Below are 56,754 nucleotides of genomic sequence, written 5' to 3' on the forward strand. Positions count from 1 at the left end.
GCCGGTCTGAACGTAATAGGTTCGGTAGTACTCGCTGGAAAAGAAGCGATCCGGTGCCAGCTCCCGCATCCTGAGCACGCCTTCGCGGCGGCTGCGCGCCGTGTGGCAGAAGGGATCCAGCAGATAGGGACCGGCCTGGTAGAGCGTGACGAAGACGACATGCTCTTGCGGATCGAAAGTGCTGTAGAGATCGATCGGCCGCTCCTTGCCGCGATAGGCGAAGACGACGACGTAATCGAACCGCACCAGCGCCGCCATCATCTGACGGAACGTCTCTCCGAATTCGGCATCCGTCATCGACGATCGGCCGATCGTGGCGTTGAAGGCGGCAAACAGCCCTTCAAGGTCGGTGCTCATGCGACGGATCCCCCTCTGCCGCCCTGCGCATTTGAGCGCAATCCCTATATACACCTCCCACGAAGCATTTGGCACGAAAATACCTCTTTCGGGGTATATACCTCGTGAGAAGCTCGGGCTTACTCTTTCCTTAACGACGGTGGCAATAAGGCAGATCAAGACTGCCGACCAACCGCAGGGAACAGACGTGGCATCCGCTTCAACGAACGATATCGAATTCCGTTCGGTCACAAAGAGCTACGGCGCCGTGACCGCCGTAACGGACATCAATCTCAATGTGCCCAAAGGCGCATTCCTGGCGCTTCTCGGCCCTTCCGGCTGCGGCAAGACGACGTGCCTGCGCATGATCGGCGGCTTCGAACAGCCGAGCGAAGGCACGGTGCTGATCGACGGACGCGAGATGAACGGCGTGCCCGCCTACCGGCGCCCGGTCAACATGGTGTTCCAGCACTACGCGCTGTTTCCGCATTTCAACGTCGCCCAGAATGTCGCCTATGGGCTGAAGCAGATGCGCCCGAAGATCGGCGGTGCCGAAATCGACCGGCGCGTCGCCGAAGCGCTCGAGATGGTTCGCCTCGGCGGTTTCGCCAAGCGGCGCATCCATGAAATGTCCGGCGGCCAGCAGCAGCGCGTGGCGCTCGCGCGCGCCATCGTCAACCGTCCCTCCGTGCTCCTGCTCGACGAGCCGCTGGCGGCCCTCGACAAGAAACTGCGCTCGGCCATGCAGATCGAGCTTCAGACGCTGCAGCGCGAGCTCGGCATTACCTTCGTTCTTGTCACTCACGACCAGGAAGAAGCGCTGTCGATGGCCGATATCGTCTGCGTCATGAGCGCAGGGCGCATTCGCCAGCTTGGCACCCCGCAGGAAGTCTATGATCGCCCGGCCGATCTCTTCGTCGCCGATTTCGTCGGCAAGACCAATCGCATCGAGGCGACGATGGAAGCCGATGGCGAAACGCTTCGCCTCGCGGATGGTTCGGCGCTTTCGTCCGGCAAGCGACTGGCACCGGGCGCGGCAATTGCGGCTCTGCGCCCGGAGGCAATCCATCTCAGCCGCGACATGGCTACATCCGGCACGTCCTTTAAGGGCACGGTGACGCATCGCATCTTCCTGGGCTCGTCAGCCGAATACGCAGTCACCGTCCCCGGTCTCGGCGATTTCCTGATCACGTCGGATCGCCGCAGCATGAACGACAGCGATCTCGTGGGTCCGGGCGAAGAGGTCTTCCTCGGCTTCGACCCCACGGCCCTCCATGTCTTTCCAGCATCGAATGCATAAGCCAAAACAAGGGAACAGCATCATGAGCAAGGATTACAAAGACAACCTTCCGATTTCAGCCGAAGGCTTCATGGACGAATTCATGCGCCTGAAGCGCGGCTCTATCAGCCGTCGTCACTTTCTGAATATCACCGGCCTCAGCCTTGCAACGGCGGTCCTGTCGCGCGTCCCTGGCGCGCTGTCGACACCCGCCTATGCCGCCGGCGAACTCGGCACGCAGATGTCGATCGCGACCTGGCCGAACTATCACGATCCTGCGACCTTCGAGAATTTCAAGGCCGCAACCGGCGTCGCCGTCGAGGTCAACGTATTCGGCTCGAACGAGGAAATGCTCGCAAAGCTGCAGGCAGGCGCCTCCGGCTGGTCTCTTTACGTACCGACGAACTACACGATTTCGACCTATCACAAACTCGGCCTCATCGAGGAACTCGATCTGTCAAAGATCCCTAACTTCAGCCAGGCAACGGAAAGCCCGCGCTTTACCAAGGAAGGACAGATCGACGGCAAGACCTATGCCGTGCCGAAGAACTGGGGCACGACAGGCTTCTCGGTCAACACCAAGAAGATAAAGACCAAGCTTTCGAGCTGGAAGGACTTCTTCGAGATCGCCCAGACCGAGGCCGACGGCCGCGCTATGGTCCACGACTATCAGCTGACCACCATCGGCAGCGCGCTCGTTTCCCTCGGCTACGATTTCAACTCGATCAAGCCGGAAGAGCTTGCCAAGGCCGAGGAGCTGCTGATCAAGGTCAAGCCGCATCTCTTTGCCATCAACTCCGACTATCAGCCGTCGATGCGTTCGACCGATGCGTGGCTGACCATGTGCTGGACCAATGACGGCGCGCAGCTTAACCGCGACATGCCCGAGCTTGAATATGTGCTCGGCAAGGATGGCGGCGAGATCTGGACCGACTATTACGCGATCCCGAAAGATGCGCCCAACAAGGCGGCAGGCTATGCCCTGCTCAACTATCTGATGGACCCGAAGAATGCGGTGAAGGAGCACATCGCCAATGGCGCGCCGACCACCGACAGCCGTGTGATCGAGCTCCTGCCGAAGGAAATCACCTCGAACAAGATCGTCTATCCGGATGAAGCCTCGCTGACGCCGCTTGAATTCGGTGCCGCCGTGACGCTCACCGATCCGAGCCGTGCCGAACTGATGGCACGCTTCAAGTCGGCCTGATCGTTTTTCTTCGACCCGATCCCTGCGCCATGACGGCGGTAAGGGATCGGCTTCCTTCCCAGCACCGGCGGACAAAGAACCTCTCGATGCCCCTTAACCCAGCCACCAAACGGCGCCTCGTCACCGCTGCCCTCGTCGGGCCGGCAAGCATCTGGCTGTTCGTCTTCCTGGTGCTGCCCTTCATCGCCATCATCGTCTTTGCCTTTGGTGAGCGTGCACCTGAAGGTGGCTATCAGGCAGCTTTCACCTTCGCGCAATTCGCCAGTCTTGGCTCGCGGTCTGCTGCTTTCATCAATACGTTGATCCTTGCGCCGATTGGTGCGGCTGCCTGCCTGCTCGTTGCCTATCCGGTCGCCTATTATCTGGCCGTCAAGGCGAGCCCGCAACGCCGCCTGCTGCTCGTTTCACTGGTCGTCGTTCCCTTTTGGACGAGCTTGCTCGTGCGCACATACGCCTGGATGTATCTGCTCGGCGCACGCGGCATACCGCATCTGCTGGAATTCCTGGGCATAGAGAATGTCCGGCTCATCAACACACCCGGAGCCGTGCTGCTCGGCATCGTCTATGGCTATCTGCCGCTGATGATCATGCCGATCTATGTCAGCCTGGAAAAGCTCGACCGCCGATTGCTCGAGGCATCCGCCGATCTCGGCGCCAAGCCTATATCGACCTTCTTCGGCATCACGCTGCCGCTATCCTTGCCTGGCGTCATGACGGGCGTCGCCCTGGTGACGATCCTGTTGCTCGGCGAATATCTGATCCCGCAGCTGCTTGGCGGCGGCAAGGTGTTCTTCATCGGCAATGCGCTTGTCGACCTCTTCCTGCAATCGCGCAACTGGCCGTTCGGATCGGCGATCGCCGTGACGCTCGTCGCCGTCGTCGTCATCGTACTACTTGTCGCGATGCGCATTGCCTGGCGCGTTGCCGGCACCCGTCAGGTGGATCTCGTCTGATGCGCGCGCTCGTTACTTTCGTCTATCTGTTCCTCTATACGCCGATCGCGCTCGTCGTCCTGTTCTCTTTCAATGCCGGCCGCAATGCCAGCGAATTCACCGGCTTTTCGACGCAATGGTACGGACGGGCGCTGTCCAATACCTTCCTGATGGAAGCGCTGCGCAATAGCCTCATCATCGCCTTCACCAGCGCAGCACTTGCGGCGGTCTTCGGCACGATGGCAGCAATCGGCCTAGAGCGGCTCGGTCCTCGCGCCCGCGCCGTCTTCGACGGGCTCTTTGCCGCCGCGATCGTCGTGCCTGGTGTCGTCATCGGCATTGCGACGCTGGTGGCACTCGTCGAGGTCTTCGGTATCATCAACCCATTGATCGCGGCCATCTGGCCTGGCGATCAGCCGCCGAGATTCGCGCTCGGCTATGGCTCGATTATCGCGGCACACGGCCTCTTCACCATGGCGCTGGTGACGATGATCGTGAAGGCGCGCATTGCAAGCCTTGGCCGTGACATCGTTGAAGCCTCCAGCGACCTCTACGCCACGCCGCTGACCACGTTCCGGCAGATCGTGCTGCCGCAGATCATGCCGTCGATCCTCGCCGGCTTCCTCCTCGCCTTCACCTTCTCCTTCGACGATTTCATCATCGCCTTCTTCGTCGCAGGATCGAACACGACGCTGCCGATCTATGTCTTCGCCTCGATCCGCCGCGGCGTCACGCCGGAGATCAACGCGATCGCGACCATGGTGCTGATCGCATCGCTCTTCCTCATTCTCATCGCGCGTTTCCTGATGCGCGAAAAGACAACGACAAACTGACCAGGGAAACATCATGATACTCAAGGATCGGGTCGCAATCGTCACCGGAGCCGGCTCCGGCATCGGCCGCGCCGGCGCGCTGATCATGGCGCGCGAAGGCGCCCATGTGATCGTCGCCGATATCGACTTGGCAAATGGCGAGGAGACCGTGCGCCAGATTACCGGGGCGGGTGGCAGCGCCGAAAGCCTGGTCGTCGACGTCATGGACGATCAGGCGCTTGAGGCCGGCGTCGCAAAGATCGCCGCGAGGCATGGCCGCATCGACATCCTGCACAATCACGCAGGCGCTCAGGTTGCAGGCAATCTGGAAGAGGTCGCTGTTTCCGGTTTCGACGCGTCCTGGAACCTGAATGTGCGGGCGCACTTCATGGCTTCACGCTTTGTCATGCCGGTCATGAAGAAGGCCGGAAAGGGTGTCATTCTCAACACCTCGTCATCATCAGGCGTACTTTATGACCGCGAGATGATCGCCTACACCACCTCCAAGCATGCGGTCATCGCCATGACCCGGCAGATGGCTGGCGACTATGCCCGCTTCGGCATCCGCGTCAACGCGCTCTGCCCCGGCTGGGTCGACACGCCGTTCAACGCGCCATTCATCACGCAGATGGGTGGACGCAGCGCCATTGAAGATTACATCGCCGAGAAAGTGCCGCTTGGACGATGGGCCGATGTGTCGGAAATCGCCGAACCGATTCTGTTCCTCGTTTCCGACCGCTCCTCCTACATGACAGGACAAATCCTCGTCGTCGATGGCGGCGAAACGGTCGTCTAGGCTTACGGACGAAAACGTCGCACCGATGCGTGGAAACAGTGCACCGTCATTCCTCCCAAAGCCAGTCCGGCAACCCCGCTGCAACGCGCCCGACGACAGCCGCCTCAACACAATCGGCAAGGCTGCCAAAGCGCACGGCGCGTCCGCTGAGCCCCGGCCCGTAATGCGCATACTTGCCCGAATTGGTCATGACCGCACGCGTGCCGGGCGGAAAGACCGGCTCGGAGATCGAGCACCAGCAAAGGTCGGGCAAAACCTGCACGCCGCTGCCGCGCAACCGCGCCAGTGTCCCGTCCACCTCCGCAGCCGCGATGACATCGCGTCCTGCCGTGACGATGACCATTACCTCAGGCAAGCGGCGTCGGCCGGCAAAGGCATCGGCGAGCATATGACATTCGGCAAGCGAGGCATGCGGGCTGCCGATGGCGACAAGCTCGACGGCTTCCGGCCCCTCGTTCAGTATTTTCCAGGCGGCTGCCATGTCGGCGCGTGTGATAGTCAGGCGATCGGCATTCGGATCGTGAGCATCGACAGCCTCCGGCGTCACGCCATCGACATGCAGCATGGGAGCAGCAGACGTCGTGCCAAAGGCAGCGCAGAGCGCCTTCAGGTCGTCGCGTGACGGATGTCCGGCGGCAAGACCACGCAGCAACGGAATGCGATCGGGAGACGCCTTTCCGGCGAGATAGCCGATGATCGGCCAGAAAGCATCGTCGCGACCTTCTGGAAGTTCAACGTCGAGGATACGCGTCGCCTTGCGATTTTCATCCAGATATACGCCCGAAAGCGGCGCGCGACCTGTCAACGCAATACAAAGATCGAGGAAATCGGGATGCTTGGCGGTGCGCGCACCAAGCACGCTGTTGGCGAAGATGACGGCATTGGACTCCGCCCAGCCAATGGCCTCGCCGGCGCCCGGTGCGCCGTCGAGCAGATAGGGAGAGCAGGTGAAAGTCGGGCGGCAACCCATGCGCACATAGGCATCCGCCAGCCGCGCGGCGGGATCGCCAAAACCCTCCGGCACGCCCTGCGATCTCCAATTGGCGCGATCGACCGAAATGGCGTTCATGGTGGTAGGTATCCGCACACGCCCGCCGAGCTCAGCCATTTTTTCGGCGAAGGTCAGGTTGGCCGGGCTTGCATAGATACATCCATCGATATGGCCCTGCGTCACGTCGATAAGGGAAGTGGCACCCTGCTGAGCCGCCATGGCGGTCAATATGCGCATGGCCTGAGCAGCCGCAACGCCTTCGCCGCCCTCCAGCATGGACCGGTCGGCCTGCGTCAAGGAAAGCCCGGAGATAGCAGGTGGCAAAAGGGGCATGGTCTCGCCATCTGCGACGACGGCAGCGGTTTCGACCTTGACCGTTTTTGCCTGCGCCAGGCGCACAAAGACATCCGGATGGAGCCGCACGACAGGCAGCTGCCGGCCGAACATTTCGGCGGCGACAAGTGCGCCGAGCGTCAGCACATCCTCGGCTTCGCAAAAGATCAGGGCAGCCGGCGCGCGGCCCGTCAGCGCGAGATCGAGCAGCACGCCGGAGCCGCTGCAGGAGCCACGGCTCGAAGGCATCATCAGAATTGCGCCGGTGAGACATTCGCCATGCAGCGGATGATGGATATCGATGACCTTTCCGGTGGCCGGATCGACCCCACCCCAGAAGCTGAGGGCCTCTTGCGTGGCGATGACGCGGCCCTCCGCCGTGCCACCCATGATGCTGCGAGCCGATGCCGTGTCGTTCATTTCATCGTGGGTCCATATGCGAGAGGATTGTAAGCACCGATGTGGCAATGCACATCGGCATGTCTGTTTGCATTAGAAGCGTTGCGGCGAGAATGGCGTCAGATCGATCGCCGGCGCCTGCCGTGTCAAAAGGTCGGCGACAATACGCGCCGTGCCGGCCGATTGGGTCAAACCGAGATGACCATGGCCGAAGGCATAGATTACGTCCGGCGTCGCCTTGGCGCTGCCGATCGCAGGCAGGCTGTCGGGCAGCGATGGGCGGAAGCCCATCCATTGCACGCCACCTTCCGGCTTGAGATCGGTCAGGAAAGTGCGCGCCTTCTGCAGCATGGCTTCGGAACGGCGAAAATTCGGCGGCAAGGCCAATCCGCCCAGCTCCACCGCACCGCCGACACGAATGCCGGTCGAAAGTTTGCTGACGACGAAGCCATGGCCGCCGAAGGTGATCTGCGTGCGCAGGTCGAAGGCATCGGCCGGAAGCGTCGTGTTGTAACCGCGCTCGGTTTCGAGCGGCATGTGCTCGCCCAGCGTTTTGGCGATCCGATGCGAGAAGGCGCCGGCGGCCAGGACGACCTTGCCGGCCTGGCGCAGCTTTCCATCCGCAGCCACCACCTCGACCCCAACCGGAAGCGCCCGAAGCGACGAAATCTCCGATGTCTCGATGACGCCGCCGCGGCTGCGGAAATGCTTAGCCAGCGCCAGCGTATAAAGCTTGGGATCGGCGATGGAATACCAGCCCGGCGTGAAGGTGCCGAGGATGAAGCGTGACGCCAACCCGGGCTGGATCGCTGCCATCTCGTCGGCTTTCAGATGCTGGAATTCGATGCCGTGACTGCGGCGAACCTCCCAGCCTTGCAGCGAAGCGCGAAATTCCGCCTCGCTTTCATAGACCTGGAGATTACCCTCCTTGCGCAGCATGGAGAGCGTCTCCGTCGCGGCGAGAAAGGGCTCAAGTTCGGCCTTGGAAAGATCCATCAGGCTTGTCTGCGCCGCCGTGGAGTGGGCCACGCGTGAGGGCTGGCAGGCACGCCAGAACCGAAACATCCAGGGCGCGATCCTGAGTGCATAGGCAGGCGGCACCGAGAGCGGCCCCAGCGGATCGAGGAGCCATTTCGGCGCCTTTTTCAAGATGCCGGGGGACGCCAGCGGCAGGATATCCGTGAAGGCGAAGGCACCGGCATTGCCGGCCGAAGCGCCGGCGGCCGGCCCCTCGCGATCGACGACAACGACTCTCAAACCGCGCGACTGAGCCGCAATCGCGGCGGATAGGCCTATGACGCCGGCTCCGATGACGATAACGTCCGGTTTTGCCATCAACGCACGCTCGCGAGAGATTTCTGCATTTCTGGATGCTCCGGTTTGCCGAAAATCTGATTAGGCCAGCCGATCCCGGTCATCCCGCCCTGACGGATATAGGTGGCGCAATCCGGAGCATCGCGGACGGGCGCTGTCATGCAAATCATGGTCATCCCTTCTCCTCACATGCCCCAACGGCACGACGGCTCATGTCGATTTTTTGTATTCTTTTTGTATTTATAATTTTCAAGTCTATGATGCAAGCGAGCATAATATGGGAGAACCGAAATTGACTGACGTGATCACCCTGACGCCTGATGCGCTGCGAGGCCGTGTCGAAGCGATCCTTTCAAATGCCGGCATCAATGCGCAGCAGGCCGGTGCAATCGCGCGGGTGATCGTCGCCGGCGAACGCGACGCCTGCAAGTCGCACGGCGTCTACCGCATCGAAGGCGTGTTGCGTGCGGTCAAGGCCGGCAAGGCGCGGCCGGATGCGGTGCCGGTTCTCGAACAAAATGATGGCTCCGCCATCGTTCGCGTCGATGCCAAGAGCGGCTTTTCCAATGCAGCCTTCGAGCTCGGCATGCCTGTGCTTGCCGAACGGGCCCGCCGCTTCGGCATTGCCGCACTCGCCATCAACGACTGCACGCATTTCGCAGCGCTCTGGCCGGAGGTGGAAGCCCTGACGGATCGAGGCCTTGCCGCCTTTGCCATGTGTCCGAGCTATTCCACGGTGGCACCCGCCGGAGGTACAGCGCCGCTCCTTGGAACCAATCCCTTCGCCTTCGGCTGGCCGCGCCTCGATAATCCGCCTTACGTCTTCGACTTCGCGACGTCGGTTGCCGCCCGCGGCGAGATCGAGCTGCATCGGCGCGCCGGCAAACCCCTCCCCGAGGGCTGGGCGATCGATGCCGAGGGCCAACCGACCACGGATCCGGAAGCGGCACTGGCCGGCGCAATGCTGCCGTTCGGGGGGCATAAGGGGTCGGCGATCGGCACGATGATCGAGCTTCTGGCCGGCATCATGATCGGCGACTTCACCAGCCGCGAGGCGCTCGATTATCTCGGCTCCACGGCCTTCGCACCGCGGCACGGCGAACTCATCGTCGCCTTCTCGCCGGAGGCCTTCGCTGCTGGTCGACCTGGAAATCCGCTCGCCCGTGCGGAAGTGCTGTTCGAAGCGATTGTCGGCCAAGGCGCGCGCCTGCCGTCGCAACGCCGCTTTGCCGCCCGCGCTCGCGCGGAAAAGGACGGTATCCCGCTGACAGCAGAGGAAATCCGGCAACTCGATCGCCTTGAGAAACTCGGCCTAGACGCCGTAGCTTGAGCAATATCGAAATGTAAGTGAAAGCCAACGTAAGGTAACAAAAAGAGGCCCATTCGGGCCTCTCATGTTTGGGTTTAAGCTTGCGACCGCCTCAGGCCTTGTACTTTTCCACGGCACCCGGAAGCTTGCTCCATTCCGCATACCAGCTGTTGAACAGCTTGAACTGCGCTTCGACATAGCCGCGCTGGCTATCGTTCAAGACGTCGCTTTCGTTGAAATGCAGCTCATATTCCTTGTCTCCCTTCAGCACCATCATATGCTTGAAGAAGAGAACCAGATCCGGACCTTCATCGAAAGAAGACAGAACGGCAAGCGCCTGCTCCAGCTCGAGCGCGCGCTGGCGCGCATCGACGTCGCCCTTGGCGGCCGCCTGGGCAAGGTTGCAGAGATGAACGACTTCCCTCGGCAACACGTTGCCGATGCCGGTAATGGCGCCGGTTGCACCGCAATTGACGAAGCCGTGGAAGACCGCCGTGTCAACACCGATCATCAGCGATACGTCATCGTCGCGGCTGGTGATGTTTTCGGCGGCATAGCGCATATCGGCCGGGCCGCCGAACTCCTTGAAGCCGACGAGATTGGCATGTTCAGCGCGTAGCGCGAAGAAGAGATCGGCGCGCGTTGCAAAACCATAGTAGGGGCTGTTGTAGATGACGGCCGGAAGATCGGGGGCGGCCGACAGGATCGCTTTGAAATGCGCCTTCTGGGCGGCGATCACTGAGCCGCGCGACAGCACGCGGGGGATGACCATCAGCCCCTTGGCACCGACCTTCTGGGCATGGGTAGCGTGGGCTACGGCCGATGCCGTATTGACGGCGCCGGTGCCGACGATGACGGGTACGCCCGCTTTGGTCAGCCGATAGACGCCCTCCATGCGTTGCGCATCGGTCAGAAGCGGCCAATCGCCCATCGAGCCGCAATAGACCACAGCCGACATGCCCTCGGCGATCAACTGCTTGCCCTTGCGCACCAACGCATCGAAATCGGGACTGCGATCGGCTTTGCACGGAGTCATCAAGGCCGGGATCACCCCGGAGAAAATGCTGGACTTCATCTTTCTATCCTCTTGGGCCGGGGGTGGATCGGCTATCAGCCCAGCTGCATCCGCCACCGCGCCTCACCGTTTTCGCAGCATTGATATACCTTTGTATTTATTTTGTCGACAAGAAATATGCAAATCAAAGGCTGACGTCGAGACGGTCCCCGCGCATCAGCAATTTCTGGATTTGGGCGACGATCTGCTCAGCATGTTCGCGCGCAAGGCGCTCGGCAAGTTCCGTATCCCGCGCCTCGACAGCGGCAATGATTTCATCGTGCTCCTCGACGAAACGACGCGGCAGACGATCGTCGTAGGATTGGTAATAGAGGCGCAGGAGGCGCCGTCCCTCATCTAGCAATCGCGAGAAGAGGCTGGTGAAATAGGGGTTGCGGCCAGCCTCGGCGATCGCGAGATGAAGCGCGGCATTGGTGGAGATCATGGCGAGCGCATCCTGCGCTTCGACGGCATCGGCGAACTCAGCCTGAAGCGCGCGCACACCTTGAAGATCTTCCGGACGATGATATTTGGCGGCAAGCTGCGTTGTCACCCGATACATCAGCACCAGCGCATCGAAATAGCTATGCATGTTGAGAAAATCGATCTGCGAGACCATGGTCGAGCGGTTGGGCAGCGTATCGATCAACCCCTCGCCTGCCAGCCGCACGAGCGCCTCGCGGATCGGCGTGCGCGACATGCCGAAGCGTTCGGAAAGCTGCACCTCGTCGATGGGGCTGCCAGGCGGCAATTCGAGATCCAGAATTTCGTCCCTCAGGATATCATAGACCACCTTCACGCCGGAGCCGCGCTTGCGCTCGTTTCGGAGGCTTGTTTCATTATCCATGGCTAACTGACCTCTTCTTTCAGCGTGAGAAATAAAGGGGCATGCCAGCTAAATCAACGCCGCTTCCCGGCATTCGGGGCCTTTACCAAAAATCGAGGATTACGCCGAGCGAACGTAAACTTCGGCGACAAAGTCGCTGCTCGCATCACAGACCCGGTTTCGTCCGCCTGCCTTCGCCAGATAGAGGGCACGATCCGCTTCGCGACAAAGCTCGGCTAGCGACCTGCATTCCCGGCTCACCTTCGAAATGCCAATGCTCGTCGTCACCACCACATCGACACCGAGATCCGGAAATCGGGTTCGCTGAACAGCTTCTCGAATGCGCTCGGCCTGGATAAGCGGCTCTCCTGCTTTCAAGGGAAGAAAGATTATGAACTCCTCTCCTCCCTGCCGCGCGAAAATGGCGGACGACGGCAGAATCGCCTCTATTGTTCGCGATACTGCAACGAGAACTTCATCTCCCGCCGCATGACCCCAACGATCATTGAAATGCTTGAAGTGATCGATATCGAGATAAAGAATGGCATCTCCATCCCGAAGCCGTGCGGAAGCGTTCTCGTTGAAGAAGCGGCGATTATAAAGACCGGTCAGGCCATCTCGCTCGGCTGTTTGTCTGAGTTTTATCTGTTGGCGCTCGCTTATGAAAATGACGATCGACAGCGCCAGCACGAACTTGGAAAGGATCATCAGCAGGAAGCCGCTCGCCACATCGAGAAGGACAAAGGAATGGAACGAGAACTCGAAGGCCATTATCAGCGATAGCAGGCTGCAGGCCAATAATATTGCGGCAACGAATTTTCTGATCGGCAGCGGTTCGCGAAAGGAATCCTTGAATATGACGCTCGCCGCGCCGGCAAGCATCACGCTGCCGAGGGAATTGAATGTCACCGCCCGATATGTATTGTTCAAATGAAATGCCGTGAAAGCTCCGACAAGCAAAGTCAGCAGCGCAGGCAGCAATGCAAGAGCCGGTATCACCTTTCTGTCGGGATCGCTGATCACTACGAAAGATGAGCCGAGCAGTGAATATCCAAGCACGGCGCAAACGAGATTGATAAGGCTGAGAGGCGCATAGAATGCCGTATAGGTTTCGGCATATCCGGCCAATGTTGATGCCGCAGCGAGAATTACGAAACTTGAGGCAAGCAGACCAACGCCGCGGCTTTCATTCGAGCTATATTTCAGATAACCCAAAGTCACCGCACCAGCGATATAGGATGTCTTTTGGAGAAAGAGCACCGTCGGCATATCTAATTCATTGATCATCGAAAACTACCAAAGCAGCCGGAAAGCATCGCGGCCTCGATACTCCGAACGATCTAAAGATTTTGCCAATGGGGTTGCTAAAGATCTTGAAAAAGCAGCATCTGCGATAAGTCTTCGCCGAAAGCAGATCACCGCTATGGGCGGGACTGGCATCAAGGCAACACCGGTCGGCTGACGCTTCTCCGCCATTGCGCCGGATCGAAAACTGCCTAGGGTAAACGCCTCGCCTCCGTTGCAGAAAGCTGCCGAATTCAACCTTGAACACGCTATGAATTTTATGTCGAACAGAGATTTTCTCGAGTTTCACTCGTTGCCCCCGAGCGTTATCCTAGGGATTATTGACCGGGCAGACCAACTTGCAAAGCATTGGCATGAACGCACGATGCCACAAGCCCTGTTCGGCAAGCGCGTGGGCATCATTGTCGACGACACGGGATGGAGAAACACGACCGCTTTCGATCTCGGCGTGAAGGCGATGGGCGGCATATCTGCTCAACCTCTCATCAGCTTCAGTACTCGCGAACCCACAGCCGATCTAGCGGGCTACCTCGATAATTGGCTTGATCTTCTTGTCGTCAGGACAAAAGAGCTTGCTACTCTGCATGAGCTTGCTGCCGCCGCGGAAGCACCCGTTATCAATGCCCGAACAAGAACCAATCACCCTTGCGAAACGCTTGGCGATCTTGCCTATATCAAGAGCGTAAGAGGAACGCTTGATGGCCTCAAGGTTGTCGGAATTGCGCCAGACGCCAATATATTGAGATCATGGGTCGAGGCATCACGATCGATGCCGATGCACGTCGTCCAGGTCTATCCGGAGCGCTGGCACGTCACCGACCCGGACCTTCTGAACTCGAATTTTGAAAGCAGCAGGGACATTCGCCATCTGCTCGATGCGGACGTCATCATTACCGATTCATGGCCAACGGACGCAGAAGAAGATGCGTTGGCTGAGTATCGGGTGTCGGCTTCGCTTCTCAACGAAGGAAAGTAAGGCGCTATCTTTTTGCCATGCCCGCTAGTCACGAGAGGTCAGGAACTGACGGCGGATGCAAAGCTGCATACAGCCTGCCAAAGCCGATTGGCCAAGGCATTTTTGCTTCATGCCCAGAATGCCTTGATTGAGTGGATGATGACGTCGTAATCGTCGATGACGACATGTCTTGCGATGCGACGCAAATAGCGACCACGACTCTGATTGGTTTTCGAACTTTGAAGCGACGGAAGAGCTTTGGCTATAAAGGCGCCTGCGTGACATAAATCCTGAAAATCGGAACCGCGGACAATGATCTGGTTTGATGCCGCTCTTGAAAAGCATGCTGACGATGATCTTCTGCGGCGTTCCATCGCGGCTGTACTCAGTGTCGATACCGACAGTGTGGACGTAATCCACGACATAGCGCAAATCGCGGATATGCCGGCAACATGCCTCGTGACATCGGAAGCTTTCGATGACTATTCGCAGACCATCAGCATCTATCACTCCAGTGACCTGCACCCGCCGCTTCTTCTGGACGCTGCCAGCCAACTGGCACGACTGCTCCAGAGATCGCTCCTGGTTGCCGACGACGAGACAACGAATCCCTATTCTTTCATTCTGATATCCGGCGCCGGAGAGCCTTCCGTCGTTCTGGTGCATCCGGACGCACTCGACGAGAAACATCGCTATGTCATCACGAGCCATACTTCAGGCATGAGCGGACAATCACGGGAGTCCGACAAATAATTCTCATCCTCCCTGTCGGAATCACCTTCGGTTGGCCGTCCTTGGAATATCAACCGCGTCAACCTGGAGGGATATCGTGGAAAACGCTCAATCAATTTGGCAGACAGCCGCCATTCTCATCGCGCGCCTCATCTTCACCGCCGTCTTTGTGATGGCCGTCTCGTTCAAGTTTATGGATATGGGCGCGACTGCGAGCTACATCGCTGCCGCCGGCTTTCCATTTCCATTATTCTTGGCTTGGTGTGCCGCAATCCTTGAAGTGCTGCTTGCCGTCGCTTTCTTGACCGGTGCTTTGTTCGTCCCGGCGACGCTCGTTGCAGCCGTGTATGTCATCTTTCTTGGATTCTCATTCCATGGTCCGGGCCGTTGGGCCGGCAACCAAGCTGAATTCGGCTTCTTCGTGGATCACTTCGTTTTCGTAGCGGGACTGCTCTTCGCCGCCGTGCATGGGCCGGGAAACGTATTTGCCCTCAGGTGGACGCCTTGGTCGGAAAGGATATGACGCCGCTTCAGCATGATCTGAAGCTGACCGCACCATTCCGTTTTGAGGGGAGATGGGTAGTCCGCTGGCGCAAACTTGCAGCACATCGGTCATATCATGGGCGCTAGCAGCTTGGAATTCTGCTCCCTGCTGAAGCACAAAGCATGTATCGCTCAATTGATGGGCGACGTTTGCCGTTCGCTCCACCAAGTTTGAACACGCCATCCAATCTGCTCCACGTTCCCTTGCTACGCTACGTGGAGCGGGATGGGTGGCGTTGCTAGAGCAACTTCACAACCTGAATTGATGCGCTAGATTGAAAGCCGATACGCTGTGCGAGCAACAGGGCGGAGGTTCAAAATGAGCGACCGGCAACCATTCGATCTCAAGACCTATGTGCACGACAGCGAAACAAAACCATGCTTCATCTGCGGCTTGGTCAAGAATGATCCCTCTTGCTTTCATCACCGCATTTTTGAGGACGGCGAAACGATTATCTTTTTGAGCAAGTATCCAACGTTGCCTGGCTACTGCCTTGTCTGTCCGAGAGAGCACCGCGAGGATTTGGCTCAAGATCTGTCGACGGCAGAGTATCTCCGATTACAGGAAAAGGTGCATCTGTTGTCTCGCGCCCTCAAAAAGGTGTTTGACGCCGAGCGAATTTACGTACTTTCACTCGGCAGCCGACAGGCCAACAGCCACTTACATTTTCATGTCGTCCCCTTGCCTGCAGGTGTGCCGCTCGAGGAGCAGCAATACCATGCTTTGATGGCGGAGCACGGGGTTCTGCGTATAGCTGACGACCAATTGGCGCAAATGGCGCTGCGGATCGCTGGAGCCTATCATTCTGAGCTGACCGCATCATAGTTCGACTTTAGGCTTCCTACGGAACTTGCGGTTCAAAGAGATGATAGCGGTTCTCCTGTAACATACCGGCGATGCAAGGCGGGAAATCTTGGTCCTAAAGGATGATCGTCAGATTGGCGCGGCCGCCAATTCAGTCAGCAGCGGCATTTTGCGTCTGTCGGCTTCCAAGTCAAAACGATCACCCTTGCTGCTCCAAATAGCGCTGCTGCTGCCCGGAAGCGTCAAACCGCAGGTTTCACAATAGCTTGAGATTATGGTTAATACTTTGCTTAGCCGAAGCTATTTAAGATTTTGCTTCCGCCACACGCCAGCGTCCCTGCAATCGGGTTTGGCAATGCCGAGAAACAGGATACCGGACTCTCGAACCAAGGCCGCTTCGGAGAAACAGATTGCGCACCAAGGTTCCTCTCCCGCGGAGGACCATTGCCGTTGCCTTCCAACCGCAGGAAAAAGCAGCGGTCCCATACCCTAGCGCGCACTACTTCGACGGTGATTGCATGCTCTTCATGGCTTCGAGGTCTTCATGCGAGACGAACTCGCAAGCCAGCAGGGTCTTGCCCGGGAAGGCCGCGGATTCGCGGGCGACCACGGAGACTACTCCCATCTCGGCCGCGGGCTGCTCAGCCTTGCGCAAAGCGCGCCCATATGACTTCGTTGCGGTGCCGAGGAGATTGCCAAGCCCATCCGGTGTCAGGTGATAGGTCTTAGCCAGATCGTCCGCCCGCAAGCCCTCGACCAGAATGCCGAAGCTCGTTCCGGCGAAGACGATTTCACTCGTCTTGAAGCCTTGGCGGCCAAAGTCCGTAGACATTTTGTATACGGCAGCCGTCATGAGCGACGTATCCGCCTTCGCGAGCTTTTCAGCCTCATCATACATCTTTGTCGCGCTGGTAGTCGAATAAGGCGGCTTGCAAAGGGCGGCTTCGAAGAAGGAAGATTTGTCGAAAGCAAACGCACTCGAACCGAGCGTGAGTGAAACAACGACGCCCAGTGAAAGGGATGCTGCTATGCTCAAGAAGACTTCCCCCAATGACTGACGAGCCGTTCGAACTTGGATCGTGTCGACCGTGCTGCTGTATCTATCGCTACGATCGCCGCCAGCCAAGTCGCCCATAGCAACTATCTCCAGATTTTTTACCGGGCTCACAGATTAGATGACGACGGTCGCGGAATGTGCTTCAACCTGCGAGAAAACGCACCCTGATATAGAGCAGCCCTCTTCAATGGACCAAAGGGCGCCGGTTTGGCTTTACGACGCAAGACGCGATTTGCGCGTTCCCGCGCGATACCCGCCCCCTGCCCTCGATGGCTTCATTCTCGCAACCGCTTCTCCGTCTGCAGCATCCCTCAAATACGAATGCTCCCTCGCTGCCTTGCCGATGAAGGATGCTACTCGGCGCCGGAGAATTGCAATGGAGAGCCTCCGACATTTGAAGCCAACAGCTGGCGTGGAGCAGCGAAGGCCAAACCCATGCAATACTCTGTTACACCACGCTGCGCGCGGACTATTCGAAGGACGCAGCTTCACCAAGCAACCTGAACAACCGCAAATATAAGGAGTACCGTCGACCCATCGCCTATTGGCCGTGACTTGCTCCGCTAGCATTTGGTTTGCAGCCGGCCGAATAAAAGGCCTCTCCCCTTTTGAACACACCAACCCGCGCAAACCAGAGCCCTGCGACATTTTCGCAGGCAGCTTGTTACAAATTCGGGATTGAGGGAAGATGCGCCGCGTACGCGCTACCTATCGCGGCTTCGCGAAAGCTAGCCGTCCAACTATAAAAATCTCGTTAACCAAAAACTTGCTGCAGGCTGCACCATCTCATATATGAACGTCGGCTTGGCGTGAGGGCGAACAAGCGGGACAGATTTCTTTGCCATCCCGTCAAAATCACTTCACAATCAGTCCGTAATGGAATTGCACGCAGAGGAACGATTTGATGGAAGAACCTTGGACAACCAATCGCGAGCCGATCGTGGCGACCGAACTCGATGTCAAGAAGGCAGCCGCGATCAACACGCTCTTGCTTCGCCCCATCGCTATCCTACCCGCCAAAGCCGGCGACCCTATCCGTCCTTTTGCGCTTGGCCTCTGGAATGAAATCCGTCCACTTTTGAAACCTGACGTGCCAGTCATGTCTCTGCGTCGCTCCACCAGCGCGTTTCTGCATTCCAAACGATATTATCATGCCTGCGCCCAGCCGGATTCCATGCGGCACGATCTCGCCGGCAATCCCGTCGAGCCGCTTTCGGCCGAAGACAGGCTTGCCGCACAGCAGCGCCTGATCACGCTGCGCCAAACGCAGGCTAAGGCTGCGGCCCAACGCGAAGAGCCGCCACCACCGCCAGCTTTGAGCAAAGCAGAACTCATTCGAGCCTCCCTCCTCGGCCGACGCTCCGACCGCGCCGCCCGCTGATGCGCCTGGGCGCATCGCCTCATATCCTCCTCGCCTTCATTGTGACGACCGTAATGGAAACGCTGCGCCCTTGGCGTGGTGGTGCGGCGATGCAATTGACAGCAGCTCCGGCTGCGTCCCGGTAGTCCGTGGACTACCGGCCCATCAAGCTCATTCATGAAGTGACACGCTTGGACGCGATCAATCCAGAATCCTGTTGGCCTTCAGCGAAAGTGGTCCGCGGACCACTCGCCGTTCGTCCATGAAAATCGGGATGCGAATCGCTATCCAGATCGGCCGTACCTAAATCGCCGAAATAGTAAAGCGGCATCGGATCGAACGTCGCTGCACGCTGTTGATGCGTAAAAACGCATCAAAAACTGCCTTTTATCTAAGCATTTGTAAAACGGACACGAATCGGAGCATATTGTAACTGCGTAGTTCAGTAGCATTCTGTCACAATTGCGCAGTTAATTGGGAAAACAACCATGCAGCCGAGTCTCGTGCTACAAGAAGATCAAGAGCACCTTCCAACGCTTCTGGCGACAGATGCGCAGGAATTGTCTTATCAGCTCCAGCAACATCAGGCAAAGATCTTCCCGCCTCAGTCACAGAAAACTATGCGGATGTTTTCGCCGGCCGAAGCTGCAGCCTTCATCGGCATCGGTGAGGGCTATCTTCGCCAGATCGCAGCCGAAGGCCATGGACCCGACCCGCTTTCCAATGGGCGCCGGCTTTATGCCGCCGAGGATATGGACCGCATCCGCAAGGTACTGGATGAGCGCAACGGGACACCCAAATATGTTCCCTGGCGCAGAGGGTCGGAAAAGCTCCAGATCATCTCGGTCATGAATTTCAAGGGCGGTTCGGGCAAGACCACCACCGCCGCTCACCTCGCCCAATATCTGGCGCTGAGGGGCTATCGCGTGCTGGCCATCGATCTCGATCCGCAGGCCTCCTTGTCTGCCCTCTTCGGTCATCAGCCGGAACTCGATGTCGGTGAAAATGAAACTCTCTATGGCGCCATCCGCTATGAAGAGCCGCGTCCAATCGCCGATATCGTCCGCTCGACCTATACGCCGAACCTGCATCTGATCCCCGGCAATCTCGAGCTCATGGAGTTCGAGCACGAAACGCCGCGCGCAATGGCGGCAGGTCGTGCGGAGACCATGTTCTTTGCTCGCATTGGTGAGGTTCTGACCGAGATCGAAAGTTTCTACGATGTCGTTGTCATCGATTGCCCGCCGCAGCTGGGTTTCCTGACGATGTCTGCGCTCTGCGCCGCGACGTCGATCCTCATCACCGTTCATCCGCAGATGCTCGACGTCATGTCGATGTCGCAGTTCCTGACAATGACGAGCGAGCTTATGTCCGTGGTCGAGAATGCCGGCGGGCGCACCAGCTACGACTGGATGCGCTATCTCGTCACTCGTTTCGAACCGAACGACGGGCCGCAAAGCCAGATGACAGGCTTTATGCGAGCCATCTTCGGCAATCGCATGCTGCAGAATGCCATGGTCAAATCGACGGCCGTTGCCGATGCCGGTGTCACCAAACAAACGCTTTATGAGGTCGATCGTGCCCAATTCACCAGGGGTACCTACGACCGGGCTCTGGATTCGCTCAATCTCGTCAACAGCGAGATCGAGATGCATCTCCGCCTGACCTGGGGAAGGAAATAAATAGATGGCGCGCAAAAACCTTCTTGAAATTTCGGCGCCGAACACGGCGCGCACGGATGCGCCAGCAGCAAAGGACAATCGCCCGATTGCAGGCTTCCTGCCGCAGGCGAGGGGTGGTGGTCCGGTGGGCGGCATTACGAGGACACTCGGAAACATCACGGAGAAGATGGAACGCGCCAGCGACCTCGAACGGCAGCTGGCGGAAGGGCAGACGGTCGTCGACATCGATCCCGATGTCATCGACGGATCCTTCGTTACCGATCGCCTCGAAATAGATCCCATTGAGCTCGGCCAACTGGTTGAGCAAATACGCGAGCACGGCCAGCAGGTTCCGATCCTTGTGCGACCGCATCCGGAGTCCAAGGGGCGCTTTCAGGTTGCCTACGGTCATCGTCGTCTGGCAGCCGCGAAGGAACTCGGCATCAAAGTGCGCGCTGTCGTCCGTCAGCTCACGGATGACCAGCTAGTGGTTAGTCAGGGCCAGGAAAATAGCGCACGCACCAATCTTTCCTATGTCGAGCGAGCGTTGTTTGCGTTGCGCCTCGAGCAGCGTGGTTTCGGCCGCGATATCATCATGGCCGCACTCGGTGTGGACAAGGCAGCGCTTTCCAAGATGCTGATCGTCACGAGGCAGGTGCCTCTGCCGCTTATCAGCGCGATCGGGCCTGCTCCTGAAATCGGCCGCAGACGTTGGCTGGAACTGGGAGAACGTCTTGAGAGCATCGCTTCCGAGCCGATCATTGCCGAGTTGTCCGCGGACAACTATCGGAAAATGTCTAGCGATGAGCGCTTCCAGCAGGCACTCGCTCTGGCAACAGGTAAGCCCGCTTCTGGCAAGAGCACTGCAGCTCCCTCATCCATAGCCGGAGTTCCGGTAACCTTTAAGCGAACGCCGGCGCGCGCCACTTTTGTTTTCGACAGCAAGGCTGCGCCCGGTTTTGACGAGTTCGTGCAGGAGAGACTGCAATCTCTCTTCAACGAGTTTCAGCAAGGAAAGGAAACGTAACCCGCAAAAGAAAAAGGCCCCCAAACGACGTCGTCGTGGAAGCCCTTCTCTGATCTTAAGCAAATCGAGAATCGCATTTCCCCGAATCACAGTCAAGAGTCTTTGACGCCGTTTTGGTGAGCTGTCTTCTTTTGCCACAACGTAGGTGAAAGAAAATGGAAGCCGAATATGTGACGACGCCTTTTGGGCGGCGGCCGATGACGCTTGCCATGTTGATGGCTCAAAGACGAGCCGAGCATGGGAAGCGCATCAAGTCCGTCGACAAATGGAAGATTTATCGCGCGCTCTGTGAAGCTAAGCCTCTTCTCGGGGTGACGGATCGTGCGCTTGCAGTTCTCAATGCGCTCTTAAGCTTCTATCCGAAAAACGAGCTATCGGATGACGCCAACCTGATCGTGTTTCCCTCGAACGCGCAGCTCTCGTTGCGCGCCCATGGGATGGCCGAGCAGACCATTCGCCGCCACTTGGCTGCGTTGATCGCTGCCGGGCTTCTGGTACGCAGGGATAGCCCCAACGGCAAGCGTTATGCTCGTCGGAGCAGGGCAGGGGACCTCAATGAGGCCTATGGCTTCTCATTGGCGCCTCTTCTCGCACGCGCCGAAGAGATCGAGCATCTCGCCACTCGGGTTGCGGCCGAACGGCTCCATATGCAGAGCTTGCGCGAGCGTATAAGCCTCCACAGACGCGATATCGCCAAACTGATCGAAACTGCCATTGCCGAAGCCGTGGAAGGCCCTTGGGAAGCCGTCTACGTGGCTTTCCGTGCGTTGATTGACGGTGTTTCGCGATCTCCCACCGCAATGGAGCTGGACGTTCTCCTGGATAAACTCTGCCGCCTGCACGACCAAATCATCAACCAATTGGAAACACATGTAAAAGCCACGAAACTAAGCGGCAATCCCTATCAAAATGAGCGGCACATACAGAATTCAGACTCCGAATCCCTAATTGAATCTGAAACCGAGGCCGGACAGCAAGAAATGCCACTGGACGAGACCGTATTTCCGCGGACAACACCACAGACGCCCGAAGCGGCAACATCTCCGGGCGTTATCGGACCAACATCCTCAACAATGCGCAGCTTTCGCGTTGAAGCTCGTAACGAGACTGCGATGGAGCTAAAGTCCTTCCCACTGGATCTCATTCTCCGCGCTTGTCCAGACATCATGTCCTATGGACCAGCAGGGACTATCAACAACTGGCGTGATCTGCTTGCAGCCTCGATCATCGTCAAATCAACACTCGATATCAGCCCTGGAGCCTATCAGGAGGCCTGCAGGATCATGGGGACAGAAAATGCTGCCACCGTCATCGCCTGCATCCTCCAACGCGCCCCATACATCAATTCAGCCGGCGGCTATCTTCGCGATCTGACCCGGCGAACGGAGAAAGGAGAGTTTGCGATCGGTCCCATGCTTATGAGCCTTCTGCGGGCAAATACGACCGCGCCAAAGGTGGCCTAGCCGGTTCTAATTTCAATGTGGAAAGATTGATATCCGGTTCCGCCTAGGCCTCGATACGGAGCGCTGGTTTAACGCAGACCTGATCAAGTCTGCTGAGACGCATCGACCACGGTTTTGGTTGATGCGAAAGACGGCGCAGCCCTCCTATAGGGCTAACGGCAGGAAAGAGAGGGATAGCTTCTGATTGAGGCTTTATCTCAATGAAATCAATCGGCTAGAGGCTGTGTAAAATTCAGCCAGGTCAGCCGAAATAAGTCATAGGAGGCGTTCTTATCGTCCGCCGATCTCAAGTTTTTATGCCGTTTTTACCGGCAAATGTCCATATATTTTCGCGTCGATCCGGCGCTATGGTATCCACAGGCAAGCTTACCGCGCAGGCATTTGGACGCGACAGGAGAAATTGCATCCCGGCTCCCTTAAACAGGCGCGGCAATGATCAATGATCCCGGCCGTCACCTGTCAAATTTCCTGATTTGGCTCTCGGCCACCGTCACGGCTGGTCGCAGATCGGGATCGGCTTGGCAGGCGGTGCCGGATGGTCCTTCTTGTATTGCACGATGATCGGTTCGAGGGTTTCCTTCGGCCAGAACTTAGGCGTGCCGATCTCCTTCAAGCAGGAGTCGTTCCAATATAATCCGGATTGGGCCGGAGAGCGCCCCGCCGCAACGGCTTTGGCGATCGCCTTGATGTCCGAGGACTCCGGATAGATGTAGAGCGTCGTCGGATTGTCCTTCACCATGGAAATGATCTGATTGGCATCCGATGCCGCCCAACTGGTGCAGCCGTCGCTACGGCCGCCAGCATATTCCACCAGCTTTCCGAGCGGAACATATCCGTCCCGGTTGGCGTAGGGGCTCTGCGGATCCTTCTTCATGCAGATGCCCGCAACCTTGGCGGCCGCATGTCCGCCGATCGCCCTTTCGCGAGCATTCGCGGTCTCGCCTTCGCCATCGAACTGGAGGAACGTGCGAAGATAGGCAGCTTCCTTGGTTTGTGAGAGCTTGTAGTAGCCCTTGAAGGTCGTCTTCGTCTCCTCCGTCACATAGGAACCGCCCGTCGTCAGGTTCGAGTCCATCGCATTGCCGAAGTTCTTGGCGCACATGCGGCCGTTGCCGAAATCAGCTACGCCCTTGAGATCGCGGCCGCTGCCGTGGCCGGATGAAACGACACGGAACGTCTGTGTCGCCTCGCAAACGATGTAGAAGCGGCCCGCGGACTTGCCGTCATTTGGAGTGTTCGGACGAGTTGCGTCCATGGCGAAATAGCAGGGATTTTTGACCGTGCCTTCGCTCACCTTTCGCATGTAGAGCGCGCGGGCTCTTTGCAGGACTGGTTGAGCGATCTGCCCGTCGCCGGTACCGACATAGGCTCCGAGCCAGGCCGGAATGTCCGGCTGCCGGGTGGCTGCCAGGGATTGCGATGTTGCGGGAATGACGAGGGCGAGGGAGCAGAGGCTGAGCATCTGGGGGACGCTTCGAAGGGCATATCTCAACCGCACGGAATTAGTTCTCCTATCAAATATTCTGGGTCGGCATTCGCTGCTGCCGTCAAAAGCAATGTTGACAGCCTGCCTGCCCCACAAGCTCGCCTGCCAAACGCTTAGATCCAGAACTCATACTTGTGCGCTGCTTTGCTGAACTAGATCCTAACAGATGCCGGAAATCCTGGCTGACGAGGAAAATTGCTCGCCTGTCATTGATCGACTCCATCCGTTTTGCGCCAGCATTCTTCAGCGATCGCGGCGCAAATATGGCGGACTTGAGGCGGTGAGGGCGCCAACAAAGCCTTGATGGGCTTATGCCGCGTCACGAGGTGGGGTGTGCTGCTTCTGCAAACGCGGCAAGCCGTCTTCCAGATTGAAGGACAGAATTTGCTCGCTCACCTATCCATGGACGGCGGGCGCGTAAAATTCCGGATAATGCAACGGCATCATCCCTTACGATGTCGGGGTGTTGCCGATGTCGCTCTTCGGTGTCTGGATCAGGTCGACAAAGTGGTCGGCCACTTACTGCGATGGCAGATGGGGAGCGGGAAAGTCCAGCACCCGGCTGGTATAGCTTTCGATCAGTGCGCTGAATGGTGTTCCATCCGGCAGCTTCAGCACGGCATGGTGTTCGAGAAGAAAGGAAGGCAAGGCGAGAGACCCGCTCCCGGATGGCGGCAGATCGGCGCCGGTTTCCCATCCTTGCGGGAGCGGCGACCAAAGGAGCTTTGCCGACAGGTTCGTGCGGGTGAAATTGAGAGCCTGAACGGCACGGCCGAACGCGATGTCGCTCGTATCGAGCGACTTGTTCATTTCGGCTGTGAGCTTTGCCGGCACGTACCAATTGTCCGCCTCGGACAGAATACGATCCCCGCAAGCCAGACGAACGCGACGATAGGCGACAGGTTCGTCAGGTCCGACCGCCAGCAGCTTCCGGATTGAATCGTCGGCCGGCTTGTCCTGACCGCGCACGCGCTGCGCAACGATTTTCGAGCCATCCGGTGCAAGCTTATGCGCAGCACACCAGCGATCGAGCGTCAGCGTGGCACTGGCATTGCTGAGGAGATCGGCATTCAGGGTCTGCAGGATTGCCAGTGCTTCCAGACGCGAGGTCGGCGTGTCGGGCCACTGAGAGGCAGCCGGCATTTCCTGCGCCGTCGCCGTGTGCGCGCCAAGCGCGATGGCGACGGAGCTGCCGAGGGCAATCATGCGGACGAAAGACGGGGGCTTTGATGGCATGCGATGAAATCCTCTGCACTGATGATTTTACAGGCCGGAACCTAATGGCTGAGAAATGCGCCGCTGGCATAGATGGCAGGCTTGCCGCTATTGGCAAGACGCGAAAAGGCTGTTGCGGACAAGCGCGGCAACTGGCCGCAAAATCATCCGCTGTCTTCCTTACTGAATAGGATGCTTACGATCCGATCGCATTCAGGCTGGTGAAAGCCAACTGAATGAGACCGGCCGTGGCGATGAAGGCCAGTGCTGAGACGAACAGCGCCGCCAGGATCAGCAAACCGTCCCGTGCCATCAGGGCGACTGAGATCGCCATGAGGGCAACGACCGGCATATAGTTGCCGAGCGGGATCGGAAGGACAATGGCGACGGCCAGCAGGAAGATCGGAAAAGACAGCAGCCATTGCATGGTGCCGCCCGTGAAAGCGGCCAGACGGCCCGGACGAACGACAGTTTCGACCTTGGCGAGGATCGGCGCGCTGTAGCGTACGATGAGTTCCACGATTACTGGCGAAAGCCGGCGTCGGTTGATAAAGGCCGGTAGCCATATCCTCCGGCGGCCCAGTGCGATCTGCACCGCCACCAGAGCGAGAGCGCTTCCGAAGACGACGCCGAACGGTCCTGGGATCGGGATCAGTGCCGGCAGCGAGAGAAAGAGGATGGTAAAGGCCATGCTCGTGTGCCCGAGGCCGCTGAGCACCTCGCCGATGGAGATGCCGCCCTGCTCATGGGTGAGCCTGGCGAGATGGTGCAGGCGAGTGGATGCCCTGTCATCATGCCCAGTCGTATCGGCAGCCTGTTCTGTCATCGGACATCACCAGATAAGGTCACCGGAATTTCTTGTTTGCACAAAGCGTCAGGCTTCATCGACACCTTCGCCCTTTCCCTGGATAAGCCTGATGACGGGCGCGCAGTCCGGATTGCTTTTATCGAGCAGATCGGCAGGGCTGCTCCAGCCGGTCGACAGGCCGATGACGGTTGAAATCGTCCAGAAAGTGTCTTCGGAGGCGCGTTGCGCCAGTGCCGGGACCTCGGACGAGAGACATGCCTGCGATTGCCTGATGATCCCGACAGGCTGGCCGGCGGCAGCGGCATGCCGCTCGATTTCGGCTTGAAGCGGGCCAAGGGCGAAAGTTGCAAAAAGGGCTGCGAGGAGATTGGAGATCATGTCTGTACCTTGTCGGAAATCTGTTTGAAGCGGGGAGGGAAGTGCCCCAAGCGGGGCACCTCATGGCGTCAGGCGCTTTCAGCCTTGTCGCGCGTCTTCAGCAGGCTCCAGCCGACGCCGCTTGCAATGATCGCGAAGGTGATGCCGAGCGAGAGGACGGCCGGGAATTTTTCGAGACCCAGCATATCGGCGACGAAGATCTTCGAGCCGATGAAGACGAGCACGACGGCGAGCGCGGGCTTCAGGTACCGGAAGCGGTGGATCATGGCGGCAAGCGCGAAATAGAGGGCACGCAGGCCAAGGATCGCGAAAATATTCGACGTATAGACGATGAACGGATCGGTGGTGATCGCGAAGATCGCAGGAACCGAATCCACGGCAAAGATGACGTCGGCGACTTCGATCAGCACGAGCGCCATGAAAAGCGGCGTGATGAACCAGACCATTTTTCCGTTCTGCGGATGCGGCTGCTTGACGAAGAAGCGCTCGCCATGATGGTGGTCGGTGACGTTGAAGCGGCTGCGCATGAAGCGTACCAGCGGGTTCTTTGACACATCCGGTTCGGTATCCTTCACGACCAGCATCTTGATGCCGGTGATGATGAGGAAGGCGGCGAAAACATAGAGCAGCCAGGAGAACTCGGCCACCAGTGTCGTGCCGACGCCGATCATGATCGCGCGCAGCACGATGACGCCGAGAATACCCCAGAAGAGCACGCGGTGCTGATAGAGGCGAGGCACGGCGAAGAAAGCGAAGATGAGGGCAATGACGAAGACGTTGTCGAGAGCCAGCGTCTTTTCCACGACGAAGCCCGTCATGTAGGCCAGGCCGGAATCGGCACCGAGATACCACCATACCCAGCCGCCGAAGGCGAGGCCGAGCGTGATGTAGAGAACGGAGAGTTTGATGCTCTCGCCGACACCGATCTCCTTGTTTTCCTTATGCAGCACACCGAGATCGAAGGAGAGAATGGCGATGACGAGCGCAAGGAAGCTTACCCACATCCAGAGCGGCTTTCCCAGCCACTCCACGAAGAGCAAAGACGTTTCCATGTCGGAAAACCCCTGTCGGCGCGGTGTCGGAAAGGTCCGACATCGCGAGAGCGCCGACGGCTCTCACCAGAGGGGCCCGGACCAGCGGGTTGGCCAATAGCTGGGAAGCCGACGTCGGCGTTTCAAGGGTTTGCGTGCATTTTGCAAAGACGACAATGTCACGTAGCGTCTAAGGGTTGGTTCGACCGATATGGATGCCGTAAACGCTTGCCCTTTCCTGCGCGACGAAATCAGCCAGGGCGGGAGGAATTTCGACCTGGGCGGTATGCCGCGCGAGAATATGGAATCCCTTCGGAAGACAGGTCGCGATGCGGCCGATGATCGTTTCATAATCGACGATCAATATCTCCTGTCCGGCCACAAGGTCGAACAGCAGCGGATCGTCGATCACATGCTCATTTTCACAAAACCAGTAAGAGGAGATTGTCAGGTCGGGAAGATACCCGATCTGCGCCGGCAGGCTTCGTTGCTCGAACTGGAAACGTCCCGGCAGGCCAGCCGCTGACATCAGCTCCCTGGCGAGAGCGAGCTGATGTTCGGATATGTCCAGCCCGTAAACCTCGAGCTCGGGATTTCCGGCAAGATAGGCAAAGGCAAGGCTGAAGGCGCCCGAGCCGCAGCCGAGATCGCATACCCTTCTATATTTGTGGACCGTTGCTTCGAGGCTGGTAAGTACCTGCAGGCACTTCAGTGAATTTCGCATTCCGAACGCACGCGTGAAGGCATCGGCGGAACGACTATAGTCGAATATCTCGATCTGGCGCCTGCTTTCGACAGCATTGCGCAAGGCAATGGAATCGTTGCTGGGATGGTATAGATGATTACATCTGAGCAGAACTTCGGCAAATTCTTCGAAATGCCGCGTCTGTACGTCCGTGCCGGTCATGCAAGCCTGTCCTCGCCAAGGATATTGTCTTTGGCGTGATTGGAAAGGCTGCATGCGCCGAAAGCAAGCCCTCAAAACTTGCCCATGATGCCCGGTAGGGCAAGGGCGCGCAACAACGATCATCGAACGTCGGCGCCGCCATGTCAGCCTTGCGGCAGGGCGATCGGAAATCCTTCGAAGGTCTTGAGAGTATCGAGGACGATTGCCGTCTTCACATGCTGGACCGATTCATGCGGAAGCAGCACGTCGTTGACGAAACGGGAGAGATCGGTAAGCCCGCGGGTGGCGACCTTCAGGTGATAGTCCATTTCTCCTGTCAGCGCATAGGCTTCCAGCACCTCCGGCAGACCGTTGATGAGCTGCGAAAACCGGCGGGCATTATCCCTGTTGTGGGTGGCAAGCGTCACCGAGATGACGACGAGCATGTCCAGCCCCAGCTTCTGCCGGTCGAGATTGGCCTGGTAGCTGCGAATATAGCCTTCTGCCTCCAGCCTCGTGCGTCGCCTCGAGCATTGCGACGGCGAAAGCGCAATGCGCTCGCCGAGCTCGTTGTTCGTCAGTCTGCTGTCTTTCTGAAGCTCCTCCAGCAGACGCAGATCCAATTTGTCGAGCTGTTCATCCATTGCACAAAACTCTGAGAATCCTCACGAAGCGTGTGTAGTATTCGCTTATCTTATGAGGATGGCAAGTTTGACATCATGAATGTCGGCTTAGCTTGCATGACGAAGGTTGCGCGGATTGTGTCGAATTGGAAAGAAGGTCCGTAGGTTCGGCTGGCATTTTAGATGCGGCACACACAATCAATCTTACTTACCGATCGTCGTTTTGGAATTAGCGGTTGAGAAAGTTGACTCCATTTTACGTGATTGTCATCTGGCTTTTATAAGTGGGGAGCGGGAAGCAACCAAACGCAGGGGGTATAAATGCGTAAACTTCTTCTCGCCATGATGTCTGCGGCCTTGATGTCCGGCGCAGCCCATGCAGCGACAGTCTATCCGTTGGACCGGGCAACGGTACTTGCCGGCTCTCCGTTCGATTTCAAGGTGGAATTCAACAAGGTCGTCAAGCCGGAAGACGTGAAGGTCACGGTCAACGGCGAAAGCTACGACGCGGTTTTCGGCAAGGCGGCTGATTTCGTCGCAGAAGAGAAGGGCGCTGAAGACAAGGTACTCGGATCGGCCCTGATCCTGCGCGGCATCAAGCTCGCAAAGCCCGGCCAGTACAAGGTCGAGGTTTCGGCCGGCGACGAGAAGAAGTCCGTCAACTGGGATGTCTATGGCACGTCGGCCACGCCGAAGGCCAAGAACATCATCTTCCTGCTCGGCGACGGCCTCTCTGTTGCACACCGAACCGGCGCCCGCATCATGTCCAAGGGCATGACCGAAGGAAAGGCCAATGGCCGTCTTGCCATGGACGATATCCCGCCGGTCGCCTTCATCGGCACCTCCTCGACCTCTGCGATTGCCACCGACAGCGCCAATACCATGTCGGCCTACATGACCGGCCACAAGTCGGCCGTCAACGCCCTCGGCGTCTACGCCGACCGTACGCCGGCAAGCCTGGACGACCCGAAGGTCGAAACGATCGGCGAGGCGTTGCGCCGCACCGGCAAGAAGTCGCTCGGCATCGTCACCACGGCCGAAGTCGAAGATGCGACGCCGGCAGCGCTCGTTTCCCATACCCGCAAGCGCGGCGACAAGGCGGAGATCGTCGGCATGATGTACGACGTCAAGCCGGATGTCCTGCTCGGCGGCGGCTCGGCCTATTTCCTGGCGAAGAGCGTTCCTGGCTCCAAACGCAAGGACGACAAGGACTATATCGCGCTCTTCAAGGATGCCGGCTATGCCGTTGCGACCGACAAGAACGAACTGGCGGCGGCTGCCGGCTCCAACCAGGACAAGCTGCTTGGTCTCTTCCACACCGGCAACCTTGACGTCACGCTCGATCGTGAATTCCTGAAGAAGGGCACCGTCGACAAGTTTCCGAACCAGCCGGGCTTGGTCGACATGACCAAGGTCGCGCTCGATAAGCTTGCCAAGAACCCGGACGGCTTCTTCCTGGTGGTGGAAGGTGCCTCCATCGACAAGATGAGCCATCCGCTCGACTGGGATCGCGCTCTGGTCGAAACCATCGAGTTCGACAAGGCCGTTGCCGTCGCCCGCGAGTTTCAGGCCAAGAATCCGGATACGCTTGTTGTCGTCACCGGCGACCACACGCATGGCGTTTCGATCATCGGCACCGTCGATGACGAAAAGAAGGGCACCGAGATGCGCGAGAAGGTCGGCACCTATGCGGCTGCCGGCTTCCCGAACTATGAGGACAAGGATGGCGACGGCTATCCGGATCGCGTCGACGTTTCGCGTCGCCTGTTCATGGCCGCCAACAATGGTCCGGACCACTACGAGACCTTCCGCCCGAAGCTCGATGGTCCTTTCGTGCCGGCTGTTCAGAACGAGAAGAAGGAATACGTCGCCAATGAAGCCTATAAGGACGTGCCCGGTGCCGTCTTCGTGCAGGGCAACATTCCGCGGGACGAGGACAGCGGTGTCCACGCCGTCGATGATGTCGTGCTGCAGGCGGCTGGTCCCGGCGCCGAAGGCTTCCGTGGCTACATGGAACAGAGCGATGTCTACCGTGTGCTGGCCGATACTTTCGCGTTCGGCTCCGAAAAGATGTAAGTTGTTATAGATCGTATGACCATGACAGGCGGCTTCGAGGCTGCCTGTCTGTTCACCTTTCATGAGGATATGCGATGTCCGGGGACAGGATCGCCACCATCAATCGTCGGGGCTTCTTGGCCGCTGCCGCGATTTTGCCGGTCATGGGCATTGCGGCACGTGCGAATGCCGCCGAGACATTGGGCTTCGGCGAACTCTATAAGAGCTTCGGCCCACTCGGGCTCGAATTTTCCGACAAGGTGAAGCAGCTGAGCGGCAGGGAAGTCGCCATCAATGGCTTCATGGCGCCGCCATTGAAGGCCGAGGCCGCTTTCTTCGTGCTCACGGAAATCCCGATGTCGCTCTGCCCGTTCTGCTCTTCCGATGCCGATTGGCCCGACAACATCATGGTCGTCTATCTCTCTTCCAAGCAGACATTCGTGCAGTACAACGCGCCAATCACGGCGCGGGGCGTGCTGGAATTTGGCTCGTGGACCGATCCGGAAACCGGATTCATCAGCCAGCTGCGTCTCCGCGACGCATCGTTCAGGACCGTCTGAACACATGCTTGCGCTCGATATCTCCGGTCTTGAAATGCAGTTTCCCGGCCTGGCCGCGCCGGTTCTCGCCATCGACCGCTTCCATCTGCCGGCGGGCGGCAGGCTTGCGATCACCGGTGCTTCAGGCTCCGGCAAAAGCACGTTCGTCAACGCCATTACCGGCTTGGAAGATGTCGGTAATGGCAGCATATCCTGGAGCGGCACGGAGATCACACGCCTGTCGTCCGGCCGGCGCGATGCGTTCCGCGCCCGCAATATCGGCCTTATCATGCAGGATTTTCATCTCTTTCCCGGCCTGTCCGCCTTCGAGAATGTCGTGCTGCCGATCAAGCTGACGCGGCGCCTTACGGCCAAGGAGCGGGAACGCGCACTTTATCTGCTGTCTGTCACCGGTATCGCCCGACCGCAGCAGAAGATCGAAACCTTGTCACGCGGCGAGATGCAGCGTGTTGCCGTTGCCCGCGCACTGCTGTCGCGTCCCGGCGTCATCGTTGCCGACGAGCCGACCGCCAGCCTCGATCGTCAGGCGGGTAGTGATGTCGCGGAGCTTTTGCTGCAGCTTTCGGCCGAGGAGGGGACGACGCTTGTCGTCGTCACGCATGACGCTGCACTTGCCGAGCGCCTTGGCCGCCGCATCAATCTGGCAAACGGGCGCATCGAGGAAGACAGCCAGGAGGTGGCCGCGCGATGATCACCTTCATTCTTGCCGACCTCAGGCGCTTCTGGAGCGGGGCGTTAGCGGTTGTCGTGCTGATTGCCCTGTCAGTCGCGCTGAGCGTGACGGTGACTCTGCAGGAGCGGGCAGTTCGCCTCGGCAGCGCACGCGCCGCGGAAAAGTTCGATCTGCTTGTCGGTGCTGCCGGCAGTGAAACGCAGCTGGCGCTTTCCGCCGTTTTCCTGCAGCCGGCGCCATTGCCGCTGATGGAGGGTGCCGTTCTGTCTCGCCTTGCCAGTGATTCGCGTGTCGAACTGGCGGCACCGGTCGGCTTCGGCGATTCCGCCTACGGACATCCGATTGTCGGCACGACCACGGGCCTCATTTCGTCCCTCTCGCCGTCGCTCTCGCAGGGGGTGATGTTCGCGCGTCTCGGCGAAGCGGTTGTTGGCTCGGATGTCGCCTTGCCGACCGGCGCGGAAGTCAAACCAATGCATGGCACGGCCGAGACCGGCGGCGAAACCCATACGGCCATCGCCTATAAGATCACCGGCCGCATGGCGCCGACGGGAACAGCCTGGGATCGCGCCATCCTGGTGCCGATCCGTGCCGTCTGGCAGTTGCACGGAATGCATGGCGCGGACCATCACGACGATGATGGCGACGAAGCCAATGTGCATGGCGCAGCCGAGCCGCATCAGCATGACGACGGGCGCGAAGAAGGCCACGACCATGAGCACGGTCATGTTGATGCCAATGCGCCGCTCGACGAGCATTTCGACGTGCAGACGCCCGGCGTTCCGGCCGTTCTGGTCAAGCCGAAGACGATTGCCGATGCTTATCGCCTGCGGCAGGAATACCGCACGGGTACGACACTCGGCATTTTCCCGGCTGAGGTGCTGACCAGGCTCTATGCAACGCTCGGCGATGCCCGCAGCCTGCTGCTGGCGATCGCATTTGGGACCCAGGCGATCGTGATTGCCGCGATCGTGCTGGTCACCATCATGCATGTCGGCTCGCGGCGCCGGCAGATCGGCGCCTTGCGGGCGCTTGGAACACCGGTCCGCTCGATCATCACGCTCGTCTGGGGCGAGCTCTTCGTCCTGTTCGCCGCCGGCATCCTGCTCGGTATCGCCCTCGGCTACGCGGCAGCGCTGGTTATCTCCGTCAGGCTGGCGGCAGCGACCGCCGTGCGCCTGCCCGTCGGTTTCTCTTTCGATGATCTCTGGCTTGTCGGAGGCTTTGCAGCCGTTGCCGCGATCATCTCCATCGTGCCGGCGTTCAGCGCGCTACGCTCCAGCCCGGCTGCCGCACTGCGCGCCTAAGAAAGTCTAGTCGTCCTTAAAACGGCGATGCGTCGCTGCGCTTCTGGCCACGTGCTCATAAATCCCGGTCATCAAGTCCAATGTGCTGGACGCTTCCTCCAAACGGCGGCCCATGTTCGGAACGCCTTGCACAGCTTTTACCAGAAGGGCCGAGCGCACTGCGGCGTATTCATCTGTGACGTCTCGACCTTTTTCTGTCACCGAATATGTCACCCCCGAACGGCCGCTGCCCCTTCGTTCTACCAGTCCTGCACCGACCAGCTTTCTCAAGCTGTACTGCATGTTCGGGATATCTTCTCGATTGGACAGGCGCGCGAGATCCTTGATGGATTTAGGCCTATCATGCATGCGAATTATATGGAGCATGGCATTCTCAGGGCCGCTTGCTGCCAGTCCAATGACCGAAGCCAGACACTCGGTTTGCCAGCGTCCGAACGCTTCGAACGCGCGCATGAGGGCAAATTCCAATTCGGTCAGGTCCACTTGCAGCGGTGTTTGCGCCAGATGCCAGCTTCGATCCAAGCCGCGTGGATGGCCCTTCTGGTCTTCGGTTTCGGTGCTCATATGCTTCCTTTGCGGGATATTGCGGTGACGCCAAGACGGCGAGAGTTGACAAGTTTCAAGTTTCAAATAAAATTTCTATCGTAAATTATATCAAAAAATAAAGGGAACGAAATGTCGGAGAACTCGATGTTCGCCGCAGGGCAATTTTTGCTCGGCACCTTCGCCAGCAATTGCTCCAGTGGCATGAGCGTTACCAAAGTGCCGGAACGCTGGGTCAATTCCTGGGACAACAATCTGAAATTGGCCCAGCAGCTGGATGAAGCAGGTATCGATTTCATGTTGCCGATCGCCCGATGGATCGGATATGGCGGCGACACCAATTTTCATGGCAATGTGCTGGAAACGATGACGTGGGCGGCGAGCTTGCTCGCTAGCACGAACAACATTAACGTCTTTGCCACCATTCACACGGCCGCGAACCATCCAGTCGTCGTCGCCAAGCAAATCGCGACGATCGATCAAATCAGCAGAGGACGGATCGGCCTCAACATAGTTGCCGGTTGGAACCAGCCGGAATACGAAGCGTTGGGGCTTGACCTGCCCGCCGATCATGAAAGCCGCTATGCCTATGCGGAGGAATGGTTTGATATCGTCAAAAGCCTATGGGAGCGAGATCGGGCCTTTGACTATGATGGGCAATTCTTTCATCTCAGAAATGTACTTGGCGATCCTCGCCCCGGGCATCGCGCACCTATCCTCAACGCTGCAGGTTCCGGCCAAGGCCGCTCCTTTGCCGTGCGGAATGCAGATTTTCTGTTTACTCCGGCCATAGATCTGAGCCGTTCGACGACTGAAATCGCGGAGTTGAAACAGCAGGGCAAAGCCGCCGGTCGCAATTTGGGTGTCCTCACCTTTGCCCATGTGGTCTGCCGGCCGACGGAGGGAGAAGCGCGAGACTATCTGCAGCATTTCGGAAAGGACAATGCGGATTGGGAGGCAGTCGACAATCTGGTGCGCCTGCAATTCGCGCATGCGCAATCCTTTCCGCATGACCTTCTGGCATTGATCCGGGACCGGATGGCTGCCGGACATGGCGGTTTCCCGCTCATCGGGACGCCCGAGCAGGTGGCGGAGGGTATTCTTGCCCTTCACAAGGCGGGCTTCAGCGGAACGACCATTTCATTTGTCGATTACAATGCCGAATTCCCATATTTCCGTGATCGGGTTCTTCCGCTGCTCGAACAGGCCGGTATTCGCAAGCCGGTTTCAGTGCCCCATGTGACGGTCTAAATCCATCGTGGATATCAGGAGGGAAGGTTGCTGCGGGGGCTTCCGCCACAAGCTGAGAAGCATTCTCAATGCAAGCGCTGGCCATTCGACGGATCGAACAGATGTGTCTTTGCCGGGTCGATCTTCAGTTGGATTGGCTGGCCGGGTGACACGGTGGGACGGTCCCTGATGGCTGCGACGATCGATTGCGCGCCGGCCTGCAATTGCAGATGCGTGTCCGAGCCTGTCGGTTCGATGATGATGACTTTGGCCTGCACGCCATCCGTATCGACGGCAATATGTTCCGGGCGAATGCCGAGCTGGACGGATCGGCCGAGATGGCGGCGGGCGCTTTCCGGCAGCGGCCAATGCAGATCTTGCGCGTCCTGCAGCCCCAACGTCCCGTTTAAGTCGGTGACGAGGCCGTCGATAAAATTCATCGACGGCGATCCGATAAAGCCGGCGACGAAGCTGTTGGCAGGCGCGTCGTAGATGTCAAGCGGTGAGCCGATCTGCTCGATATGGCCGCCGCGCATGACGACGATACGGTCGGCCATGGTCATGGCCTCCATCTGGTCGTGCGTCACGTAGACCATGGTGGTGCCAAGCCGCTGGTGCAGCGTCTTGATCTCGGTGCGCATCTGCACGCGCAGCTTAGCATCGAGATTGGACAGCGGTTCGTCGAAGAGGAAGACGGCGGGGTTGCGGACGATGGCGCGCCCCATCGCCACGCGCTGGCGCTGGCCACCGGACAATTGCCGGGGATAGCGATCGAGCAGGGCGGCGAGATCGAGGATCGCTGCGGCATCGTTCACCTTTTGCTCAATTTCCTGGCGGCTGCGGCGCGCGAGCTTCAGAGAAAAGGCCATGTTGTCGCGCACGGTCATGTGCGGATAGAGCGCATAGGACTGGAACACCATGGCGATATCGCGCTCATTGGGTTCGAGATCATTGACGATACGATCGCCGATTTCGATCTCGCCGTCGCTGATGCCTTCCAGCCCGGCGATCATCCGCAGCAGGGTGGATTTGCCGCAGCCCGAGGGTCCGACAAGCACCACGAATTCTCCATCCTGTGCGGCGACGGAGACGCCGTGCAGCACTTCAAGCGCGCCGTAGCGTTTGATGGCATTGCGAATGGTCAGTTTCGCCATGGATATCTCTCCCAAAATTCGGCGGGCGCTTCAGCGACCGCCCATGCCCGCATTGAGGGCGATGCTGTTGTAGATGAGCTTCTGCAGGATGATCGCGAGGAAGATGCCCGGAAGCATGGAAAGCGTCGCACCCGCCATCAGATAGTTCCACTGCGTACCTTGCTGCGTCTGGAACAGGGTGAGGCCGACCGGCAGGGTAGCATTGTCGGCACCCGTCATGACGATCAGCGGCCAGAGGAAGTTGTTCCATTGTCCAATGAAGGTGAAGAGTGACAGAAGCCCGATCGCTGGCATGGATAGCGGCACGATAATGCTGACGAGGATGCGTAGGCGGGACGCGCCGTCGATCCTGGCGGCTTCCTCGAGTTCCATGGGAATGGAGAGGAAGAACTGCCGCATCAGGAATGCGCCGAAGGTGCCGAAGGAGATCGGCAGGATCACGCCGGGGAAGGTGTTGACCAGACCGAGCTTGTTGACGATCAGAAACAGCGGAATGATGAGCATCAGCGGCGGCACCATCAGCGTGCCGATATAACCGAGCAGCAGCGTTTCGCGCGCCCTGAATTTCAGCCGCGCGAAGGCATAGCCGGAAAGGCAGGAGACGACGACAGTGATCGCTGTCACGCAGATCGCGATGATGGCGCTGTTGAGGAAGAAGCGGCCAAAGGGCAGCTGAGTCCAGGCAGCTGCAAAATTACCCCATTCGAAGATATCGGGCAGGATACGTGGGGGTATCGCCGTCACCTCGGCATTTGAGCGCACTGCATTCGATACCATCCAGAAGAAGGGAAAGAGAAAGGCGATGGCGACAAGCGTGATTGCCAGGTGATTGACGACATCGAGCACCAGCTTCCGGCGTGTTCTGGCTTCGGATTTAAGCGTCATAATGCACCCATTTGCGCTGGAACCAGAATTGCAGGGCCGTCAGCGCCATGATCAGCGCGAACATCACCCAGGCGATGGCAGAGGCGTAGCCCATTTGGAAGTTCTGAAAGCCGCGTTGGTAGATGGCATAGCCGAGCGTCGCGGTCGACGATCCCGGCCCGCCCTTGGTCATGACGAAAATCTGGTCGAAGACCTGCAGCGAGGTGATCGCCGTCATGACGGTGCCGAAGAACAGCGTCGGCGAAATCAGCGGCAGCCGGATTTTCCAGAAGCGGTCCCAGGCCGTCGCGCCATCGATGCGGGCTGCTTCGAGGTAACTTGCCGGCACCATGTCGAGCGCGGCGTTGAAGAGAACGGTATTGTAGCCAACGCCGGCCCAGATCGAGGTGAGGACGACCGCCTGCATGGCAAGTGTGCGATCGTTCAGCACGCCCGACAATGGCAGCGATAGTGAGGCCATCAGACTGTCGAAAAGCCCGCCGCTGGTGAAGATCAACATCCAGACCATGGCGACCGCAATCAGTGGGGTGAAGGTCGGGAGAAAGAAGATCACCCGGAACCAACGCTGCCCGATCTTCAGGCTCGAAATCCACGTCGCCAGCCCGAGCGAGATGATGATGTTCAGTACAAGATATTCGACGGTGAAGAAGAGGGTGTTGCGCAAGACCGTCCAGAATTGCGGGTCGGTCGTAAACAGGCGCACATAGTTGGAAATGCCGACGAAACGCGGCGTACCGAGCAGCTGCCAATTGGTGAAGCTGAGCGCGATCGAGGCAAGGATCGGCAGGACGAGAAACAGGACGATGCCGATCAGGCCCGGCAGCAGGAAGAACAGTGCCGTCCATCCCTCGCCTCTGAACCATTTGCGCGAGCGTGGCCTTGGTCTTGCGATCATGTCGGTATGCTTGCCCAGCATCATGGGCCTCTCCTTTCCGGCGATGGCGCTGCGGTCGAGCCGATGAGCCCGGCCGCAGGCCGACGAGACGTCCGGTCTATGGCAGCTGGCTCTGAATGTCGCTCAATACGCCTTCGGGTTTCGAGTCTCCCGTCAGCGCGAGCGGCACATATTGCATCACCAGATTCTCGAACTGGTTCCATTTCTCGTTGATGCGGAACGGCGTGGTGTGGGCAAATATATATTGAAGCGTATCGCGTGTGCCGCTGACATTCTTGGCAGCGCCATCATACCAGGCGGTCTGCTGTGCAAGCCGGGCCGGCAGTGCGCGTCCGGCCGCGCCAAGGATTTCAGCGGCCTTGGGGCCTGTCAGCACCTGCAGCGCCTTGAATGCGGCATCCTTGTGCTGACTGGTGGCGGAGATACCCCAGCCCGAGCCGGCCGTAATGAAGCGCGAAGAGCCGCTGCCGCGCGGCAGCGGTGCGATGCCGATCTTGAAATCGACATTGGCCTGCCCGGTAATCAATGACCAGGGACCGTCGATATACATGGCGACATTGCCCGAAGCGAAGCGGCCGCTTGCGGCCGAAGCATCGGCCGCGGAGGCAAAGACCGGCGAGAGTTTGTCCTTGGCGGTGAGATCGGCGTATTTGCTGAACGCATCGACAAAGCCGGCATTGGTAAGGTCGAATTCATTGTCGGCGTTGAAATAATCAGCACCGAGCGCGACGGGGCCGGCGATGAAATCAAAAGCCTGGGTGCCATAGCCGTAGACTCCATCCTTGGTTAGTGCCTTGGCGTCGGCCTTGAAGTCGTCGAACGTCCAGTCTTTGGCCGGCTCCTTCAAGCCGGCGGCTGCGAACTTGTCGCGATTGTAGAAGACCATCCACGGGCCGACATCGTAGGGCAGCGCATAGAGTTTGCCGTCCTGCGAAAGACCGGACATGATCGATGTCTCGAAATCAGCCACCTTCACGTCGCTGCCTTTCACGTAATCATCGAGCGGTGTCAGGATCGAAGAGAAATTCGGCAGGCGCATCGATTGCATCGAGACGATATCGGCGACCTGACCCGATGCTGCCAGAACCGGCAGGCGTGTCCAGTAGTCCGTCCAGCCCGAAAGCTGCAGCTTGACCTTGATATCGGGATATTGCTTGTTGACGAGATCGGCCAGCTGCTGCCAGAGCTCCGCATCGTTCGGCGCGCCCCACATCTGCCAGGTAAGGGTCACGGCGGTATCCTGCGCTTGCGCGCAGATGCCGGGTAGTGAACCCGCCGCAAGGGCGGCGGCAAAGATCAATGAATGCTTCATGATTGTTCCTCCTCCTCAATGACTTTCGTTGCAGTGACGTTCATCACTATCCGGACGCTCCCCTCCGGCTTGGTCTTGCGGCTCGTTCACGCCGCGATCATCGCCTCCAGGTCGGCGATCAGGCCGATCAGTTCGCTTCGCTGACGCTGCCACGTGTCCGGACCTTGCTCCGGCTCCAGAATGGCCGTCATCCGCTGGAGAAAGTCGGGCGGCAGCCGTTCGAGTTCGGCTGCCATGGGCAGATTCCAGCCGTCGCCCGGAAAATAGACCCGGTTGAAGGCAAAGACGGTCTGTAGAATGGCATTGGCAAGCTTGCCTGTGAGACCGACGAGAAAGACGAGGTCGCGGCGAACGACCTTGCTCTCATAGTGATAATCTCGGGCCCAATAGCGCAGGACATCCATATATTGGCTGAGCACGGAAGCCCTGAGCGCTTCCGGATATTGCGCCAGCTGCTGCCTCCAGCCGGCCAGCAAACCCCTGGGATCGGCGATGATCTGCTGGTTGGCAAGATCGGTCGGCAGATGATAGCCCCAGATCGTCCATTCGAAGCTCTTGGGCACGACCACTCCGGCAAGCCAGGAATCCAGGTCGCGCTGGACGCCGGCATACCGCCGCATCCAGACGCCATCCATGCGGATGCCTTCGGCCTGCCAGTCTCGCAGCGCGGCATCGAAACGCCGCCAAGCCGCGGTTTGCCGGACCTCCGGTCCGCGATAGGCGTCGGCATAGACCCTGAAGTCGAAATCTGATTGCGCATCCGACCTCCCCTTGCCGCGCGATCCGGCGAGTGCAACGGCACCATTGCCGTCTTCTGCCAGATCGGCGATCAAGGGGGTCATCGCGGCTATGAGTTCGGTTTCGCGGCTCACGGCGGCACAGGACGGCTGGGTTTCGCTATCCCCCTCAATCCTTGAGGATCAGTTCGATGACTGGCGTCACGACGTCAGGCTTGAGCACCGGCAATTCCAAGGTCAGAATGCCCTCTCCGACGGCGACGCCCACATTGGAGTCGACTTCCGCATCCGGGTCGAGCCAATGAAGCTCGCTGGCATCGTGCAGGAACTGTGCATATTTGACCTTGCGCCCCAGCTCTTCGATATGGATGTGGCGGAAGGGCCAGGTCTGTATATGCAGGTAGAGCCGATTACCTTTCTGCGTGAAGCGGCATCCGTTGGGCGCCTTATAGGTCGAAGGTCCTGCGCCATAGATCGCGCGGCCGTTCAGGCGCAGCCATTCGCCATAGGTGTCGAGCGCCTTGATGGCGCGGGCGTCGAAGGTGCCACGGCCGGTCGGGCCGACATTCATCAGCAGATTGCCGCCGAGCGAGACCGTGTCGACCAGGATGTTGATGAGCTGGCCAGCATCCTTCCAGCTGGTCTCGTCGCGATAATAGCCCCAGGAGCCGCTGAAGGTGTGGCAAGCTTCCCATCGTACCGGCAGGCCGGCAACGGTCGGTGCGACGCGCGGCGTATATTGCTCCGGCGTGACGAGTTCGGGCATGTGATCCGCATCGCGCGGCAAGTCGAGGCGGTCGCCGACGATGATATCGGGCTGTAGCTGGCGCACCAGTTTCATCAGGTCGTCGCTCTCCCAATCGGCACGTCCCTTGCCGGGCAGGCCCTTGTAGACGCGCTGGGGATAGCTGAAATCGAACCAGATCACGTCGATCTTGCCGAAGTTCGTCAGAAGCTCGGTCACCTGATCGCGCATGTATTTCGCATAACGCTTGACGTCGCGGCCCTCGTTGAGCTTGGCGGCGTCGGGATGGTTTCGCTGGGGGTGATGTCCGTCGATCGGGAAATCGGGGTGGTGCCAGTCGAGCAGCGAATAATAGAAGCCGACCTTGAGCCCTTCGGCACGAAGTGCTTCGACATAGGGGCCGATCAGGTCCTTGCCATAGGGTGTGTTGGTGACCTTGTAGTCGGTGACCTTGCTGTCCCACAGGCAGAAGCCTTCATGGTGCTTGGCGGTCAGAACAACATATTTCATGCCGGCTTCGCGAGCGCGGCGTGCCCATTCGCGGGCGTCGTAGAGGTCGGGGTCGAAATTGTCGAAATATTTCTGATAGGCCTCGGTGGTGAACTCCTCCCGGTTCTTCAGCCATTCGTGACGTGCGCCGAGGGCGTAAAGTCCGAAGTGGATGAACATGCCGAAGCGGTCGTGTCCAAACCATGCCTTGCCGTCGGCCACATCCTGGCCGCCACTGATCGCTGCGTCGCTCACACTATCCTCCCAAGTGTTAAGGCTTCATCGAACCGGTTCGATTTGATAATTGATCCTCATGCCCGGTATGTCAAGCGCACTGTTGAAATCTCTTTCCGCATATTGCTTCACGGCCGGCAAATGGTAGATTTATGGCAGAGATTCACGGAAGGGAGCCTTTGATCGGAAGGCTCGAGGCGATAGAAACGGTTCGAAAAATTCATGGCCACCATTCGTGACGTCGCCAAACTCGCTGACGTATCCGTCTCGACGGTGTCGCTGGCCTTGAGCAATCCGGCGCGCGTCAGCCAGAAAACACTGGAGAAAATTCATCAGGCGATCGCTGCGGTCGGCTTCGTTGCCGATCCGCTTGCCCAGAGCCTGGCGCGTGGGCGCAGCCGCATGATTGGCTTCATCGTCGGCAATGTCGGCAACCCGTTTTTCGGGGATATCCGGCGCGAGCTGGAAAATTATGCGCTTGACCATCAGCACTTCGTCGTCGTCACCGATTCCTCAGGCAAAACGGATCGCGAGAGGGCGATGGTCGAGCACCTGATCGGCCTGAAGACCGCAGGCCTTGCGCTTGCGCCGTCAGGCCATGATCGGGATTATATCGACTTCATTGCCGGCCTGAACCTGCCGATCGTCTGTTTCGACCAGAAGGTTGCCGGCATCGAGCGCGATTTCGTCGGCTCCGACAACTATCTGGCCGGGGCGATGCTGACGGAACATCTCCTGCAGCTCGGCCACAGGCGCATCGCCGTCATCACCGGCCCGAGCCATATGCATACCGCGACGGAGAGATATCGCGGCTTTGCCGATACGATGGCCAATGCCGGCGTAGACATCAATCCGAATTTCGTCGTCGACGGCCAGTTCACGCGCACAGCCGGCTACGAGGCGGCCATGCGTTTGCTGATCCAGCCCGAACGCCCCACTGCGATCCTCGGCACCAATAACGCAGTTGCGCTCTCGGCGCTGCAAGCCATGCAGGAGCTGGGCTTCCGCTGTCCCGAAGACATCTCGCTCGCCATGATCGACAATGTGCAGTGGAGTTCGGTCATCACGCCGCGCATTACCATGGTGGTCCAGGATACGCTGGCGCTCGGCGGCATCATTGCAAGACGCCTGATGCACCGCATCACCAATCCGCAAGGTGCGGTCGAGCCGCCGCAGGATTTCGTGCTGACGCCGAAATTCGTTCCGGGCAATTCCTGTCGGAGAATTTAGAACTCTTTGCACCTTGCATTGGGGCGCCGAAGACATCTTGTGCTTTGGCGGCGAACGTTCTCAGGATTGCCTCAGAACTGGTTGCCGAAGCCGAGCCGGAAGTTTCCCCTTGTCGTAGTCTTGCTTCAGGAACGCCATGGCGGAGCTGAGATTGATCACACCGAATGGTAAAGCACAGATTGCCGATCTAGTCTCGCACAAGGTCTGATTGCGATAGTTCAGGCGGGGCGAATATCGATGAACTGCGCTGTGGGGGCGATCTATGATTTCGACGTATCTCGGCTACGTGTCCGCGACAAAGGACATGGCATCGACGCTTGCGCGCATCGCCAAACAGGCGACGGTCAAAAGCGACCAGCAATATTACGATGCGCATATCGGCAAGATTAAGAATGTCGATGAGTTTCTGAGCGACTACAAGCTGTATAGCTATGCGATGAAGGCCTATGGCCTCGAGGACATGACCTACGCCAAGGCCTTCATGAAAAAGGTCCTGACCAGCGACCTTAGCGACACGAGCAGCTTTGCAAACAAACTGACGGACAGCCGTTACCGGCAATTCGCTGCCGCTTTCAATTTCGGCGGCACGTCAAAAAATCAATCGGCTCAGAGCGATTCACAGAAGAGCGATACGATCGGGCTCTATGAGCAATCTTTCGCCAATGAAACGGCTTTGGCCAAGAAGGAAAGCAAGTTCTACGATAGCTGGATCGATAAGGTGTCGAACGTCGACGACATCGTCAACAGCAGCAGAATGACGGACTATATCCTGCGGGCGCACGGTTTAAACCCGGACAATATCTCGAAGGCGTTCCTCAAGTCGGTTCTGACCAGCGATGTCAACGACCCGAACAGCTTCGTCAACACCGCAAGCAATTTCTCGACGGCATCGCTGCAGCCGACATACAAGCTGATCGCATCGCAGTTCAGCTTCAATGCCGACGGAACGCTTTCCGGCGCGACCGCGCAGACGGCGGAGCAGAAGGAGGCCATGATCTCGCGGTATGACAGCATGGTCCCGAGCCTGTTGAGCCCGGCTGCGGCCGCCAGCAACGACGATTACTATCGTCAGACGATCACGAAAGTTCAGTCGCTCAGCGACATAACCGGCGATAACAGGCTGTTTTCCTACATAAAGACCGCATTCAACCTGAATCCCAAGCTCACTCCGGTCCAATTCAACCTCGCTTTTACGAACTCCGATTATGCCGCCGTGACTGGAATGGCGGATATGGTTTCGCACTTTCAGTTTGCATCCGATGGTACGCTGCCCGCCGGTCAGCCGGCGCAGACGCCGCAAGCCATCGACGACATCTCGACCAAATATTTGAACCAGGCGAAAGATGCGAAACAGAACCTGTTCGGCGATGCGGAGAAACACTACAAGAGCGCGGTCGGCGAGATAAAGACGATTGCGGACTTCTTTGCCGCCAACGATACCAAGAACAAGAATCTTCCAACCGTGGAGGACATGGCGCTTCGTGCCTTTGGGATCGGCAAGAACGAGGTCTCCAGGGACCAGCTGCGCAAGATACTGGAGAGCGATCCGTATGACAGCAAGAGCTATGTCAATTCGCTGAAAGACGACAGATTCGTCGGGCTTGCCAAGGCTTTCAATTTCGACAGTGAGGGCAATCTGCGGGCGCCGGTCGCGCCCTTGTCCCAGACTTCGATCAACAGCCTGATCTCAGCCTACTCGAAGTCGAAGACCTTCGGATTTACCGGCGAGATGCGAGATAAGGCGGTCAAGGATGCGAAGGACGCAGCGACCGAATTCAGCAAGTCGATCTCCAAGATCAAGACGGTCGACGAACTCCTCGCAGACAAGAAGCTGACGGAGTTTATTCTCGTTGCGAACAATATCGATCCCAAGACGGTCGACAAGAATAGCTTGAAGAAGGCCTTCACCGCGGACCCCGAGGATGCCAAGGGCTTTCTGAACACGCAGGCAGGCCAGCAGTTCAAGGCGATGGTGAACGCCTTCAATTTCGACGCCAAGGGAAATCTGACCACAGCCAAGATCGAGCCGGGACAGAACAAGGGCGCGCGTCTCGCCACCAACGATCTTTACCTTCATCAGACCTTGGAGACGCAGCAGGGAAGCTCCAACGAAGGTGTTCGTCTCGCTCTCTATTTCCAGCGCAAGGCACCGCAGGTCAATTCCGTCTACGATATCATGTCGGATCCGGCGCTCTACAATGTGATCAAGACGACTTATTCGCTACCCGCATCCATGTCGAACATGGATGTGACCCGCCAGGCGGCGATGCTTGAAAAGCTATTCCCGATCAAGGATTTGCACGATGCCGGCAAGGTGAACAATCTGCTCAAGCGTTTCTCGGCCGTCTATGATGCGGCAAATGGCGGGAATACGACCTCTGCCGCATCCGCCATCCTGACGCGCGGATCGGGGATTGGCATGAGCGCCGATCTGATGCTCTCGATTGCCCAGCTCAGATCGCGATAGCGTCTTCGTTTGCGATACTATTGATGCTGCAGCACGCTCAGGCCCCCGTCCACGGTCAGGCAGGCGGCATTCATGAAGGGACACTCGTCCGAGACCATGAAGACCGCTGCCATGGCGATCTCGTGAGGGGTGGCGATACGGCCGCCCGGATGCAGCTTCATCGTTTCGGCCTTCGCCTTTTCCGGGTCGGGGAAACTGTTCCAGTAATCGATGGCCTTCTGCGTTGCGACATAGCCGGGCGCGAGTGCGTTCACGCGCACGTTCTTTGAGGCATATTCGATCCCCAGAGATTTGGTCATGCCGAGAAGAGCATGCTTGGCAAGCGGGTAGGGGAAGGTATGCGGGATGATCGTGAAGGCGTGAGTTGAAGCGATGTTGAGTATGACGCCGCCGCCACGGGCGATCATCTCGGGCAGCACGGACCGGCAGCAATTCCAGGCGCCCTTGAGATTGATGTCAAAGCAGCGCTCCCAGTCCTCGTCCGTCGTCTTCAACGGCTCGGCAAAGACGTTGACCCCGGCATTGTTGACGAGCGCATTGATGCCGCCGATTTCGCCGGATGCTCTGGCCACGGCTGCGCGCACGGCTTCGGCATCGGTGATGTCGGCCGCCTGATAGCCAAGATTGGCACCGTCTTCCTTCAGCCTATCCGCAGCTTGTTCCAGCAGAGCTTCGTCGCGATCGATCAGGAAGATGCTTGCATCTTCAGCCATGCATGCCTCGGCTATGGCCAGCCCGATTCCCTGCGCGGCTCCGGTAATGAAGATCCGTTTTCCTGAAAGGCGATTTGACATTCAGTGTTCCTCTTTGTGCTGGGGCGGAAATCTCGCGGTCAGCCGACCGCGCAGGCTACCGCGAATATTCCTGTGGCCGCAGGCGGATCGATCCTGCAAATGTCTCTCCCGGCTGCAGGATTTTCAAATCTCCGAGGTCGGGGAGATTGTGACCGTTGGCGATGTGGGACATCGGCTCGAAGCAGAAATAATCATGGCGAAAGGCGGGATTGAAGTTCGTATCTGGAATGAAGATGAATGCGTGTCTGACTGAAGCGTCGGCGGTCAGCCGCAGGCCTGCATGTCTCTCCGGCCAGACGATCTCCGCTTCGCCGCTCCATCCCTCGAAGCCGTTGTTGACCCAGCGGCGAGGCAGGGGTGAAGGCGCGGAAAAGTCGAGATCGTCCGGAATCTCGGTACGTTCTCCCGGAAGCCAGCCTTCCGTTTCCGTCCAAAATCGCTGCGCTGGCGCAAAAAGTGTCGTCTCAGGGGTCATCGGGAAGTATGGATGCCAGCCAAGCCCGAAGGGCAGCGCCTCCTTGCCGGTGTTCTCAACGCTCATGTGAAGCATCAGCCCTTCGGATGTCAGCGCGATGATCTGCCTCGCTGCGTAACTGTAGGGCGTATCGCCCTCCCGATGATGAAAGCCGATCTGCAATTCGTTGCCGATGCGGGAGAGGACGGACCATTCGGCTTGCCAACCGTCGCCATGAAGGTAGTGAGGATCCGAAGCCGTGTTCGGCCTCAGCCGATAGTTGCGCCCCGCGAACGCGAAACGATTGTTTCGCACGCGGTTGCCGAAGGGAACGAGGGGATAGCAGGCGGAGGCGGACGCATGCGCATCGTCCGGTGCGGATCTCAATAGCGCAATCCTGCGCCCCTCCACCGTCCAGGCATAATCGAGCAATGTGCCGCCGAAGGTTGAAACGCGAGCAGAAAGCGAACCGTCCCGCAAATCGATGATGGTCATTAAGCGGTTGCCTTCTCCCTACAACCAAGGCCGGTGCCGAACGCACGACACCCTATATCTGCCTCGGCCCATGTCAACGGATATATATGATTTATTTTCGGATCATCTCTGAGGTTCTTGCCGATATATCCCGCAATCTATCCCTGTTCGGCATTTTAAGCGAGCCTTTGGCGATCAGCTAATGCCGCAACGGCATAAATAATCATACATAAATATTGACTGGTATGATGTTTTTTCATATTCAAGGTCTCGGGTCCGTTGGGCTGCAAATGCAGTTTAATTGTTATACAAATAATTGACTCATATTACAATATAACTTACGGAAATCGAGCGGTTCCCGGGAGATGGATGGGGACGCGCAAACAAAGGGAGAGAGATCATGCGCTTTTTCAAAGCGGCTATCCTTGCCGGCACCTTTGCCGTTCTGGCGGCCGGCTCTGCTTTCGCGGAGGACGTCAAGATCGGCTTCATCGTGAAGCAGCCCGAAGAACCATGGTTCCAGGACGAATGGAAATTCGCCGACCAGGCGGCCAAGGAGAAGGGCTTCACGCTCGTCAAGATCGGCGCTGAGGACGGCGAGAAGGTTCAGTCGGCGATCGACAATCTCGGCGCGCAAGGAGCGCAGGGCTTCATTATCTGCACCCCGGACGTGAAGCTCGGCCCTGGAATCGTTGCCAAGGCTGCCGCCAATCAGCTGAAGCTGATGACGGTCGACGACCGCCTGGTGAATGCCGAGGGCAAGCCGCTCGAAGATGTGCCGCATATGGGCATTTCCGCAACGAAGATCGGCGAGACCGTGGGCCAAGCGATCGTCGACGAAATCAAGAAGCGCGGCTGGGACATGAAGAATGTCGGCGCGATCCGCGTGTCCTACGATCAGCTGCCGACCGCCGTCGACCGCGTCGAAGGCGCGATCTCGGTTCTGAAGGCCGCAGGCTTTCCGGCTGCGAATATCTACGACGCGCCGCAGGCCAAGACCGATACGGAAGCAGCGCTCAACGCTGCGACCACCGTTCTCAACAAGCATGCCGATATCAAATACTGGGTTGCCTTCGGCCTTAACGACGAAGCTGTGCTTGGCGCTGTCCGCGCCTCGGAATCGGTCGGCATTCCCGCAACGAACATGATCGGCGTTGGTATCGGCGGCGCGGATTCGGCGATCAACGAATTCAAGAAGCCCGCCGCGACCGGCTTCTTCGGCACGGTCATCATCTCACCGAAGCGCCATGGTTATGAGACGGCGCTCAACATGTATGACTGGATCGCCAACAGCAAGGAGCCGCCGAAGCTCACGCTCACTTCCGGTTCCCTCGCACTGCGCGGCGACTATGAGAAGGTTCGCAAGGATCTCGGCATCGAATGATCATCCAGGCAGGATGATGTCCGTTCGGCGGCCTCACAAATGCCGCCGGACCTTCTCTCGATGGGGCAAGTATGGCTTTCCTTGAATTCAAGGGCATTTCCAAGGGCTATCCCGGTGTCCAGGCGCTGTCGAACGTCTCTTTCGATGTCGAAAGGGGTGCCGTGCACGGGCTGATGGGCGAAAACGGCGCCGGCAAGTCGACACTGATCCGGGTTCTCTCCGGCGATCAGGCCGCCGATAGCGGCAGCATCGTCATCGATGGCGTGGAGCAACACTATAGCTCCGTCCGCGATGCCTTTCATGCCGGCGTCATCGTCATCCATCAGGAACTGCAGCTGGTGCCGGAACTGACGGTTGCCGAAAACCTCTGGCTCGGCCGTTTTCCCGGCAAGGCCGGCGTGATCGACGGCAAGACGCTGATCGAGACCGTTCGCACGAAGCTCAAGGAAATCGGCATCGATGTTGATCCTGCGGCAAAGGTATCCTCGCTGTCGATCGGCGCGCGCCAGATGGTGGAGATCGCCAAGGCCGTCATGGTCGATGCGCGGGTGATCGCGCTCGACGAGCCGACCTCCTCGCTCTCGTCACGTGAAAGCGAAATCCTGTTTTCCCTGATAGACCGGTTGAGAGCCAACGGCACCGTCATTCTTTATGTCTCGCATCGCCTGGATGAGATCTTCCGGCTCTGCGACAGCCTCACCGTGCTGCGCGACGGCAAGCTTGCGGCCCATCATCCTGACATTGCCGATACGACGCGCGAACAGATCATCTCGCAAATGGTCGGCCGCGAGATCAGCAATATTTGGGGCTGGCGCGAACGCCCGCTCGGCGAAGTGCGTCTGGAAGTCAAGGGTCTCTCCGGTTCTAAGTTGCGCAATCCCGTCAGCTTCTCGGTTCGCAAGGGCGAAATCCTTGGCTTTTTCGGCCTCATCGGTGCCGGCCGAAGCGAAATGGCCCGGCTTCTCTATGGTGCCGATCATCGTCATCAGGGCAGCGTCTCTATAGACGGCGTTGCCGTCGCGCCGAACAATCCGAAGGCGGCCATCAGTGCCGGCATGGTTCTCTGCCCTGAAGATCGAAAGTTCGACGGCATCATTCAGGGGCGATCGATCGAGGAAAACATTGCGATTTCTTCGCGGCGGCATTTCTCGCCCTTCGGCATCCTCAATCCGAAGCAGGAAGCCTCGGTCGCCGATCAGTTCATCGCCAAGCTCAGGGTCCGTACGCCCTCCCGCAAGCAGGATATCGTCAATCTCTCGGGCGGCAACCAGCAGAAGGTCATCCTTGGCCGCTGGCTTTCGGAACAGGGTGTCAAGGTCCTCGTCATCGACGAGCCGACGCGCGGCATCGATGTCGGCGCCAAATCGGAAATCTATGAAATTCTCTACGAGCTGGCGGCTGGCGGCATGGCGATCGTCGTCATCTCCAGCGAGCTTCCCGAGGTCATGGGCATTTCCGATCGCATCATCGTCATGTGCCAGGGGCGCGTCGCCGCCAATGTCGCTCGCGCCGATTTCGACGAACGGGCCATTCTGACCGCAGCTTTGCCCGATAAGAATGCCGCCGGCACGATCTAATTCAGGAATGGTAGTGATGAATTCGTTGAAAAAAATTCTCCTCGGCGAACAGGGCCTCGTGGTGATCTTCGCGATCGCCTTCGTGATCGTCTCGCTCTTTGTGCCGAGCTTCCTGACGGAGCGCAACATGCTCGGTCTGCTGCAGTCGGTGGTGACGATCGGCATCGTCGCCTGCACGATGATGTTCTGCCTGGCCTCGCGCGACTTCGATCTTTCGGTTGGTTCGACGGTCGCCTTCTCGGGCATGATCGCCGTCATGGTGTCGAACTCCACCGGCTCCATTCCGCTCGGCCTGCTCGCCGCGCTGATTTGCGGCAGCGTCGTCGGCGTCGTCAATGGCGTCGTCATCGCCAAGTTCCGCATCAATGCGCTGATCACCACGCTCGCGACGATGCAGATCGTGCGCGGCCTCGCCTTGATCGCGTCTGATGGCCGTGCCGTCGGCATCAACGATCCGGCCTTCTATCAGCTCGCGCTGTCGCGCTTTCTGACGGTGCCGACGCCGATCTGGATCATGGTGCTGCTCTTCATCATCTTCGGCTTTACGCTCAACCGCACTGTTTTCGGCAAGAACACGCTTGCGATCGGCGGCAATCCCGAGGCGTCGCGTCTGGCCGGCGTCAATGTCGTCAACATGCGGATCTGGATCTTTGCCTTGCAGGGTCTCGTCTGCGCCATTGCCGGCATTCTGCTTGCCTCGCGCATCACCTCGGGCCAGCCGAACGCGGCAACCGGGCTCGAGCTTTCCGTCATCTCGGCCTGCGTGCTTGGCGGCGTGTCTCTCGCGGGCGGGCGTGCAGCGATGACCGGCGTGATCGTCGGCGTCCTCATCATGGGCATTGCCGAGAACGTCATGAACCTGCTCAATATCCAGGCCTTCTATCAATATCTCGTGCGCGGCTGCATTCTGCTGCTTGCCGTTCTGTTGGACAATCTGCGCTCGTCCGCGGTAGGGCGTGGCAGTCGTTTGTAACGGTCGGATTTCCTTGGAGAAGTTTGGGGAGAAGTTTATCGAGCTTGCAGTTGCGCATTGATGCCGGGGCGTGGTGCCGCTCATGATCGCTGATGGGTCAGCGGAAGGGAGTGCTAGGGATGAGTACGCGTTTGGGGTCTTTACGGACGACGCCGGCCGGGGCCGCGCCTGAGCAGGGAAGGCGTACCGTGCGCGAGGAGCTGTTGAAGAAGCTCATCGGCCAGATCGTCTCGGGCTCTCTCGCCGAGGGCTCGGTTCTTCCCAATGAGGCTGAACTCTCGGAAGTTTACGGCGTTAGCCGCACCAGCCTGCGCGAAGCCATGCAATATTTGTCGGCGCTGGGGATGGTCCGTTCGCGCACCCGCGCCGGTACCACTGTTCTGCCACGAGAGAACTGGAACTATCTGGACCCGCTGGTTCTCGATGCGACCCTGGCACTCAGCAATGACCGCAGCTTCTACGATTCCCTGCTCGATGCGCGGCAAGTGCTGGAACCCGCCGCCGCCGCACAGGCGGCTGCTAATGCCACGGCCAAGCAGCTCGCACAGATTGCCGAGGCCTTCGAGGATATGGTCGCTGCCAATGCCCGCGACAACGAGGCATGGAGCCAAGCAGATCTGGAGTTTCATACCGCGATCATCAATGCTAGCGGCAACTGGGTTTTCCGGCAGTTCGCCACTGCGATCCGCGCCGCTTTGCTCGCGAGTTTTCGCCTGACCAACCGGGCCAGCCAGTCGCATGATTACGCGATCGCGCGCCATCAGGATGTCCTGGATGCGATCCGCATGCGCCGGCCCGATGCTGCACGTTTTGCCATGGAGCAGCTCATCGGAACGGCCAGAATGGAGCTTAGCGACGCCCTGCGTGCCGCTAAGCTGAAGGACGGATCGGAATAGGCTGCTTTTTGGACAGGCCGGAAGCAGATACGACCCATTTACTTTGTCGTATAGCCGCCGTTGACGAGAATGGTCTGTCCGGTCATCCACCAACCGTCGGAGACCAGGAACCGGATATAGGGCACGATATCCTCGATATCGGTAAGGCCGGTCTTCGAAAACTTCGAGAGAGCGGCGGCGCCCTTGTGATAGGCCTGGGCATCGGCGCTTTCCGCTGGGTAGAAGAAAGGCGTGTCCATCGGACCAGGGCCGATGGCCGTGACGGAGATGCCGCGATCGCCGAATTCCTTAGCCGCAGCGCGGGTAAAATGCTCGACTGGCGCCTTGGTCCCGGCATAGCTTGAATAGAACGGCGTGAAGGCGCCGAGCAGCGACGTGACTAGCGTGCAGATCTTGCCGTTGTCGTTGAGCGATTTGCCGGCCTCCTTGAGGAAGAAGAAGGCCGATTTCGAATTGACGGCACTCATCTCGTCGTATTCTGCCTCGGAGATATCGACGATCGGCTTCTTCAGCACCTTGCCGACCGTGTTGATCGCAATATCAGGGCGGCCGAAGGCGGCAATGGCCTCGGCAAAGAGTTTCTCCACCGCGCCTGCTGTCGTGAGATTGGCCTGGAATGCGGCAGCTTCGGCACCGGCTGCCCTGATAGCCGCAACTGTCGCATCCGCATCGGCCTTGGTAGCAGCGCTGTTGTAGTGGATGGCGATCGCTTTTGCGCCGTGCGCTGCGAAGTCGCGGGCGATCAGGCCGCCTAGATTCTTGGCGCCGCCGGCAATGATGACGGTTTTCCCTTTGATCGAATGATCGGTCATGAAAGAGCCCTCCTTGGGAAGTGGGACGGCACCGTGCCGCCCTTCCTGAAGCAAATCTATCGTCTGGAATTTGCCGATAAAGCGGTCTAATTTGACATCATCTGTCAGAATTAACGGACAATAGCGGTATAGCTTTGGATCGCATCGACCTCTTCAGGATTTTCACGCGTGTCGTGGAATGCAGCAGCTTCACCCGCGCAGCGGATACGTTGGGCTTGCCGCGCTCCTCGGTCTCCGCTGCCGTCATGGAGCTGGAGGGCCGCGTCGGCGCGCGTCTGCTTCACCGCAGTACGCGCAAGGTGTCGCCCACCCAGGATGGCACGGCCTTCTACGACCGCTGCCTGAGGGTAATTGCCGATGTCGAGGAGACGGAAAGCCTGTTTCGACAGAGTGACGCCAAACCATCCGGTAAATTGCGGACGGATGTGCCGGGCCGCATCGGTCGCCTGATCATAGCGCCGGCGCTGCCATCGTTTCTCGATCAGTTTCCCGATATCGAAGTGGATCTCGGCGTTACCGACCGTGCCGTCAATCTGGTGGAGGACAGCGTCGATTGCGTGTTGCGCGTCGGCCCGCTTGTTGATTCAGGGCTGATTGCCCGGCCGATCGGAAAATTGCCGCTCATCAATGTCGCAAGTCCTGCCTATCTGTCGAGGCATGGTACGCCGCAAACGCCCGAAGATCTCGGCCGCCATTGGGCCGTGAATTATGCCTCGCCCTCGACCGGGCGAACCGAGCCCTGGGAATGGTTGGAAGACGGGGTATTGCGCAGCCTGCCGATGCGAGGCCGCGTGACCGTCAATAGCGCCGAGGCCTATATCGCCTGCTGTGTCGCTGGCCTGGGGCTGATCCAGAATCCGGCCTATGACCTACGCCAGCATCTGGAGGCGGGCGAACTTGTCGAGGTCATGCCAGATCATCGGGCGGAACCGCTGCAGATGACGTTGCTCTATCCGCATCGCAGGCATCTCTCCCGCCGCGTTCATGTTTTCGCCGACTGGCTACAGGTGCTCCTGGAGGAGACCGTGATCTCTCGCTCGAGCTCGTTCGAATGAAAAGCCGGATGGACGTGAGAAACGCCCACGATGCGGACGGCTTGTTTGTTCAGTTTACGGTCACTTGCCGTTATGATGTCGATCTGGAAGCCAAGATCTGGGCAGGCGATTGATCACACGGGATAGGTCGCAATGGTGAACCTGTTCAACCGACAGGCTGCCGCTGACAGGGGGCAGATCGCAGCCGCCCGGTAGCGCGGCGCCTATCGAGGAGAATTCGGAATGACCGACGATGAAAAGGCAATCCGGAAAGTCGTGGAAACCTGGATTGCCGCGAGCAAGGCGGGCGATACGGCAACCGTCTTAGGACTGATGACGGACGATGTCATCTTCATGGTTCCCGGCCAGGAACCCTTCGGCAAGGCGGCATTTGCTGCGGTTTCCAAAGGCATGGAGGGCATGAAGATGGAGGGTGCGAGCGAGATCGTCGAACTGCAGGTGCTCGGCGACTGGGCCTATATCCGCAATCACATCGACATGACGGTGACACCGCCGGGTGGCGACGCCGTTCATCGATCGGGTTATACGCTCACGCTTCTGCGCAAAGAGGCTGATGGGGAGTGGCGCCTCGCACGCGATGCCAACCTTCTGGCCGTGCGGCCCTGATCTATCTCACTCCCAGTCTTTCGGCCGCATAGGCTTTATCAGGCGGCGTCGAGGGAAGCAGCAAGATCGGCAATCAGGTCATCGGGGTGTTCTATTCCGATCGACAGGCGGATCGTCGATTCCAGCACGCCGATGCGATGGCGTACATCCACAGGCACACCGGAATGCGTCGTCGTTGCCGGATGGGAGGCTAGCGATTCCGTGCCGCCGAGGCTGACGGCCAGCTTGAAGATCTGCAGGGCGTTCAGGAATTTGAACGATGCCGGCTGGCCACCCTTGATGTCGAAGGAGAAGGTGGAGCCCGCACCGCTGCACTGGGCGGCGAAGGTACGGCCCGTTGCCGAGGATGGATCCGTGTAGGGGAGATAGTGGATTTGCTCGACCTTCGGATGATCCCGCAGGAAATCGGCGACCGCCCGTGCGTTGCTGTTTGCCCGTTCCATGCGGATCTGCAGCGTTTCCAGCGACCTGCCGAGCATCCAGCAGGAATGCGGATCGAGCTGAGTGCCGATCGCTCCGCGCAGTGCTTTCACCTGTTTGATGACGGCTTTTGAGCCGAGGGCGGCGCCGGCGATCAGATCGGAATGGCCGCCAACATATTTGGTCAGCGAATAGAGGGAGATATCGGCCCCGTGCTCGATCGGCCGCTGAAAGACCGGGCCGAGCAGCGTATTGTCGCAGGCGATGATCGGCGTGTGTCCTTGCCTCTTGCCGATCGCATCGGCAATGCGGCGGATCATGGCGATATCGACGAGACTGTTCGTGGGGTTGGCCGGTGTTTCCACCAGAATGACCGAGACACGGCCTTTGGTCATCGCTTCCTCGGCAGCTGCCGTCACCGAGCCTTCGTTGACGCCATCGGCGAAGCCGACGGCGGCTACTCCGAGATTGAGGAATGTCTTGGCGACTAGCGTTTCCGTACCGCCATAAAGCGGCTGCGAATGCAGGATCGCATCGCCCGGTCGCGCGAAGGTGAGAAGGGTTGTTGCGATGGCCGACATGCCGGAGGAAAACAGCGCGCCGCTTTCTGCCTTTTCATAGACGGCGAGGCGATCCTCGACGATTTCGCTGTTCGGGTGGTTGAAGCGTGAGTAGACGAGCCCGACGCCAGTGCCCGCCGGCGGTTCGGTGCGGCCGGAGATATAATTGAAGAAATCGCGTCCGTCCTCGGCCGATTTGAAGACGAAGGTGGAGGTCAGGAAAACAGGCGGTTTGACCGCGCCCTCGGACAATTCCGGGTCATAGCCGTAATTCAGCATCTGAGTTTCGGGATGCAGCGCATGGTTGCCGATATGCGTTTTGGACGGATGCGGCGCAGTCATGACGGTCTCCTCGGCCGATGATATGAATTTTAGACTCACATTATACATCACTTAGGATGCCGGCTCGCTATTCGTCATCATCTGCGATGTGGTTTCGGCATTGATCCTAATATGGGCCGGACTATCCAACTCGCGCATGGCTATCCGGAATACGACAGAAAGGCCGCAATATTCGTGAGCGGTGCTCGCCTTGAGGCCGTGCCGTCCCAATTTTCGAGAGCTTCCGGCTTCGCTGCCGCAGTCGTGGCAGAAACGGGGCGTTTCTTGATCGACCGGTTCCAATCGATGAGCAAGCTCGGAGGCGAAATGCATGAAGAAAACCAGTGAGGTTTACATTTGAAATCGGGCGTTCGAAAATTTGTGTTTAGCGATCTTCAGAAAATCGATGGTTACATCGATCCGCCGGATGCGCTTGTCTTCCTGTCTTTGATCGAAAAGCAAAGGCAGGAGAAACTTTATGGCGGCCTCGCCGAAATCGGGGTTTACTACGGGCGGTCCTATTTTTTGCTGCGCAAGATCAGCGCACCCGATGACAATGTGCTTGCGATCGATCTTTTCGACATAGAAGCGGATGGTGCGCAATATCAACGCTTCCTCGACAATGGAAGATCACTGGGCATTCCCGTTGATGAGGATCTCGTCATAACGGGTGATAGCACCGGGCTCGATCCGCAGGCCATCATCGACAAGGTTGGGCAGGTTCGTTTTTTCAGTATCGATGGAGGGCATTTGCTTCGCCACATCGTTGCCGATAGCCGGTTGGCGAAGAGCGTACTGGCCGATCATGGCATCATCGCCTTTGACGATACGTTCAATCCGGCCTGGCCGGAGGTGACGATCGGTGTCTCGGATTTTCCGCGCAGAAACAGCGATAGCTTTGTCGCCTTTTGTGTGACGAAGTACAAGACCTATGTCTGCCGCCGGGATTTTCATGGGCTCTATCGAGCCGCACTTGGCAGAGCACGACA

General features: G+C 58.7%; 53 protein-coding genes and 1 pseudogene (2 of these 54 cut by a window edge). 28 read left to right on the top strand and 26 right to left on the bottom strand.

Going from position 1 to position 56,754, the window contains the following annotated elements; all coding sequences use genetic code 11:
- Window positions 1-357, bottom strand: the 5' portion of a protein-coding gene (locus AC13QY_RS01390) for a helix-turn-helix transcriptional regulator (RefSeq protein WP_488492684.1). It extends 456 nt beyond the left edge of the window; the window shows 357 of its 813 coding nt (coding positions 1-357); it begins with the start codon at window positions 355-357; its stop codon lies beyond the left edge, outside the window.
- A gap of 187 nt (window positions 358-544) precedes the next feature.
- Here AC13QY_RS01390 and AC13QY_RS01395 point away from each other — a divergent pair, with 187 nt between their 5' ends.
- The 5 genes from AC13QY_RS01395 to AC13QY_RS01415 all read left to right on the top strand — a co-directional run bounded on the left by AC13QY_RS01395 (window position 545) and on the right by AC13QY_RS01415 (window position 5,362).
- Entirely contained in the window at window positions 545-1,636 is a 1,092-nt protein-coding gene (locus AC13QY_RS01395) for an ABC transporter ATP-binding protein (protein WP_113350733.1), read from the top strand.
- Window positions 1,637-1,658: 22 nt separating this feature from the next.
- On the top strand, window positions 1,659-2,822 hold the full coding sequence (locus tag AC13QY_RS01400; RefSeq protein WP_488492685.1) for a polyamine ABC transporter substrate-binding protein: 1,164 nt from the start codon (window positions 1,659-1,661) through the stop codon (window positions 2,820-2,822).
- 86 nt (window positions 2,823-2,908) lie between these two features.
- A complete protein-coding gene (locus tag AC13QY_RS01405; RefSeq protein WP_113350731.1) occupies window positions 2,909-3,775 on the top strand; it encodes an ABC transporter permease in 867 nt (288 codons plus the stop codon).
- Window positions 3,775-4,587 (top strand): ABC transporter permease, encoded by an 813-nt coding sequence (locus tag AC13QY_RS01410; protein WP_113329485.1) that lies wholly within the window; start codon window positions 3,775-3,777, stop codon window positions 4,585-4,587. The genes AC13QY_RS01405 and AC13QY_RS01410 overlap by 1 nt, the downstream gene beginning before the upstream one ends.
- A 13-nt stretch (window positions 4,588-4,600) precedes the next feature.
- Window positions 4,601-5,362: an SDR family NAD(P)-dependent oxidoreductase gene (locus tag AC13QY_RS01415; RefSeq protein WP_113350730.1), complete on the top strand. Its 762-nt coding sequence runs from the start codon at window positions 4,601-4,603 to the stop codon at window positions 5,360-5,362.
- A 46-nt stretch (window positions 5,363-5,408) separates the two neighbouring features.
- Here AC13QY_RS01415 and lhpI read toward each other — a convergent pair whose 3' ends face one another.
- The 3 genes from lhpI to AC13QY_RS01430 all read right to left on the bottom strand — a co-directional run bounded on the left by lhpI (window position 5,409) and on the right by AC13QY_RS01430 (window position 8,575).
- Window positions 5,409-7,106 carry a cis-3-hydroxy-L-proline dehydratase gene (gene lhpI / locus AC13QY_RS01420; protein ID WP_488492686.1) on the bottom strand — a complete coding sequence of 566 codons (1,698 nt, stop codon included), beginning with the start codon at window positions 7,104-7,106 and terminating at the stop codon, window positions 5,409-5,411.
- 72 nt (window positions 7,107-7,178) lie between these two features.
- Complete coding sequence (locus tag AC13QY_RS01425) at window positions 7,179-8,420, bottom strand: NAD(P)/FAD-dependent oxidoreductase (RefSeq protein WP_488492687.1); 1,242 nt, start codon at window positions 8,418-8,420, stop codon at window positions 7,179-7,181.
- On the bottom strand, window positions 8,420-8,575 hold the full coding sequence (locus AC13QY_RS01430; protein ID WP_162746295.1) for a hypothetical protein: 156 nt from the start codon (window positions 8,573-8,575) through the stop codon (window positions 8,420-8,422). The genes AC13QY_RS01425 and AC13QY_RS01430 overlap by 1 nt, the downstream gene beginning before the upstream one ends.
- A gap of 101 nt (window positions 8,576-8,676) precedes the next feature.
- On the opposite strand from AC13QY_RS01430, the gene AC13QY_RS01435 reads away from it, so the two are divergent.
- A complete protein-coding gene (locus AC13QY_RS01435) occupies window positions 8,677-9,729 on the top strand; it encodes an Ldh family oxidoreductase (protein WP_488492688.1) in 1,053 nt (350 codons plus the stop codon).
- 91 nt (window positions 9,730-9,820) lie between these two features.
- On the opposite strand, the gene AC13QY_RS01440 is transcribed toward AC13QY_RS01435, so the two are convergent.
- From AC13QY_RS01440 to AC13QY_RS01450, 3 genes are all read right to left on the bottom strand, one after another.
- The gene (locus AC13QY_RS01440) at window positions 9,821-10,783 is read right to left on the bottom strand and encodes a dihydrodipicolinate synthase family protein (protein WP_488492689.1); all 963 of its coding nucleotides are present in this window, start codon (window positions 10,781-10,783) and stop codon (window positions 9,821-9,823) included.
- Between the two features lie 124 nt (window positions 10,784-10,907).
- Window positions 10,908-11,609 (bottom strand): GntR family transcriptional regulator, encoded by a 702-nt coding sequence (locus AC13QY_RS01445; RefSeq protein ID WP_113329490.1) that lies wholly within the window; start codon window positions 11,607-11,609, stop codon window positions 10,908-10,910.
- A 99-nt stretch (window positions 11,610-11,708) separates the two neighbouring features.
- A complete protein-coding gene (locus AC13QY_RS01450) occupies window positions 11,709-12,875 on the bottom strand; it encodes a GGDEF domain-containing protein (protein WP_113329491.1) in 1,167 nt (388 codons plus the stop codon).
- A 268-nt stretch (window positions 12,876-13,143) separates the two neighbouring features.
- Between AC13QY_RS01450 and AC13QY_RS01455 the strand changes: the two are divergent.
- The 4 genes and pseudogenes from AC13QY_RS01455 to AC13QY_RS01470 all read left to right on the top strand — a co-directional run bounded on the left by AC13QY_RS01455 (window position 13,144) and on the right by AC13QY_RS01470 (window position 15,949).
- A pseudogene (locus AC13QY_RS01455) lies at window positions 13,144-14,019 on the top strand (ornithine carbamoyltransferase).
- Between the two features lie 141 nt (window positions 14,020-14,160).
- The gene (locus AC13QY_RS01460; RefSeq protein ID WP_488492690.1) at window positions 14,161-14,601 is read left to right on the top strand and encodes a hypothetical protein; all 441 of its coding nucleotides are present in this window, start codon (window positions 14,161-14,163) and stop codon (window positions 14,599-14,601) included.
- A 76-nt stretch (window positions 14,602-14,677) separates the two neighbouring features.
- A complete protein-coding gene (locus tag AC13QY_RS01465; RefSeq protein WP_488492691.1) occupies window positions 14,678-15,103 on the top strand; it encodes a DoxX family protein in 426 nt (141 codons plus the stop codon).
- Between the two features lie 339 nt (window positions 15,104-15,442).
- Window positions 15,443-15,949, top strand: a complete 507-nt coding sequence (locus tag AC13QY_RS01470; RefSeq protein ID WP_488492692.1) for an HIT family protein — start codon at window positions 15,443-15,445, stop codon at window positions 15,947-15,949.
- Between the two features lie 478 nt (window positions 15,950-16,427).
- Here AC13QY_RS01470 and AC13QY_RS01475 read toward each other — a convergent pair whose 3' ends face one another.
- Window positions 16,428-16,964 carry a hypothetical protein gene (locus AC13QY_RS01475; RefSeq protein WP_488492693.1) on the bottom strand — a complete coding sequence of 179 codons (537 nt, stop codon included), beginning with the start codon at window positions 16,962-16,964 and terminating at the stop codon, window positions 16,428-16,430.
- Window positions 16,965-17,889: 925 nt separating this feature from the next.
- On the opposite strand from AC13QY_RS01475, the gene AC13QY_RS01480 reads away from it, so the two are divergent.
- The 4 genes from AC13QY_RS01480 (at window position 17,890) to repC (ending at window position 22,496) form a co-directional block, all read left to right on the top strand.
- Window positions 17,890-18,366, top strand: coding sequence for a ProQ/FINO family protein (locus AC13QY_RS01480; protein ID WP_113329495.1), 477 nt, complete (start codon window positions 17,890-17,892; stop codon window positions 18,364-18,366).
- Between the two features lie 467 nt (window positions 18,367-18,833).
- A complete protein-coding gene (gene repA, locus AC13QY_RS01485; RefSeq protein ID WP_069610191.1) occupies window positions 18,834-20,027 on the top strand; it encodes a plasmid partitioning protein RepA in 1,194 nt (397 codons plus the stop codon).
- A 4-nt stretch (window positions 20,028-20,031) separates the two neighbouring features.
- Window positions 20,032-21,033, top strand: a complete 1,002-nt coding sequence (repB, locus tag AC13QY_RS01490) for a plasmid partitioning protein RepB (RefSeq protein ID WP_113350721.1) — start codon at window positions 20,032-20,034, stop codon at window positions 21,031-21,033.
- Between the two features lie 155 nt (window positions 21,034-21,188).
- Complete coding sequence (gene repC / locus AC13QY_RS01495) at window positions 21,189-22,496, top strand: plasmid replication protein RepC (protein ID WP_113350720.1); 1,308 nt, start codon at window positions 21,189-21,191, stop codon at window positions 22,494-22,496.
- 490 nt (window positions 22,497-22,986) lie between these two features.
- Here the strand turns inward: repC and AC13QY_RS01500 are convergent, their stop codons facing one another.
- From AC13QY_RS01500 to AC13QY_RS01530, 7 genes are all read right to left on the bottom strand, one after another.
- A complete protein-coding gene (locus AC13QY_RS01500; RefSeq protein WP_113350719.1) occupies window positions 22,987-23,994 on the bottom strand; it encodes a hypothetical protein in 1,008 nt (335 codons plus the stop codon).
- A 507-nt stretch (window positions 23,995-24,501) separates the two neighbouring features.
- Complete coding sequence (locus tag AC13QY_RS01505; protein WP_113350718.1) at window positions 24,502-25,218, bottom strand: hypothetical protein; 717 nt, start codon at window positions 25,216-25,218, stop codon at window positions 24,502-24,504.
- 175 nt (window positions 25,219-25,393) lie between these two features.
- The gene (locus AC13QY_RS01510) at window positions 25,394-26,023 is read right to left on the bottom strand and encodes an exopolysaccharide biosynthesis protein (protein ID WP_113350717.1); all 630 of its coding nucleotides are present in this window, start codon (window positions 26,021-26,023) and stop codon (window positions 25,394-25,396) included.
- Between the two features lie 48 nt (window positions 26,024-26,071).
- Window positions 26,072-26,383 (bottom strand): hypothetical protein, encoded by a 312-nt coding sequence (locus tag AC13QY_RS01515; protein WP_113350716.1) that lies wholly within the window; start codon window positions 26,381-26,383, stop codon window positions 26,072-26,074.
- Between the two features lie 68 nt (window positions 26,384-26,451).
- Entirely contained in the window at window positions 26,452-27,435 is a 984-nt protein-coding gene (locus tag AC13QY_RS01520) for a TerC family protein (RefSeq protein WP_113350715.1), read from the bottom strand.
- Window positions 27,436-27,604: 169 nt separating this feature from the next.
- Window positions 27,605-28,321, bottom strand: coding sequence for an SAM-dependent methyltransferase (locus AC13QY_RS01525; RefSeq protein ID WP_113350714.1), 717 nt, complete (start codon window positions 28,319-28,321; stop codon window positions 27,605-27,607).
- Window positions 28,322-28,464: 143 nt separating this feature from the next.
- Entirely contained in the window at window positions 28,465-28,944 is a 480-nt protein-coding gene (locus tag AC13QY_RS01530) for an Lrp/AsnC family transcriptional regulator (protein WP_113350713.1), read from the bottom strand.
- Between the two features lie 300 nt (window positions 28,945-29,244).
- Between AC13QY_RS01530 and AC13QY_RS01535 the strand changes: the two genes are divergently transcribed.
- From AC13QY_RS01535 to AC13QY_RS01550, 4 genes are all read left to right on the top strand, one after another.
- Window positions 29,245-30,999, top strand: coding sequence for an alkaline phosphatase (locus AC13QY_RS01535; RefSeq protein WP_113329506.1), 1,755 nt, complete (start codon window positions 29,245-29,247; stop codon window positions 30,997-30,999).
- Between the two features lie 74 nt (window positions 31,000-31,073).
- Window positions 31,074-31,538: a hypothetical protein gene (locus tag AC13QY_RS01540; protein ID WP_113350711.1), complete on the top strand. Its 465-nt coding sequence runs from the start codon at window positions 31,074-31,076 to the stop codon at window positions 31,536-31,538.
- A 4-nt stretch (window positions 31,539-31,542) separates the two neighbouring features.
- Window positions 31,543-32,229 carry an ABC transporter ATP-binding protein gene (locus AC13QY_RS01545; protein ID WP_113350710.1) on the top strand — a complete coding sequence of 229 codons (687 nt, stop codon included), beginning with the start codon at window positions 31,543-31,545 and terminating at the stop codon, window positions 32,227-32,229.
- Complete coding sequence (locus AC13QY_RS01550; RefSeq protein ID WP_113350709.1) at window positions 32,226-33,518, top strand: ABC transporter permease; 1,293 nt, start codon at window positions 32,226-32,228, stop codon at window positions 33,516-33,518. Before AC13QY_RS01545 ends, AC13QY_RS01550 begins: the two co-directional genes overlap by 4 nt.
- 6 nt (window positions 33,519-33,524) lie before the next feature.
- On the opposite strand, the gene AC13QY_RS01555 is transcribed toward AC13QY_RS01550, so the two are convergent.
- Window positions 33,525-34,082 carry a winged helix DNA-binding protein gene (locus tag AC13QY_RS01555; protein WP_113350708.1) on the bottom strand — a complete coding sequence of 186 codons (558 nt, stop codon included), beginning with the start codon at window positions 34,080-34,082 and terminating at the stop codon, window positions 33,525-33,527.
- Between the two features lie 111 nt (window positions 34,083-34,193).
- Between AC13QY_RS01555 and AC13QY_RS01560 the strand changes: the two genes are divergently transcribed.
- Window positions 34,194-35,312 (top strand): LLM class flavin-dependent oxidoreductase, encoded by a 1,119-nt coding sequence (locus AC13QY_RS01560; protein WP_113350707.1) that lies wholly within the window; start codon window positions 34,194-34,196, stop codon window positions 35,310-35,312.
- 65 nt (window positions 35,313-35,377) lie between these two features.
- Here AC13QY_RS01560 and AC13QY_RS01565 read toward each other — a convergent pair whose 3' ends face one another.
- From AC13QY_RS01565 to AC13QY_RS01590, 6 genes are all read right to left on the bottom strand, one after another.
- Window positions 35,378-36,445, bottom strand: a complete 1,068-nt coding sequence (locus AC13QY_RS01565) for an ABC transporter ATP-binding protein (protein WP_113350706.1) — start codon at window positions 36,443-36,445, stop codon at window positions 35,378-35,380.
- 30 nt (window positions 36,446-36,475) lie between these two features.
- The gene (locus AC13QY_RS01570) at window positions 36,476-37,330 is read right to left on the bottom strand and encodes a carbohydrate ABC transporter permease (protein WP_113350705.1); all 855 of its coding nucleotides are present in this window, start codon (window positions 37,328-37,330) and stop codon (window positions 36,476-36,478) included.
- A complete protein-coding gene (locus AC13QY_RS01575) occupies window positions 37,320-38,225 on the bottom strand; it encodes a carbohydrate ABC transporter permease (protein WP_371864856.1) in 906 nt (301 codons plus the stop codon). Before AC13QY_RS01575 ends, AC13QY_RS01570 begins: the two co-directional genes overlap by 11 nt.
- A gap of 97 nt (window positions 38,226-38,322) precedes the next feature.
- On the bottom strand, window positions 38,323-39,537 hold the full coding sequence (locus AC13QY_RS01580) for an ABC transporter substrate-binding protein (protein WP_113329514.1): 1,215 nt from the start codon (window positions 39,535-39,537) through the stop codon (window positions 38,323-38,325).
- Window positions 39,538-39,623: 86 nt separating this feature from the next.
- Window positions 39,624-40,409, bottom strand: a complete 786-nt coding sequence (locus tag AC13QY_RS01585; RefSeq protein WP_113329515.1) for a DUF4037 domain-containing protein — start codon at window positions 40,407-40,409, stop codon at window positions 39,624-39,626.
- Window positions 40,410-40,443: 34 nt separating this feature from the next.
- Window positions 40,444-41,763 carry an alpha-L-fucosidase gene (locus AC13QY_RS01590; protein WP_113350704.1) on the bottom strand — a complete coding sequence of 440 codons (1,320 nt, stop codon included), beginning with the start codon at window positions 41,761-41,763 and terminating at the stop codon, window positions 40,444-40,446.
- A gap of 201 nt (window positions 41,764-41,964) precedes the next feature.
- Here AC13QY_RS01590 and AC13QY_RS01595 point away from each other — a divergent pair, with 201 nt between their 5' ends.
- Both AC13QY_RS01595 and AC13QY_RS01600 read left to right on the top strand, forming a co-directional pair.
- Window positions 41,965-42,972 (top strand): LacI family DNA-binding transcriptional regulator, encoded by a 1,008-nt coding sequence (locus AC13QY_RS01595; protein WP_113350703.1) that lies wholly within the window; start codon window positions 41,965-41,967, stop codon window positions 42,970-42,972.
- Between the two features lie 262 nt (window positions 42,973-43,234).
- Window positions 43,235-45,439 (top strand): DUF1217 domain-containing protein, encoded by a 2,205-nt coding sequence (locus AC13QY_RS01600; protein ID WP_488492694.1) that lies wholly within the window; start codon window positions 43,235-43,237, stop codon window positions 45,437-45,439.
- A gap of 17 nt (window positions 45,440-45,456) precedes the next feature.
- On the opposite strand, the gene AC13QY_RS01605 is transcribed toward AC13QY_RS01600, so the two are convergent.
- A complete protein-coding gene (locus AC13QY_RS01605) occupies window positions 45,457-46,233 on the bottom strand; it encodes an SDR family oxidoreductase (protein ID WP_488492695.1) in 777 nt (258 codons plus the stop codon).
- Window positions 46,234-46,288: 55 nt separating this feature from the next.
- Window positions 46,289-47,182 carry an aldose 1-epimerase gene (locus tag AC13QY_RS01610; protein ID WP_488492696.1) on the bottom strand — a complete coding sequence of 298 codons (894 nt, stop codon included), beginning with the start codon at window positions 47,180-47,182 and terminating at the stop codon, window positions 46,289-46,291.
- 379 nt (window positions 47,183-47,561) lie between these two features.
- On the opposite strand from AC13QY_RS01610, the gene AC13QY_RS01615 reads away from it, so the two are divergent.
- The 4 genes from AC13QY_RS01615 to AC13QY_RS01630 all read left to right on the top strand — a co-directional run bounded on the left by AC13QY_RS01615 (window position 47,562) and on the right by AC13QY_RS01630 (window position 51,991).
- Window positions 47,562-48,545 carry an arabinose ABC transporter substrate-binding protein gene (locus AC13QY_RS01615; protein WP_069610212.1) on the top strand — a complete coding sequence of 328 codons (984 nt, stop codon included), beginning with the start codon at window positions 47,562-47,564 and terminating at the stop codon, window positions 48,543-48,545.
- A 71-nt stretch (window positions 48,546-48,616) separates the two neighbouring features.
- A complete protein-coding gene (araG, locus tag AC13QY_RS01620; RefSeq protein ID WP_113329522.1) occupies window positions 48,617-50,122 on the top strand; it encodes an L-arabinose ABC transporter ATP-binding protein AraG in 1,506 nt (501 codons plus the stop codon).
- A 16-nt stretch (window positions 50,123-50,138) separates the two neighbouring features.
- Window positions 50,139-51,095 (top strand): L-arabinose ABC transporter permease AraH, encoded by a 957-nt coding sequence (gene araH / locus AC13QY_RS01625; protein ID WP_162748756.1) that lies wholly within the window; start codon window positions 50,139-50,141, stop codon window positions 51,093-51,095.
- A 119-nt stretch (window positions 51,096-51,214) separates the two neighbouring features.
- Window positions 51,215-51,991 (top strand): FadR/GntR family transcriptional regulator, encoded by a 777-nt coding sequence (locus AC13QY_RS01630; protein ID WP_113329523.1) that lies wholly within the window; start codon window positions 51,215-51,217, stop codon window positions 51,989-51,991.
- A gap of 38 nt (window positions 51,992-52,029) precedes the next feature.
- On the opposite strand, the gene AC13QY_RS01635 is transcribed toward AC13QY_RS01630, so the two are convergent.
- Window positions 52,030-52,803: an SDR family oxidoreductase gene (locus AC13QY_RS01635; RefSeq protein ID WP_488492697.1), complete on the bottom strand. Its 774-nt coding sequence runs from the start codon at window positions 52,801-52,803 to the stop codon at window positions 52,030-52,032.
- Window positions 52,804-52,937: 134 nt separating this feature from the next.
- On the opposite strand from AC13QY_RS01635, the gene AC13QY_RS01640 reads away from it, so the two are divergent.
- Complete coding sequence (locus AC13QY_RS01640; protein ID WP_488492698.1) at window positions 52,938-53,858, top strand: LysR family transcriptional regulator; 921 nt, start codon at window positions 52,938-52,940, stop codon at window positions 53,856-53,858.
- Between the two features lie 222 nt (window positions 53,859-54,080).
- Window positions 54,081-54,464, top strand: coding sequence for a YybH family protein (locus tag AC13QY_RS01645; RefSeq protein ID WP_113350696.1), 384 nt, complete (start codon window positions 54,081-54,083; stop codon window positions 54,462-54,464).
- A 38-nt stretch (window positions 54,465-54,502) separates the two neighbouring features.
- Here the strand turns inward: AC13QY_RS01645 and AC13QY_RS01650 are convergent, their stop codons facing one another.
- On the bottom strand, window positions 54,503-55,786 hold the full coding sequence (locus AC13QY_RS01650; protein ID WP_113350695.1) for a cystathionine gamma-synthase family protein: 1,284 nt from the start codon (window positions 55,784-55,786) through the stop codon (window positions 54,503-54,505).
- A 336-nt stretch (window positions 55,787-56,122) separates the two neighbouring features.
- Here AC13QY_RS01650 and AC13QY_RS01655 point away from each other — a divergent pair, with 336 nt between their 5' ends.
- A protein-coding gene (locus tag AC13QY_RS01655) for a class I SAM-dependent methyltransferase (protein WP_113350694.1) crosses the window boundary here: on the top strand, window positions 56,123-56,754 show its 5' portion. Its footprint extends 148 nt past the window's final position; only the first 632 of its 780 coding nucleotides appear in the window; it begins with the start codon at window positions 56,123-56,125; its stop codon lies off the right edge, out of view.

The sequence above is a fragment of the Martinezella sp. CNPSo 3795 genome (assembly GCF_057784475.1).

What these genes read in the sequence shown, in the direction of transcription:
- AC13QY_RS01595 (WP_113350703.1), top strand. Translation starts at nt 41,965, where the DNA reads ATGGCCACCATTCGTGACGTCGCCAAACTCGCTGACGTATCCGTCTCG.
- AC13QY_RS01470 (WP_488492692.1), top strand. Translation starts at nt 15,443, where the DNA reads ATGAGCGACCGGCAACCATTCGATCTCAAGACCTATGTGCACGACAGC.
- AC13QY_RS01530 (WP_113350713.1), bottom strand. Translation starts at nt 28,944, where the DNA reads ATGGATGAACAGCTCGACAAATTGGATCTGCGTCTGCTGGAGGAGCTT.
- AC13QY_RS01575 (WP_371864856.1), bottom strand. Translation starts at nt 38,225, where the DNA reads ATGATCGCAAGACCAAGGCCACGCTCGCGCAAATGGTTCAGAGGCGAG.
- AC13QY_RS01605 (WP_488492695.1), bottom strand. Translation starts at nt 46,233, where the DNA reads ATGTCAAATCGCCTTTCAGGAAAACGGATCTTCATTACCGGAGCCGCG.
- repC (WP_113350720.1), top strand. Translation starts at nt 21,189, where the DNA reads ATGGAAGCCGAATATGTGACGACGCCTTTTGGGCGGCGGCCGATGACG.
- AC13QY_RS01570 (WP_113350705.1), bottom strand. Translation starts at nt 37,330, where the DNA reads ATGACGCTTAAATCCGAAGCCAGAACACGCCGGAAGCTGGTGCTCGAT.
- araH (WP_162748756.1), top strand. Translation starts at nt 50,139, where the DNA reads ATGAATTCGTTGAAAAAAATTCTCCTCGGCGAACAGGGCCTCGTGGTG.
- AC13QY_RS01525 (WP_113350714.1), bottom strand. Translation starts at nt 28,321, where the DNA reads ATGACCGGCACGGACGTACAGACGCGGCATTTCGAAGAATTTGCCGAA.
- AC13QY_RS01435 (WP_488492688.1), top strand. Translation starts at nt 8,677, where the DNA reads ATGGGAGAACCGAAATTGACTGACGTGATCACCCTGACGCCTGATGCG.
- AC13QY_RS01400 (WP_488492685.1), top strand. Translation starts at nt 1,659, where the DNA reads ATGAGCAAGGATTACAAAGACAACCTTCCGATTTCAGCCGAAGGCTTC.
- AC13QY_RS01425 (WP_488492687.1), bottom strand. Translation starts at nt 8,420, where the DNA reads ATGGCAAAACCGGACGTTATCGTCATCGGAGCCGGCGTCATAGGCCTA.
- AC13QY_RS01405 (WP_113350731.1), top strand. Translation starts at nt 2,909, where the DNA reads ATGCCCCTTAACCCAGCCACCAAACGGCGCCTCGTCACCGCTGCCCTC.
- repA (WP_069610191.1), top strand. Translation starts at nt 18,834, where the DNA reads ATGCAGCCGAGTCTCGTGCTACAAGAAGATCAAGAGCACCTTCCAACG.
- AC13QY_RS01615 (WP_069610212.1), top strand. Translation starts at nt 47,562, where the DNA reads ATGCGCTTTTTCAAAGCGGCTATCCTTGCCGGCACCTTTGCCGTTCTG.
- AC13QY_RS01600 (WP_488492694.1), top strand. Translation starts at nt 43,235, where the DNA reads ATGATTTCGACGTATCTCGGCTACGTGTCCGCGACAAAGGACATGGCA.
- AC13QY_RS01545 (WP_113350710.1), top strand. Translation starts at nt 31,543, where the DNA reads ATGCTTGCGCTCGATATCTCCGGTCTTGAAATGCAGTTTCCCGGCCTG.
- AC13QY_RS01510 (WP_113350717.1), bottom strand. Translation starts at nt 26,023, where the DNA reads ATGACAGAACAGGCTGCCGATACGACTGGGCATGATGACAGGGCATCC.
- lhpI (WP_488492686.1), bottom strand. Translation starts at nt 7,106, where the DNA reads ATGAACGACACGGCATCGGCTCGCAGCATCATGGGTGGCACGGCGGAG.
- AC13QY_RS01460 (WP_488492690.1), top strand. Translation starts at nt 14,161, where the DNA reads ATGATCTGGTTTGATGCCGCTCTTGAAAAGCATGCTGACGATGATCTT.
- AC13QY_RS01520 (WP_113350715.1), bottom strand. Translation starts at nt 27,435, where the DNA reads ATGGAAACGTCTTTGCTCTTCGTGGAGTGGCTGGGAAAGCCGCTCTGG.
- AC13QY_RS01550 (WP_113350709.1), top strand. Translation starts at nt 32,226, where the DNA reads ATGATCACCTTCATTCTTGCCGACCTCAGGCGCTTCTGGAGCGGGGCG.
- AC13QY_RS01635 (WP_488492697.1), bottom strand. Translation starts at nt 52,803, where the DNA reads ATGACCGATCATTCGATCAAAGGGAAAACCGTCATCATTGCCGGCGGC.
- AC13QY_RS01540 (WP_113350711.1), top strand. Translation starts at nt 31,074, where the DNA reads ATGTCCGGGGACAGGATCGCCACCATCAATCGTCGGGGCTTCTTGGCC.
- AC13QY_RS01450 (WP_113329491.1), bottom strand. Translation starts at nt 12,875, where the DNA reads ATGATCAATGAATTAGATATGCCGACGGTGCTCTTTCTCCAAAAGACA.
- repB (WP_113350721.1), top strand. Translation starts at nt 20,032, where the DNA reads ATGGCGCGCAAAAACCTTCTTGAAATTTCGGCGCCGAACACGGCGCGC.
- AC13QY_RS01415 (WP_113350730.1), top strand. Translation starts at nt 4,601, where the DNA reads ATGATACTCAAGGATCGGGTCGCAATCGTCACCGGAGCCGGCTCCGGC.
- AC13QY_RS01565 (WP_113350706.1), bottom strand. Translation starts at nt 36,445, where the DNA reads ATGGCGAAACTGACCATTCGCAATGCCATCAAACGCTACGGCGCGCTT.
- araG (WP_113329522.1), top strand. Translation starts at nt 48,617, where the DNA reads ATGGCTTTCCTTGAATTCAAGGGCATTTCCAAGGGCTATCCCGGTGTC.
- AC13QY_RS01645 (WP_113350696.1), top strand. Translation starts at nt 54,081, where the DNA reads ATGACCGACGATGAAAAGGCAATCCGGAAAGTCGTGGAAACCTGGATT.
- AC13QY_RS01480 (WP_113329495.1), top strand. Translation starts at nt 17,890, where the DNA reads ATGGAAGAACCTTGGACAACCAATCGCGAGCCGATCGTGGCGACCGAA.
- AC13QY_RS01610 (WP_488492696.1), bottom strand. Translation starts at nt 47,182, where the DNA reads ATGACCATCATCGATTTGCGGGACGGTTCGCTTTCTGCTCGCGTTTCA.
- AC13QY_RS01560 (WP_113350707.1), top strand. Translation starts at nt 34,194, where the DNA reads ATGTCGGAGAACTCGATGTTCGCCGCAGGGCAATTTTTGCTCGGCACC.
- AC13QY_RS01515 (WP_113350716.1), bottom strand. Translation starts at nt 26,383, where the DNA reads ATGATCTCCAATCTCCTCGCAGCCCTTTTTGCAACTTTCGCCCTTGGC.
- AC13QY_RS01580 (WP_113329514.1), bottom strand. Translation starts at nt 39,537, where the DNA reads ATGAAGCATTCATTGATCTTTGCCGCCGCCCTTGCGGCGGGTTCACTA.
- AC13QY_RS01555 (WP_113350708.1), bottom strand. Translation starts at nt 34,082, where the DNA reads ATGAGCACCGAAACCGAAGACCAGAAGGGCCATCCACGCGGCTTGGAT.
- AC13QY_RS01505 (WP_113350718.1), bottom strand. Translation starts at nt 25,218, where the DNA reads ATGCCATCAAAGCCCCCGTCTTTCGTCCGCATGATTGCCCTCGGCAGC.
- AC13QY_RS01630 (WP_113329523.1), top strand. Translation starts at nt 51,215, where the DNA reads ATGAGTACGCGTTTGGGGTCTTTACGGACGACGCCGGCCGGGGCCGCG.
- AC13QY_RS01440 (WP_488492689.1), bottom strand. Translation starts at nt 10,783, where the DNA reads ATGAAGTCCAGCATTTTCTCCGGGGTGATCCCGGCCTTGATGACTCCG.
- AC13QY_RS01430 (WP_162746295.1), bottom strand. Translation starts at nt 8,575, where the DNA reads ATGACCATGATTTGCATGACAGCGCCCGTCCGCGATGCTCCGGATTGC.
- AC13QY_RS01535 (WP_113329506.1), top strand. Translation starts at nt 29,245, where the DNA reads ATGCGTAAACTTCTTCTCGCCATGATGTCTGCGGCCTTGATGTCCGGC.
- AC13QY_RS01650 (WP_113350695.1), bottom strand. Translation starts at nt 55,786, where the DNA reads ATGACTGCGCCGCATCCGTCCAAAACGCATATCGGCAACCATGCGCTG.
- AC13QY_RS01445 (WP_113329490.1), bottom strand. Translation starts at nt 11,609, where the DNA reads ATGGATAATGAAACAAGCCTCCGAAACGAGCGCAAGCGCGGCTCCGGC.
- AC13QY_RS01410 (WP_113329485.1), top strand. Translation starts at nt 3,775, where the DNA reads ATGCGCGCGCTCGTTACTTTCGTCTATCTGTTCCTCTATACGCCGATC.